47 protein-coding genes and 6 pseudogenes (2 of these 53 running past the window's edge) are annotated in these 57671 nt (G+C 39.1%); 15 read left to right on the top strand and 38 right to left on the bottom strand.

Translation table 11 applies throughout. The features are described from left to right. Positions 1–253, top strand: partial view of a glutamate biosynthesis transcriptional regulator GltC gene (locus ISX45_RS04645; protein WP_181556788.1) — the 3' end only. Its footprint begins 650 nt before the window's first position; only the last 253 of its 903 coding nucleotides appear in the window; the start codon falls outside the window, past its left edge; it ends in the stop codon at positions 251–253. A 272-nt stretch (positions 254–525) separates the two neighbouring features. On the opposite strand, the gene ISX45_RS04640 is transcribed toward ISX45_RS04645, so the two are convergent. The 9 genes and pseudogenes from ISX45_RS04640 to ISX45_RS04605 form a co-directional block, all read right to left on the bottom strand. After that, positions 526–1578 carry a galactitol-1-phosphate 5-dehydrogenase gene (locus tag ISX45_RS04640; protein ID WP_194520082.1) on the bottom strand — a complete coding sequence of 351 codons (1053 nt, stop codon included), beginning with the start codon at positions 1576–1578 and terminating at the stop codon, positions 526–528. A 21-nt stretch (positions 1579–1599) separates the two neighbouring features. Then, positions 1600–1794 carry a hypothetical protein gene (locus ISX45_RS04635; protein ID WP_181556786.1) on the bottom strand — a complete coding sequence of 65 codons (195 nt, stop codon included), beginning with the start codon at positions 1792–1794 and terminating at the stop codon, positions 1600–1602. Between the two features lie 102 nt (positions 1795–1896). Next, positions 1897–2928, bottom strand: a complete 1032-nt coding sequence (locus ISX45_RS04630; protein WP_194520081.1) for a zinc-binding dehydrogenase — start codon at positions 2926–2928, stop codon at positions 1897–1899. Between the two features lie 41 nt (positions 2929–2969). Further along, positions 2970–4232: a PTS galactitol transporter subunit IIC gene (locus ISX45_RS04625; RefSeq protein WP_181556784.1), complete on the bottom strand. Its 1263-nt coding sequence runs from the start codon at positions 4230–4232 to the stop codon at positions 2970–2972. Between the two features lie 82 nt (positions 4233–4314). Then, a complete protein-coding gene (locus ISX45_RS04620; protein WP_194520080.1) occupies positions 4315–4599 on the bottom strand; it encodes a PTS sugar transporter subunit IIB in 285 nt (94 codons plus the stop codon). 17 nt (positions 4600–4616) lie between these two features. Then, positions 4617–5078 carry a PTS sugar transporter subunit IIA gene (locus tag ISX45_RS04615; RefSeq protein WP_194520079.1) on the bottom strand — a complete coding sequence of 154 codons (462 nt, stop codon included), beginning with the start codon at positions 5076–5078 and terminating at the stop codon, positions 4617–4619. 31 nt (positions 5079–5109) lie between these two features. Then, positions 5110–7173: a BglG family transcription antiterminator gene (locus ISX45_RS04610; protein ID WP_194520078.1), complete on the bottom strand. Its 2064-nt coding sequence runs from the start codon at positions 7171–7173 to the stop codon at positions 5110–5112. A gap of 344 nt (positions 7174–7517) precedes the next feature. Beyond that, positions 7518–7622, bottom strand: coding sequence for an IS3 family transposase (locus ISX45_RS19435; RefSeq protein ID WP_407649748.1), 105 nt, complete (start codon positions 7620–7622; stop codon positions 7518–7520). Between the two features lie 156 nt (positions 7623–7778). Then, positions 7779–8477: pseudogene (locus tag ISX45_RS04605) on the bottom strand (IS3 family transposase); the annotation flags it as partial. Between the two features lie 368 nt (positions 8478–8845). Between ISX45_RS04605 and ISX45_RS04600 the strand changes: the two are divergent. The 3 genes from ISX45_RS04600 (at position 8846) to ISX45_RS19425 (ending at position 11423) form a co-directional block, all read left to right on the top strand. Beyond that, a complete protein-coding gene (locus ISX45_RS04600; RefSeq protein WP_194520077.1) occupies positions 8846–9934 on the top strand; it encodes a C40 family peptidase in 1089 nt (362 codons plus the stop codon). A 549-nt stretch (positions 9935–10483) separates the two neighbouring features. Then, positions 10484–10894 (top strand): hypothetical protein, encoded by a 411-nt coding sequence (locus tag ISX45_RS19430; RefSeq protein WP_228485627.1) that lies wholly within the window; start codon positions 10484–10486, stop codon positions 10892–10894. Between the two features lie 46 nt (positions 10895–10940). Beyond that, a complete protein-coding gene (locus ISX45_RS19425) occupies positions 10941–11423 on the top strand; it encodes an aminoglycoside phosphotransferase family protein (protein ID WP_228485694.1) in 483 nt (160 codons plus the stop codon). A 311-nt stretch (positions 11424–11734) separates the two neighbouring features. On the opposite strand, the gene ISX45_RS04590 is transcribed toward ISX45_RS19425, so the two are convergent. The 8 genes from ISX45_RS04590 to ISX45_RS20205 form a co-directional block, all read right to left on the bottom strand. Then, positions 11735–12511 (bottom strand): 4'-phosphopantetheinyl transferase family protein, encoded by a 777-nt coding sequence (locus tag ISX45_RS04590; RefSeq protein ID WP_194520076.1) that lies wholly within the window; start codon positions 12509–12511, stop codon positions 11735–11737. 341 nt (positions 12512–12852) lie between these two features. Next, positions 12853–13071, bottom strand: a complete 219-nt coding sequence (locus ISX45_RS04585) for an MbtH family protein (protein ID WP_194520075.1) — start codon at positions 13069–13071, stop codon at positions 12853–12855. Continuing rightward, entirely contained in the window at positions 13068–20255 is a 7188-nt protein-coding gene (locus tag ISX45_RS04580) for an amino acid adenylation domain-containing protein (RefSeq protein ID WP_194520074.1), read from the bottom strand. Before ISX45_RS04580 ends, ISX45_RS04585 begins: the two co-directional genes overlap by 4 nt. Positions 20256–20269: 14 nt before the next feature. Further along, positions 20270–21190, bottom strand: a complete 921-nt coding sequence (locus ISX45_RS04575; RefSeq protein WP_181556776.1) for an isochorismatase — start codon at positions 21188–21190, stop codon at positions 20270–20272. Between the two features lie 21 nt (positions 21191–21211). Beyond that, positions 21212–22837 (bottom strand): (2,3-dihydroxybenzoyl)adenylate synthase, encoded by a 1626-nt coding sequence (locus ISX45_RS04570; protein WP_194520073.1) that lies wholly within the window; start codon positions 22835–22837, stop codon positions 21212–21214. Positions 22838–22855: 18 nt separating this feature from the next. After that, positions 22856–24085, bottom strand: a complete 1230-nt coding sequence (gene dhbC, locus ISX45_RS04565) for an isochorismate synthase DhbC (protein WP_373367357.1) — start codon at positions 24083–24085, stop codon at positions 22856–22858. A 20-nt stretch (positions 24086–24105) separates the two neighbouring features. Continuing rightward, positions 24106–24891 carry a 2,3-dihydro-2,3-dihydroxybenzoate dehydrogenase gene (locus tag ISX45_RS04560; RefSeq protein WP_194520610.1) on the bottom strand — a complete coding sequence of 262 codons (786 nt, stop codon included), beginning with the start codon at positions 24889–24891 and terminating at the stop codon, positions 24106–24108. Between the two features lie 335 nt (positions 24892–25226). Beyond that, positions 25227–25553, bottom strand: a complete 327-nt coding sequence (locus tag ISX45_RS20205; protein ID WP_181556774.1) for an alpha/beta hydrolase — start codon at positions 25551–25553, stop codon at positions 25227–25229. Positions 25554–27413: 1860 nt separating this feature from the next. On the opposite strand from ISX45_RS20205, the gene ISX45_RS04550 reads away from it, so the two are divergent. After that, positions 27414–28640 (top strand): threonine synthase, encoded by a 1227-nt coding sequence (locus ISX45_RS04550; protein ID WP_181556772.1) that lies wholly within the window; start codon positions 27414–27416, stop codon positions 28638–28640. Between the two features lie 389 nt (positions 28641–29029). Then, a complete protein-coding gene (locus ISX45_RS04545) occupies positions 29030–29365 on the top strand; it encodes a L,D-transpeptidase (protein ID WP_181556771.1) in 336 nt (111 codons plus the stop codon). Positions 29366–29608: 243 nt separating this feature from the next. Here ISX45_RS04545 and ISX45_RS04540 read toward each other — a convergent pair whose 3' ends face one another. From ISX45_RS04540 to ISX45_RS04525, 4 genes are all read right to left on the bottom strand, one after another. Then, on the bottom strand, positions 29609–30868 hold the full coding sequence (locus ISX45_RS04540; RefSeq protein ID WP_194520072.1) for an MFS transporter: 1260 nt from the start codon (positions 30866–30868) through the stop codon (positions 29609–29611). A gap of 100 nt (positions 30869–30968) precedes the next feature. Beyond that, positions 30969–31982: a 4-hydroxythreonine-4-phosphate dehydrogenase PdxA gene (gene pdxA, locus ISX45_RS04535; protein WP_181556769.1), complete on the bottom strand. Its 1014-nt coding sequence runs from the start codon at positions 31980–31982 to the stop codon at positions 30969–30971. After that, positions 31972–33291, bottom strand: coding sequence for a four-carbon acid sugar kinase family protein (locus ISX45_RS04530; protein ID WP_194520071.1), 1320 nt, complete (start codon positions 33289–33291; stop codon positions 31972–31974). Before ISX45_RS04530 ends, pdxA begins: the two co-directional genes overlap by 11 nt. A gap of 5 nt (positions 33292–33296) precedes the next feature. Beyond that, the gene (locus ISX45_RS04525) at positions 33297–34058 is read right to left on the bottom strand and encodes a DeoR/GlpR family DNA-binding transcription regulator (RefSeq protein ID WP_181556767.1); all 762 of its coding nucleotides are present in this window, start codon (positions 34056–34058) and stop codon (positions 33297–33299) included. 903 nt (positions 34059–34961) lie between these two features. Here ISX45_RS04525 and ISX45_RS04520 point away from each other — a divergent pair. The 3 genes from ISX45_RS04520 to ISX45_RS04510 all read left to right on the top strand — a co-directional run bounded on the left by ISX45_RS04520 (position 34962) and on the right by ISX45_RS04510 (position 40016). Beyond that, the gene (locus ISX45_RS04520; RefSeq protein WP_194520070.1) at positions 34962–36353 is read left to right on the top strand and encodes an amino acid permease; all 1392 of its coding nucleotides are present in this window, start codon (positions 34962–34964) and stop codon (positions 36351–36353) included. 1167 nt (positions 36354–37520) lie between these two features. After that, complete coding sequence (locus ISX45_RS19420; protein WP_267240197.1) at positions 37521–37712, top strand: helix-turn-helix domain-containing protein; 192 nt, start codon at positions 37521–37523, stop codon at positions 37710–37712. Positions 37713–38357: 645 nt separating this feature from the next. Beyond that, positions 38358–40016 (top strand): hypothetical protein, encoded by a 1659-nt coding sequence (locus tag ISX45_RS04510; protein WP_194520069.1) that lies wholly within the window; start codon positions 38358–38360, stop codon positions 40014–40016. A 187-nt stretch (positions 40017–40203) separates the two neighbouring features. Here ISX45_RS04510 and ISX45_RS04505 read toward each other — a convergent pair. Further along, positions 40204–40454: pseudogene (locus tag ISX45_RS04505) on the bottom strand (aldehyde dehydrogenase family protein); the annotation flags it as partial. A 1251-nt stretch (positions 40455–41705) separates the two neighbouring features. Between ISX45_RS04505 and asnB the strand changes: the two are divergent. Continuing rightward, on the top strand, positions 41706–43532 hold the full coding sequence (gene asnB / locus ISX45_RS04500; RefSeq protein WP_181556763.1) for an asparagine synthase (glutamine-hydrolyzing): 1827 nt from the start codon (positions 41706–41708) through the stop codon (positions 43530–43532). Between the two features lie 104 nt (positions 43533–43636). On the opposite strand, the pseudogene ISX45_RS20200 reads toward asnB, so the two are convergent. From ISX45_RS20200 to ISX45_RS20195, 3 genes and pseudogenes are all read right to left on the bottom strand, one after another. Beyond that, positions 43637–43771: pseudogene (locus tag ISX45_RS20200) on the bottom strand (IS6 family transposase); the annotation flags it as partial. A gap of 234 nt (positions 43772–44005) precedes the next feature. After that, the gene (locus tag ISX45_RS04495; protein ID WP_220129540.1) at positions 44006–44536 is read right to left on the bottom strand and encodes a 5' nucleotidase, NT5C type; all 531 of its coding nucleotides are present in this window, start codon (positions 44534–44536) and stop codon (positions 44006–44008) included. 488 nt (positions 44537–45024) lie between these two features. Then, on the bottom strand, positions 45025–45228 hold the full coding sequence (locus ISX45_RS20195; RefSeq protein ID WP_374058318.1) for an IS3 family transposase: 204 nt from the start codon (positions 45226–45228) through the stop codon (positions 45025–45027). A gap of 463 nt (positions 45229–45691) precedes the next feature. Here ISX45_RS20195 and ISX45_RS04485 point away from each other — a divergent pair, with 463 nt between their 5' ends. Then, positions 45692–46816 (top strand): NAD(P)/FAD-dependent oxidoreductase, encoded by a 1125-nt coding sequence (locus tag ISX45_RS04485; protein WP_194520068.1) that lies wholly within the window; start codon positions 45692–45694, stop codon positions 46814–46816. Positions 46817–46963: 147 nt separating this feature from the next. Here ISX45_RS04485 and ISX45_RS04480 read toward each other — a convergent pair whose 3' ends face one another. Continuing rightward, complete coding sequence (locus tag ISX45_RS04480) at positions 46964–47176, bottom strand: ATP-binding protein (protein ID WP_228485693.1); 213 nt, start codon at positions 47174–47176, stop codon at positions 46964–46966. A gap of 263 nt (positions 47177–47439) precedes the next feature. Between ISX45_RS04480 and ISX45_RS04475 the strand changes: the two genes are divergently transcribed. Next, a complete protein-coding gene (locus ISX45_RS04475) occupies positions 47440–48771 on the top strand; it encodes an APC family permease (protein WP_194520067.1) in 1332 nt (443 codons plus the stop codon). Between the two features lie 157 nt (positions 48772–48928). On the opposite strand, the pseudogene ISX45_RS20015 reads toward ISX45_RS04475, so the two are convergent. From ISX45_RS20015 to ISX45_RS04445, 7 genes and pseudogenes are all read right to left on the bottom strand, one after another. Next, positions 48929–49363, bottom strand: a pseudogene (locus ISX45_RS20015) (IS1634 family transposase); the annotation flags it as partial. Between the two features lie 247 nt (positions 49364–49610). Next, entirely contained in the window at positions 49611–49856 is a 246-nt protein-coding gene (locus tag ISX45_RS04470) for a DNA-binding protein (protein WP_181556757.1), read from the bottom strand. A gap of 93 nt (positions 49857–49949) precedes the next feature. Next, complete coding sequence (locus tag ISX45_RS04465; RefSeq protein ID WP_374058317.1) at positions 49950–50273, bottom strand: contact-dependent growth inhibition system immunity protein; 324 nt, start codon at positions 50271–50273, stop codon at positions 49950–49952. Continuing rightward, positions 50273–50701, bottom strand: a pseudogene (locus ISX45_RS04460) (RNase A-like domain-containing protein); the annotation flags it as partial. The pseudogene ISX45_RS04460 and the gene ISX45_RS04465, both read right to left, overlap by 1 nt. Before the next feature lie 258 nt (positions 50702–50959). Further along, a complete protein-coding gene (locus tag ISX45_RS04455; RefSeq protein WP_181556890.1) occupies positions 50960–51376 on the bottom strand; it encodes an immunity 70 family protein in 417 nt (138 codons plus the stop codon). A 10-nt stretch (positions 51377–51386) separates the two neighbouring features. After that, positions 51387–52559, bottom strand: a complete 1173-nt coding sequence (locus ISX45_RS04450) for a pre-toxin TG domain-containing protein (RefSeq protein WP_194520065.1) — start codon at positions 52557–52559, stop codon at positions 51387–51389. Beyond that, on the bottom strand, positions 52556–52870 hold the full coding sequence (locus ISX45_RS04445) for a DUF5082 domain-containing protein (protein WP_194520064.1): 315 nt from the start codon (positions 52868–52870) through the stop codon (positions 52556–52558). Before ISX45_RS04445 ends, ISX45_RS04450 begins: the two co-directional genes overlap by 4 nt. A gap of 674 nt (positions 52871–53544) precedes the next feature. Between ISX45_RS04445 and ISX45_RS04440 the strand changes: the two genes are divergently transcribed. The 3 genes and pseudogenes from ISX45_RS04440 to hepT form a co-directional block, all read left to right on the top strand. Beyond that, a complete protein-coding gene (locus ISX45_RS04440) occupies positions 53545–54408 on the top strand; it encodes an SDR family oxidoreductase (protein ID WP_194520063.1) in 864 nt (287 codons plus the stop codon). Between the two features lie 373 nt (positions 54409–54781). After that, positions 54782–55189, top strand: coding sequence for a type VII toxin-antitoxin system MntA family adenylyltransferase antitoxin (gene mntA, locus ISX45_RS04435; RefSeq protein WP_194520062.1), 408 nt, complete (start codon positions 54782–54784; stop codon positions 55187–55189). After that, positions 55179–55409 (top strand): annotated as a pseudogene (gene hepT / locus ISX45_RS04430) (type VII toxin-antitoxin system HepT family RNase toxin); the annotation flags it as partial. The gene mntA and the pseudogene hepT, both read left to right, overlap by 11 nt. Positions 55410–55515: 106 nt before the next feature. On the opposite strand, the gene ISX45_RS20190 reads toward hepT, so the two are convergent. The 5 genes from ISX45_RS20190 to ISX45_RS04405 form a co-directional block, all read right to left on the bottom strand. Then, on the bottom strand, positions 55516–55674 hold the full coding sequence (locus ISX45_RS20190) for a type II toxin-antitoxin system PemK/MazF family toxin (protein WP_220129538.1): 159 nt from the start codon (positions 55672–55674) through the stop codon (positions 55516–55518). A 31-nt stretch (positions 55675–55705) separates the two neighbouring features. Beyond that, positions 55706–55864 (bottom strand): DUF2281 domain-containing protein, encoded by a 159-nt coding sequence (locus ISX45_RS04420; RefSeq protein WP_194520061.1) that lies wholly within the window; start codon positions 55862–55864, stop codon positions 55706–55708. Positions 55865–55989: 125 nt separating this feature from the next. Further along, the gene (locus ISX45_RS04415) at positions 55990–56235 is read right to left on the bottom strand and encodes a hypothetical protein (RefSeq protein WP_194520060.1); all 246 of its coding nucleotides are present in this window, start codon (positions 56233–56235) and stop codon (positions 55990–55992) included. Positions 56236–56558: 323 nt separating this feature from the next. After that, positions 56559–57062 (bottom strand): PadR family transcriptional regulator, encoded by a 504-nt coding sequence (locus tag ISX45_RS04410; protein ID WP_194520059.1) that lies wholly within the window; start codon positions 57060–57062, stop codon positions 56559–56561. Positions 57063–57066: 4 nt separating this feature from the next. Then, on the bottom strand, positions 57067–57671 hold the 3' portion of the coding sequence (locus ISX45_RS04405; RefSeq protein WP_194520058.1) for an FtsX-like permease family protein. 1858 nt of this gene lie beyond the right edge of the window; only the last 605 of its 2463 coding nucleotides appear in the window; its start codon lies off the right edge, out of view; it ends in the stop codon at positions 57067–57069.

The following is a 57671-nucleotide window of genomic DNA, read 5'->3' as shown; positions in this document are numbered from 1 at the left end:
CATCTCATCGGAAGGCGAAGACTTAGATGCGATCAAAGGCCTTGTCTCTGCTGGCATCGGCGTCACACTCCTTCCCGAAAGCGCCTTTTATGAAACGGCTCCCCGCTTCGCTGTGAAAATTCCAATCGAAATCCCCCATGTGAAACGGAACGTCGGCATCATCCTTTCCAATCATCATGAACTCTCTCCGTCCGTCAAAGTGTTTTATGAATTTGTGAAAGAGTTTTTCTCTGTTTTAGAGAGATATCAGTAAAAAGAGACGGTACCCCTTTTCTTTTGGTACCGTCTTTTAAACATCCGATAAATAGCACGAATGAATCGCGCTGCTCTTTATTTTTTGCACATAAATCAAATAAGTTGCTGTTTCTGGATAAAATCCAGAAGGATTTCTAATGAAAATCCTTGCAATACAATAGGAAACAATGCTTTTTCCTTAGAGTATCAACATCAAAAACTCCCGCTTGTATGGAACCATTGTTCCTAGCGAGAGTCAGTTCGATTATTGAAAATACCAATAGCTATTTATTATGATATTTCTGGATAAAAGAGAACCTTTCCGAAAAATCCGTTTTTGTTTATAATTTTTTCAAAAATTTCCGGTCCCTCTATAAGAGAGACACGATGAGTGATTAATGGTTTTACATTAATTTGTCCCTTGGCCATGAATTGAATGGTTGTACTCCACTCTTTCCCAGGAAATGGAGCTGAGATCGCATTCCACGATCCTAGTACAGTTAATTCATTTCTTACGATTTTTTCGAAATAAAACCGTTCGATGTTTACGTCTGAGTATGGGATGCCTAAAAACAAGACCTGTCCTCTTTTTTTCGCTAGTGCAAATACCTGAGCAGATGTAACAGGAGAACCAGCTGACTCAATGACTAAATCAACCCCATTTCCATCCGTTAAGTCCATTAACTGTTCATAAGCCGATTTTTCTGCTGAATGAATAACAGCATCCGCACCGACTTCTTTGGCAATGTTTAATTTCTGATGATCAATGTCGATTGCATACACCTTACTAGCACCAAAAATTTTAGCCCACTGAACAGCTAATAAGCCAATACTTCCGCACCCCATTACGGCAACATCTGAGCCAGGCTGTATTGCAGTTCGGTAAAACCCATGTGCCACTACAGCTGAGGGCTCTATAAATGCAGCGGTATCAAAATCAATCGTTTCGGGTATAGGGAGTACATTTTCTGCAGGGAGCTTTACATACTCGGCAAATGCTCCAGGATGCCTAGCTCCAATGACGGTTAATTTTTTGCATTGCGACAATAATCCTTTTTTGCAACTCTCACATTTCCCGCAATAAAGTGTGGGACATCCTGCCACACGGTCACCGATTTTTACATGGCTGACGTCAGATCCGATTGCAACGACTTCACCACTGAACTCATGCCCCCATACCATGCCTTCAATATAAGGGCCTAACTTGGCATATCTTGATAAGTCAGAACCACAAATACCTGCCGCTTTTACTTTTATTATAACTTCATCATTTTTCTCAATAATCGGTTCCTCTGACTCTACGTATCGTACATCTCTTTTTCCATGTAACGTTAGCGCTTTCATTACCTTTTACATCCTTTCTGTTTAGCGTTCATTGCCTCCTGCAGTCTCAACAGAAAGATTTGGCTGGGTAGATATCTTTTTGTGTTTTAAATAAAATTTAGAGGCTAATGCTAAACCTACAACAATAGTATTAGTCAACATCTGATGCTGAACATAAAAATCCCCCATCATTCTCCCATACGGTCCAAGTACAACATCAAGAATCTTTTCAACCATAAATGCCGCCCGCCTTTCATTCTCATTTAACTCCTGGACAGCTATAAAATGTTATTTTTGCATATCTCTTTAGCTTTCATTAAGACGCTACTGTTATTTACATTAATCGATAGGTGTTAACAACACTTTGATAGCTTCTCCACTTTTAATTGCCTTGTATGCTTCATCCCATTGGGCAATATTAAATTGATGCGTAACAAGCGCTTTTGCATTTACTCTCTTTTCATTCATTAACGCTAATACTGGTTCCCAGTCACTCGGTTTCTGGCTTCTCGATCCGACCATCATGATTTCTTTTTGAATAATCTTTTCTGAGTCAATAGAAATCTCAGATTTTGCAAAAATACCTACCTGAATAAATTGCCCTTTCTTTTTCAACAAATCTAACCCCATATTCACCGCTGAAATAGCCCCTGTGCACTCAAAAACAACATCAGCACCGTACCCATCTGTTAAGCTTTTTACGATACTGCTTATGTCTTCTTCCTGAATATTAACAGCATAATCAATTCCTAATTCTTTCGCCTTTTCTAGACGAAGTTGATCAGTAGACAATCCAGTAATGATAACGGTCGCTCCATACGTTTTTACGATTTGAGCCGTAAGCAACCCAATTGGTCCAGGACCTAAAACAACAACAACATCTCCTTCCTTAATGATCGCTTTCGCAACTGCATGATACGCACATGCAAGCGGCTCAGTCATAGCAGCAGATACATAATCTACTTGTTCAGGAAGCTTATGAATGCTTTCTTTTCTAGCAATGACATACTTAGCAAAGCTGCCATTTTGCTGCGTGCCTAATCCTTTTCGGCTGCTACATAAATTGTAATCTCCTGAACGGCAGTAAATGCATTTTCCACAAATGTAGAACGTCGTTTCTGACGTCACTCTGTCTCCTGGTTTAAATTCTGTTACATTTTTACCGACTTCTACTATTTCCCCAGAAAACTCATGCCCTAAAATAACAGGTGCCTTCACTTTATAATGTCCTTCATACGTATGAATATCGGTGCCACATATCCCACTATATTTCACTAATATTTTGACTTGGTCTTTGCCTACGCTCGGTTCTTCCACATCTACAATTTCTAAATTTCCAAATCCTAGTTCTTTTTTGACTAAAGCTTTCATTTTACTCCTTCCTCCCAATTTTTGATATACAATGAAAAAGATTAGTTTATTAAGGCAAAAAACTTATAGATTACATAATTAATTAAGTTGCCACCTTGGTCGATACTAGATATTTTGCTTGCTCCTTCAGGCATATGGAATTTAGCATCAATAGCCATCTGTGTATGAAGATTCGCAAGATCTGTGGCCATGTAAAGTGATAAAGCAATCATAACGGTACCAATAATCACAGAATGGACAATATTTCCTCGGGAAGCACCGACTATAAATGCGACAATAAAAGGAATTGTTGCTAAGTCACCGAATGGAAGCACATTATTACCTGGTAAGATTACAGCTAAAACCACTGTTATTGGAACAAGAATTAACGCTGTTGAAATAACGGCTGGATGACCAATCGCAACAGCCGCATCAAGCCCGATATAAATGTTTTGAGCACCAAATTTCTTTTGTAGTAATTCACGTGCTGATTCTGAAATAGGCATAAGCCCCTCCATTAAAATTTTCACCATTCTAGGCATAAGAACCATAACCGCTGCCATTGACATACCAATTTTAATCGTATCGCCAACGGAATAACCGGCAAGTAAACCTAAAGCTAAACCAAGAATAAGCCCCATGAAAATCGGTTCTCCGAATATTCCGAATCTTTTCTGGATTGTTTCAGGATCTGCGTTTAAATTTTTAATGACAGGAATCTTTTGCATCAATTTCACCAGCGGAATTCCAAGAACGGCATAAGAAACCGTACTTCCGGTAGCAACAGATATTCCTGGCAATCCAAAGTAATTCTCCAACATCGGAGCTGTCCAATCAGCAATTTTTAAACATACAATTTGGAATAAAAGTGCGGCAATTAGCCCTTGAATGATACTGCCTGATAAAGCGTAAACAATGGCCCCCATGAACGTATAATGCCAAAAGTTCCAAATATCCACGTTCATCGTTTTCGTTGTTTTGGTGATCAGCATTAAAACATTTACTAACAATCCGAGCGGTATAATAAATGCTGCGATTGGAGAAGCCCACGAAATAGAAGCTGCTGCCGGCCAGCCAACATCAATGACATGCAAGTGAATTCCGAATCTCTTAACCATCCCCTGGGCCGCTGGACCTAAGTTGCTTACAAGTAAATCTACCACTAAAAAAATTCCAACAAATGCTACACCTATCGTTAAACCTGCTCTAAAAGCTTTTCCAGGTTTTTGCCCAAATAGCAAACCAAGTAAGAAAATAGCAATGGGCAAAATAACAGTTGCGCCTAACCCTAAAAATGCTTGCAACGCATGAACAAACTCCTTCATTTTAAATCCCTCCGAAGATTAACTTTTGGATTCCACAAGGAAATCGCGAAATCCAAATTTTGTTATGCTAAATTGATTTGGATTATCTTTTTAATTGTTCCAATATTTCCTTTTTTACTTCATCTAGTCCAATTCCCGTTAAAAACGCTCGTGCATTGATGACCGGGAACGGGTATTCCTTTTGAACAATCGTTGTGCTAACTAATAGATCGGCTGTATCAACATATGAACCTACTTCAGTAATTTTAATTTGCACAATGTCACATTCAATATTGTTTTCTTTGCAAATCTCTTCTATTGCCTTATTCACAATTGTAGATGTAGCGATCCCTGCTCCGCATGCTACTAATACTTGTTTTTTCTTCATGTTAATCTCCCCTTTTATCATATTTGTAAATGGTTAGCTAAGCGTTTTTTTATGTTTGTCTTATTTTCTTCTATTAGGAACTGCAATTCCTCTGCGTTTTGAAATATTTCCATTAGTTTCTGAAGAAGAACGAGATGAGAGTCTTTCTTATCGATGGCAAGCATAAATACGATTTGAACAGGAATTTCTACGTTCATCTCTCCCATAACCCCAAAATTCACTGGTTCTTTTAACACCGCTACACTTATTGCTTTTTTATTTACATGCTCTGAATCTGTATGAGGAATAGCAACAGAAACGCTATTTGTCGGTAGACCAGTAGCAAACGTTTTTTCTCTTTCAATAACGGCTTCGATAAAGCTTTTTTTTACTAATCCTTTTCTAAACAGATTGGTAGCCATTGTTCTTAACAATTCTTCTCTACTATTTACATCTATATCCTTTAAAATTAATGATTCATCAAAGTATATTTCACACACCTATTTTCACCTCGATATGTTCAAACGCGCATTATTGATCAACTGCATATTTTTTGATGATTTCATGTATCTCATAAACAGATTTTGCATTTATCATTTGCTGACGATCTTGATCATTCCTTACTAACCTCATTAACTGCGTAAGGGCACGAAGATGACGATCTTTATCTAGCGCTGCGATAATAATCACTAACTGAATCGAATAATCCGCCGCAAAGGTTACTCCTTTCCTTAACCGGAGCAAACTCATTGAAATCTCGTTTACTCCTTCATCTGGTGCGGCATGAGGAATAGCTGTATTCGGGCCAATGACAATATATGGATCATAGTGACAGCGCTGAATCATGGCTTCTATATAATGTTTTGTGATACTATTACTCTTTAATAACGGCTGTGATGCAAGTTCAATCGCTTCCTCCCAAGAATTCACCGAGTGGCGCAAAGTAATCATCGAAGGCGTTATTAATTCATATAAATTTGGATTTTTTGTGTTAAGATCATAGCTAAACTCCGCTGTCTGATTTTGATTAATGTACTCCAATAACTGTTTTGATAAATTTTTTCTATCCTTGATCACACAATGCTTTTCGACAATTTCCAATATATCCTCTATGTTTAATTCATTTGGCACATATCCATATAATTCGAGCATGACTTGTTTGCGTAATCTTTTTTTCTCTTCGTATCCGAGAAAGGAATTCACGAGAAAAAATTTTTTCTTGGTTTCTAAAAATACTGGCGCAAAGACAATGTCGTAATCCATTGAATATTCTTGGAATTCCCTAATTGATAATGAGTCCAGAAAGATAAACTCTGGAAACAATTCTCTTAGTGTACTGAACATCAATCGGGAAATGGAGACTCCTTTAGGACAAACGACTACTGCTTTCATTCTTTTACTTATATTTTCCCCTTGCCGTGTAAGCCATCCCCCGATTAACATCGTTAAGTAAACGACTTCGCTTTCTGGGATGTCACATCCAATTAAGTCAATCAACGGTTGAATAGACTTTTTCACTAAATGATGAAGCTCTTTAAAATCCTGGCTAACCATTTCATACATATCGTTAGCTTCTGTTAAGTGATACTTAATCCGGTAATATGCTGGCTTCATATGAAGAAGCAATTTACGAAGTAGCTGATCTCTATCTTTCAAAAAAATGCATGTATTTTTTTCAAAAAGTACAAGCATTTCGTCCAGCGCTTGCACTAAATTTGGAATCGTTTCCTCTGTTAACCCTTCTGACCAATGTACATTCGTTGTGAGTAGATGCAGTGTGATAAAGAGACGTTCTTCTTCTGGAACATCTTTAAAATCATGAAGAATTTCCTCAGTAGCCAAATATTCTTTTGTATCCGAAATTTCTTTATAATTGATATAAAATGAGCCAATTTGCATTCCTTGCCTAATTCTTCTTAAAATCAGAATTAAAATATAAGGCATGATCTCAATCTTTTCATCGGTAAACTTCAAATTTAATGATTTTTCCACTTGTTCAATCTTTCTTCTAAATTCCATTATTTCTTCATCTGATAACTGAGCAATTCGTCTTACTCGTTCGGTTCCTTGATCCATTTTCAAAATCTTGTCTATTGTGGATATCAGTAACTTGCGAATGTTGAACTCTTTTCCTTCTATTAAATAGCCATGTTTTCGTGAGTACCGAAACTCAAGACCAGAATCATCAGCTATTTTCTTTACTTTTTTCAAGTCATCCATTACAGTATTTTTGCTTACTTTTAATTCGCTCGTAAAATGGGCTAATGAAAGCTCTTCATTTTTGCTTAATAACATGAGCAAAATCATGTTTACTCGTTGCATTTTGGATAATTCGCTTAAATTCTCATATCTAAATCTAAAATCTTCATCAAGACTAATCCTAGATTTTAAACTTTTATCGATAAGAAAGTAACCATTATTCGTCCGTTCAATCGCAGGTATATTTTTACTTTTTAACCATATATTTATTTTTTCAAAACTGTATCCAATCTGTCTACGGCTTAACTGATATTTCTTCTCTAATTCTTTACTGCTAATATTTGGATTCTTCATCACCTCTCTTAAGAGATGGCTACTTCTGACATCTAGTATCACTGTATCCCTCCTCTCTCTACGTTCATTGTAGCACCAGTAAACAACCTGATGTATACGCTTTCATTCCTTTTTTTGAATTTTCGCAATACAAAATTGTGATTTACTTTTTAAAGAAATATTCCAAAATTGTCCTTCAGTATAAGGTATTTCTGGCAGAGATAGTTGATTAATTTATACAAATAATTCCCCCTAAAAGAAGGGACATCTCGTCAAACATTGCGATTCGAAAACCAAATTGGAAATCATGATCGCATTCCTCATGGCAATTTGCATTGGGCATTGTATATAATTTCAGCGATAGAGTATCTCTGGCCCTAATTGTGCACACAATCCTGTCAAGTACATTAAGCTGCGGCCTTTTCTCGATATTCAATCGGGGAAAGGCTGTTCAATTTTTCTTGAAAGCGACTATGATTGTCAAAATGAATATACTCTTGAATAGCCTTCATTTTTTGGCGCACGAAAGCAACTTTTCTATCTTTAAACACACGATACGTGCATAAATCATGACCCTTCCCTTTTCGAAAATGTCTTCCTTGAATCTGTTTCATACAATTTTGCCCTTGATCTAAATGAAGGAGAACATTCTTCCCTGACGGCTTCCCATCCAGTTGTTTAAATGTATGTACTACCAATTCAAGATCATTTCCGCCCACACGACCATTTCCACCGCAGACAAGTAAGCAAAAGTGTCTCTAACACGCACATAAATAATATCTATTACGAACATTCTCAGCATAGAATTCGCGGCTTAGAACTTGAGGAAATACCACGGATCCTCTTCGTTTCTTGCAAATTACCGATTTGATACCTAGTCTCTCATTAAAGGCTGCACACGCTTATGATTCACAGCAATCCCTTCTCTGGATAATGCCCTCGTCATTCGTTTATATTCAAAGTACAGATGTAACTTACGAATAGTTAATATATGTTCTTTCGCTCTTGCGTTACTTGTTGTATCCAGACTCTGCCCCCTCCAAATGTTTAGTAGTCATGCCAGTGAATGTTTTCTCATACGAAACCTTTCCGCTTTCATGTTCACTATTTTTAGCGCTTTCAAATAAACACTTTCCTCTTTTCTAACCCCGAAAAATGTTTGCAATTCCACACTCCTCGTTGCTCTTCAAAAAACTCGCCATTCAAACTTTTTTCATCCTATTGTGCAATCTGCGCATCATTCTTTATTCCAAAGTGTTCACAGTGCTGCCGATAAGACCAGTACAGTCCTCCTCCAATTTCAAACGAACGACTTTTCATTTAAGATTTTCCGAATAGGAGTGAAAGAGTTGCCCTTTCTTAGCCATAAAAAAATCCCCTCCCAAGTAGACTCTTAAGAACATCATATGAAATGTCCTCTTTTTTACCATCTGCCTGTAGGGGATAATACTAGAGCCCCTTCTCTTTTAATTGCTATTTTCAAAAACCAACGTCACTTCTTTATATTATAATCCATCTGCCACTTACGCTTCATTTAAAGGTGAAGGTTCTTCTTGGTTAAAATGTATAATACGAGAAAAAGATACTGCGAGCAAAACAATATTTTTAACTTGTAATGCAACCGTAATATATTTGTAACCACTTCTTATTCTTTTTGTTATAGATCAGCAATTTTTTTTTAATATAATGGTTGGCGTTAGTATAGAATGAGTATCAACATCCTGGGGGGTACAAAATGAAAAAATCATTTATTCTTACAGGTACAATTATAAGTTCCTTATTAGCTGGCCAAACTGCTTTTGCTAGTAATTATACCGTCCAAAAAGGCGATTCGCTTTGGAAAATATCGAAAAAATACAGCACTACTGTAGAAACATTAAAACAAATGAATCATTTAACTTCTGATCTTATTTTCCCTGGACAAATATTAAAAGTTAACGAAAAAGAAGATACATATGTAGTGAAGGCTAATGATACTTTAAGTAAAATTGCAAAGCAATTTAATACAACTGTTGATGCGTTATTAAAGATGAATCCCCAAATTTCTAATCCAAATTTTATTAATGTTGGGCAAACCATTCGTTTGTCTGGGTCGGTTTCAGCTCCTGTTACTAAGGAATCAGGTGCTAATGGTTATTACATAGTGAAAGAAAGAGATACTCTTTCTGGCATCGCTAAAATGTTTAATACAACAGTTAGTTCATTGCTCGCTTTAAATCCGGAAATTACGAATCCTAATCTTATTCGGGCAGGACAATCTATTAAAGTTGCTGGAAAAGAAGCTCCTGTTCAAAAGTCACTGCCATCTTCACAAAAAACAGTGAACGCACAACCAACAACTAAACCAGAAACAGTGTCTTCTTCAAATCAAAGAGTCTCTGAACGTACTCTTGTTTCAGCGGCATCTACCACATCTTCTGAAAATAACACAAAAGCTGTGAATTCTTCTTTGGCTGATCGGGTAATTCAAATTGGTGAAAAATATTTAGGTGCTAAATATTTATATGGTGCTAGTCCATCTCGCACAGATGCATTTGATTGCTCGTCCTTTACTATGAGGGTATTTAGTGAGGCTGGAATTTCTTTACCTCGCAGCTCAGCAGCACAATCACAAGTTGGCACGCCGGTTTCTTTAAGTCAGCTTCAAAAAGGAGATCTAATCTTCTTTGATACAGACTTCAATGGAACGATCAATCACGTTGGAATTTATGCGGGGAACGGCCAAATGTTAAATGCTGCAACTTCCAAAGGCGTTTCTTATGTATCGATTAATTCTTCTTATTGGAAAGAACGTTTTGTGAAAGCCGTACGTGTAATCAATTAATCTATGAAAAGCAATGGTTTAAATGAGCCATTGCTTTTTCATTACTTTTTAAGCCGTAAAAAGTTTGACATATTGGACTCCCTGCAACTTGCATCTATAAACACTGGATTTGCTTTTTCAATAAGGCCGCCCTGAAATTTAGGCCATATGGAATTAGGGAATCCTTAAAATCGCTTTTAAAAACTCCCCATGTGTTATTCGATTTCTTGTGACCTAGGAAACCACAATTTTTTGAAGGCTTTTTACAGCCTTTTTCTTTTTTGCTTCTAATCGTCTTTGTTCGTAGCATTCTTCTCTAAACTCTTGATATTTTTCTTTTCACATAAGTAGACGATACATCATCTTGAGTAGTGGATGACTGATTGCCGCAATGTCTCTTTCTTGAAAATTAGTCTTTTCATCATTTGCCGGTGTCGTAAGCACGATATGGGCGTCTTACGTGAAAGAATAGAAATTCTTCGTTACTCCGGGGTGCCAAGATGGCATGGATGGCTACGAGCAGTTTAGTCGAATAAAAATTGATTTCGAAGTCTACAAAGATGGAATTTAATGATAAAATGGAACCAAAATCCAAAGGGAAGTGATGTATTGGATAATTACATTAAAGAAAAGATCTCATATTTAAGAAATGCAAATCGTATTGTTGAGCTTAACAAAGGATTTTCACATGATAAAAAATATGTAATCGATGATAAGTATCTTTTAAGGCTTTTTTCTATTGAAGATAAACAAAATAGAAAAGAAGAATTTGACTGTATAAATAAATTAGCAACTTATTCAAACTATGTACCAACAGGAATAGAATTCGGTACTTTAAAAGATATTGATATGGCTTACATGATACTTACATATCTTCCTGAAATTGATGCTGAGGTCGCCTTAAAAGATTTAACGGCAAAAGAACAATATTCTGCGGGTTTTCTTGCAGGAAAAGAGTTAAAGGCTTTTCAGCACCTTTAGGTTATCCATCTTGGTACTCAATTAAGAAAAAAAGAGTGATAAATACCTGAAGGAATTAAAGAAAATTAATTTAGATGAAAACATAAAGGAAACGCTTGAAACTTATATAAAAAAGAATGAAACTTTGATGAAAGGTAGACCTAGCAAGTTTCAACATGATGATTTTCATCCTTCAAATATTTTGATAAATAATAAGTCTTTTTCAGGAATTATCGATTTCCAAAGAATGGATTGGGGTGACCCAATTCATGATTTACATAAATTAGGATTTTTCTCAAAACAAGTTAGTATTGAGTTCACAAAAGGGATAATTGATGGTTATCATGAAAATCAAGTTTTAAACGAATCGTTCTGGGAGTTATATGCATTATACAGTGCCATGCATATTGTTTCGGCTCTTGTCTGGGGGATGGGACGAAGTCGTGAACAATACGAGGTATTGTTAAAATATTCTCTGGATGTTATAAAAGATCATGATAATTTCAATTGTGTAATTCCTAAGTGGTACGCTAACGATTACCATAGTTGAATAAAGACTAACAAAAACCACCTTACGATGTGGTTTTTCATTTCTTGAAAATCAACCATCACCGTTAACAGAGACTTCAATAAAAAATCAATCTCTTGAAACCATTTTTGTCATGAGACATCCACTTCTCTAGCAACATTTTCGGCTCTTCTTTTCTCCTATCGAAAATGACATCTACCCATCCATTCGATTGATGCCCCCATCTTTTTTTGCAGCCCATTGAAGCTAACAATATAACGTTCTTCCCTCGTTCATGTTGAGAAAAAAACTCTAATAGTTCCTTTAGGTAAGAAGCCGCCGGCTAGCAAGATCTATGAACTGTAGTAATCTTGCCAGCCAAAGCCTTTCTGCATGAGCATGCTTGCATCATATTGCTCGATTTTTTTTGGAGTTTTGCTGAAAATAGAAAGAGCAGCTACATAGTTTAAATCTACGGTCAAATCACGCAGTATAGCATTATCCAAAAGATCTGATCGACCGTCGAAAGCAAGCAACCGCGGTGTTTGTTGAGGTCCAGATACAGTCACGTTCAATGTCGGAATTTTTAAGCCTTCCCCCGTTGCTTTGAGAACGGCTTCCTTTCTTGTCCAATAGGTTAGAAAACCTCTTATGCGATCGTTTGACGCCATTTGCAATAGGTGTAATATTTCCTTCTCTGTGAGTACCCCATCCGCCATTTGGATGACGTCCAAATCAGGATTGATCCATTCAACGTCAACACCAACTGGCGCATCCCTGGTAAAAGCAACGAGAATAACATCTCCAGAATGTGAAACAGACCATTGTGGCAAACCGTAAGGTAATCGCGGGCGACCATGAGGTTCATGACAGACCGGACAAGTACGATCTATGGGTACTTGATGGGGAGCCACATTCAGTTGTGTTGCCAACACTAACCTGCTTAATGTACAGCCTATAATGAATCGTATTCTATCTTCATCTTTTCGAAAAGATTGAGACCTTTTCCGTTCATCATCATTGAGCATCCGGACATGCCATGATTGAATATCAGTCGTTTTAGACATCCAAACTTGACACACATCATTCGATATGTGTGGTACAGAATTTACAACCTGCCACTCGATCATTAGAAGATTCCCCTCTCACCTGCAAACCATTATTTATCGACATCTAGCATTCTTTTGTCATGAAAAATAGAGAGTTAAGCAGGCGCTAATGAAACCTCCATCAAGGATGCTTCACCAATTCCTGCCCAACTCTTCTTCAAAATTCTGCTATAATCCAAATTTTTCAAAATCCAGCTTTCAGACGACCTTAAGGGGGAGTACCTGTAGAGATTCCCGCTGAAAAGTAAAATAGGTACTCACCTTCCCAGCTTGAACTCCTTCAAAACTATTACGATATTCAGTATTCAACCTTTCAGCTACAGTTGGATATATTTGAAGTTCCTTGATTATTTTTGGTTATATTATGACATATCCTTTCTTTCCATCTTTTTCAGACTATTGGGTCTCATATCTGTCCAATGAGAGTTAATATAGTCTAAGCACGCTGCACGCGTATTTTCAGCAAAAGCGATATTCCAACCGTGTGGAATCGCAATAGAGGCAGGCCAGAGGGAATACTGGCCTTCATCATTGATCAATACAAGATAGGTACTGTCTTTATTCTCAAAAGGATTGGTCATTTTGTGCCTCTTCCTCCACTTATTGAAATTAAATTACTTTTTTCTTTTAATTTATCAGCAAGTACACGTCCAATTTCAGCTAACGGACCAGGTTGGCACATATCTTTATGGCGGCAATTGATATTATACTGAATAATCTTTCCATCGATATATGGCAACCACGCTTCTGGCTCGATTGGATCAAACCATTCAGGTATGATGGTCGATCTAAAGAATAGGAGATCTCCCTTGTAGCGCCGCGGCACATATTCGCTTAAGATACGGACCGAATTTACATACGTATCTTTGAGATTTAATATCGTAGACTCTTCTAAACTAGCTAATGCACTTCCATCGCGTCGAAGCATATCAATGGTGTTCTCAAGATTGAGCGGTTTTCCATCCATGTTGTCTGGATCATAACCGCCTAAAGCGAGTAACGCGATTAACGCTTCTTGCTCATCAGGTGCTTTTGCAATAGGTAAGAAGTGACTAGGGTATGCATCTAGCATCACTAGAAGTGCAATCTCTTCTCCTTGTTGTTGAAGCTGTGTCGCCATTGCATGGACGACATTTCCTCCTAGCGACCATCCCAACAAATAGTAAGGCCCCTCTGGCTGAACAGTTTTCATCTGGTTAATATAATCAGCAGCCATCTCGTCTAACGTCTTAGGCAATTTCTCAGCTTTTGCTATACCACGAGCCTGTAATCCATAAATCGGATAGTCTGTCCCGATTGACGTCATTAATCCTGCATAGCACCAGCTAAGTCCTCCCGCTGGATGTACACAAAATAAAGGAGGTTGGTTTCCGGAAGTTCTAAGAGGCAGCAAAATATCTAATGCACTTTGGCTGCTACCTATTTCAAGTTTCTCAGCAAGACCAGCGACAGTAGGAGCTTCAAATAAATCTCCAATGCTCAGCTCAACTCCAAACGTTTCACGAATACGGCTCATTAATTGAACAGCTAAAAGGGAGTGACCTCCTAATTCAAAGAACCCGTCATCAATACCTACACGCGGTAAACGGAGAACCTCCATAAACAGATCGCATAGCATCTCTTCTTGAGGAGTCCGCGGTCCTCTATCGGTTATCTCTATCGTCCAATCCGGTGCAGGCAGTGCTTTGCGATCAAGCTTACCATTAGGAGTTAATGGCAAAGCCTCTATCATCACAAAAGCAGACGGTATCATATAATCCGGCAAGCTAGCGGCTACATATCGCCTTAGTTCGACGGATTCTAGAGAAACATCTTTCGCAGGTACAATGTATGCAACAAGACGTTTATCACCCGGCTGATCTTCACGTACTACAACGGCAACTTGTGCAATATTAGGATGCTTAGCTAAAACAGCCTCAATTTCACCCAGTTCAATGCGGTATCCTCGGATTTTTACTTGGTGATCTGCTCGCCCAATATAATCCAATGTTCCGTCAGCACGCCATTTTGCTAAATCACCTGTGCGATACATTCTTGAGCCTGGTAAACCAAACGGATTAGCAACAAAGCGCTCCGCGGTCAAATCCGGCCTTCCCAAATATCCGCGCGCCAATCCCGCTCCTGCCACATACATCTCTCCGATAACTCCCGGCGGAACCGGCCGTAAATTTTCATCTAATACATAAACCGCTAAATCAGGAATGTTGCAGCCTATTAAGCTGTTTCCTTTTATAGAGATGATATTTTTATTCAACTCAATGTAGCTGACATGAACAGTCGTTTCAGTAATGCCATACATATTGATAAGCTTTGGCATATCATCAGCATGCCGTTCATACCAATCTTCCAAACGACTAAGCTCCAGCGCTTCTCCTCCAAATATGATAAAGCGCAATGAAAGCTGTCTAGACAGTTCGATATTTTCTCTGTCGGCCTGCATGAGCTGATAAAAAGCAGATGGTGTTTGGTTGAGAACGGTCACTCTTTGTTCAACAAGCAATTGTAGAAACTCCTTTGGCGAACGACTGACATTATGTGGGACAACGACCAGACGCCCTCCATACAAGAATGGTCCCCAAATCTCCCAAACAGAAAAATCAAACGCATAAGAGTGGAACAGCGTCCAAACATCATCCGACGTAAATTGAAACCAATGTTCAGTCGATTTGAACAGGCGGACCACATTTTGATGCGGAATCATCACGCCTTTTGGTTTACCAGTTGAACCTGAAGTGTAGATGATATAGGCTGTATGATACGGCGACAACGCTTCGATTCGATTCGAATCATCTGGATTTGTTTCCGCATACGTTCCTAGTATATTGGCTACATGAGCTTCATCAATAATAAGATGTTCAGCACCGCCAGCATGAGGAAGTTTTGAAGCTATTTCCTTATTTGTAATGACATACATTGGCCGTGCATCTTCCATCATATAAGCGATCCGGTCCTCTGGATAATCTGGATCTAAAGGTAAATAAGTTCCCCCTGCTTTAAGCACAGCCAGTATTCCTATGACCATTTCCAACGAACGCGGCAACGCTAGTGCCACTACTCTTTCCGGTCCGATTCCCTTTTCAATAAGGAAATGGGCGAGCTGGTTCGCTCTCTTGTTTAATTCAGCATAGCTTAGCTTTTGACCTTCAAAGACAACAGCAGTAGCATTAGGAATTCTTTGCACCTGTCCTTCGAATAGTACTGGCAAGCATTCTTCAGGTACTGAGCGAGTGTTATGATCCTCTTTCGCTAAGAGTTTCTTGCGTTCTTCCGGTAAAAGCATATCGATTTGTCCAATAGGAAGATCAGGATTCATAACCACTTCCTTAAGCAACTGGCATAATCGCTTTGCAAACGCTTCGACCGTAGTATGATGGAATAAATCGCGGCTGTACTCGAATAAACCAATCAGTCCATCCGGAGAACCGTCTTCTGCACGGTGTTCACGAAGTTCGAGAGTCAGATCGAATTTAGCCGAGCCGACGCTGCGAATTTCTAACTTACTTTCAAGACCATGTAATTCTAGTTTCGGTTCAGGTGTATTTTGAAACACAAACATCACTTGGAATAATGGGTGCTTGGCTCGAGATCTCACCGGATTAAGAATTTCCACTAGACGTTCAAACGGAAGATCTTGATTCTCGTAGGCAGATAGGTTCACTTCTCTGACTCTGCCAAGAAGTTCTCGGAAACTTGGATTTCCTGATGTGTCCATGCGAAGCACTAACGTATTAATGAATAATCCTACTAGATTCTCTAATGAATCGTCGTTTCTTCCAGCAATTGGACTGCCAATTGGAATATCTGTTCCTGCTCCTAATCGAGTGAGAAAAGCAGCAAATCCGGCCTGAAGCACCATAAATAGACTCGCTTTATTTTCACGAGCAAGATCCAGTAGACGTTTGTGAAGTTCTGCATCAATGCGAAAATCGACGATGTCTCCTTCATAGCTGGACTCAGCAGGACGTGGGTAGTCAGTAGACAACTCCAGTTCTTCTGGCAAGTCAGCTAACGTCTTCTTCCAGTAATCGAGCTGTTTCGCTATTAAACTTGCAGGATTGGTCTCGTCACCTAAAAGTTCTTGCTGCCAAAGAGCATAATCAGCATATTTTACTGGTAAAGGAGACCACTCTATTTTTTGATTATGACAATGCGCGTTATAAGCTGCAGCTATGTCACGAGTTAATGGTGTTAGCGACCATCCATCGACAATAATATGATGCATTAAAAGTAGCAACACGTGTTTATTTGGACCAAGTACGAACAGTTGAGCGCGAATCGCCGGCTCTGCAGCTAAATCGAAACTGTAGCGTACCGCAGCATTTAATTCATCAGATAACTGGCTTTCGCTGATTTCTTTTATCATTAATTCGGGCCGTACTTGATGAGGTTCTAAGACAACCTGTCTTGACGTCCCCGAACTTTCAGGGAAAATGGTCCGCAATGGTTCATGCCGCTCAATGACATCGTATAAAGCATTTTGCAGTGCATGATAATTGAGCTCCCCCGTTAAATGCACAACGACCGGTATATTATAAGTAGGACTTGGCCCTTCAAGGTGGTGAAGGAACCATAGACGACGTTGTGCAAATGAAAGAGGGATATCCTCTTTGTGGACATACGCTTTGATAGGCGGCTTGATATTTTCTGCATCCTCAAAATGCTTAACAAGACCAGCAACAGTAGGCGACTCAAATAGTTTACCAATCGTAAGCTCCACGCCTAACACATCTCGGATACGGCTAATGAGACGGGCAGCAAGTAACGAATGTCCTCCCAATTCAAAGAAATTATCATCAATTCCAACACCGGACAGTTCTAACACTTCAGCGAAAAGTTCGCATAAAATTTCCTCCTGAGGAGTTCTAGGTTTACGTCCTTTCACCGTCATCGTAAAATCCGGAGCCGGCAATGCTTTGCGATCAATCTTGCCGTTTGGAGTTAAAGGAAATTCATTAAGCACCATAAATGCTGACGGAACCATATAATCTGGTAATCTCTCGCTGACATAGCGGCGCAGCTCTGTAAGATCAAGGGTGTCTTTGCTTTGCTCATAAGGAATGACATAAGCAACCAACCGCTGATCCCCTGGCTGATCCTCGCGAGCCACTACTAACGCCCGCTCTACAAGATTATATTGTGACAATACTGTCTCAATTTCACCTATCTCGATTCGAAAACCGCGCAGCTTGATTTGATGGTCGACGCGACCTATATAATCTAAAGAACCATCCATACGCCAGCGAACAAGATCTCCTGTCCGGTACATACGGCTTCCCGGTGGTCCATACGGATTGGCAACAAAACGTTCTGCTGTCAAATCTGGTCGTCTTAAATACCCTCGCGCAAGCCCTGTGCCTGCAATATACAACTCTCCAACCACTTCCGGCGGAACTGGCTGAAGTTGATCATCCAATACATATACTTGAGTATTCCAAATCGGCCGGCCAATAGAAGGTGTCCGGGCATCGTCAGGATGAAGGGCCGACATCGTTGACCATATCGTTGTTTCTGTTGGTCCATACAAATTCGTAATCTCGCAATCTAGACTATGTAATGCTGATGCAAGACTGCTTGAGAGTGCCTCTCCCCCCACCAGCACTCGAAGTCCAGCGATGCAATCAGGATGATGGGTGACAAGCATATGCCAAAGCGTTGGCGTCGCCTGCATAATCGTAATTTCCTCATCGGAGATCACAGCTGCCAAAGCTTGCGGATCATGAATCGTTTCCTTCTTCGCAACCACCAAACTCGCTCCGCTGATTAACGGAAGAAAAATTTCTAATGCAGAAATATCAAAAGCAATCGTTGTAACCGCGAGCAAACGGTCATGCTCCTTTAACACAAATTTCTCCTGCATCGCTAATAAAAAGTTATTCAGACTATTGAATGGCACCACAACGCCTTTTGGCTTGCCCGTCGAGCCTGACGTATAGATGACATAAGCTGGGTGAAGAAGTGATTGCATTTTAGAAACATTTGTATCAGGATAATTTTTGATTACCCGCTCTGTTTTTGGATGATCTAGTATAATCGTAGAACGAGAAGGAACATTCGATAGTTTCGACTGCACAGACGAACTTGTTACAATGCAAACAGGCTTTGTATCTTCCAGCATAAAAGCGACTCGTTCTTCTGGATAATCGAGATCTAGAGGAAGATAGGCCGCTCCGGTTTTCAGCACCGCCAGCATGGCGATAACCATCTCTACGGAACGCGGAAGAGCTAAAGCGACGTATTGCTCTGGCCCCACTCCATATTCCATTAGGAAATGGGCAAGACGGTTTGCTTGCTTATTTAGTTCAGTATAACTAAGCACCTGATCCTCACAAATTACAGCGATTGCTTCCGGAGTCTTTTCCACTTGTTTTTCAAAAAGCTGTAAAAAACTTTCTTCCGGATGAGAATGTGCCGTTTCGTTCCATTTCTCTAAAACTTGATGACGTTCTTTTTCAAGAAGAAGATCGATCTTTCCGATCAGCGCATCTTCTTTCAGTGACTCCATTGTTTCAAGCAATTTTAAAAAGCGAGCTTGATGAGTCGTAAGCTCATCCATACTATAAATTTCCAGATTAGCATCAAAATCAATTCTTAACCCGTTTCCATCTGTTCGGTCGTATACATTAATAGCAAGATCGTCAATTGGCCCAGCAGCAAGATTGTGTATAATGCCTTGATACCCGCCGAAATGAAGTCCATAGTCAAATGGCATAATATTCACTTGCGGACCAAATAATCGTTGATTTTCACCTAGCAGCTTAAGATCACGGCGCAGCTGCTCATGCCGATATTTTTGATGTTGCCTTACTTCTTGAATTTCCTGTCTAACTTGGCTTAATAGTTCCGAAAGCCTCATATCAGCATGCAAATGCAAGCGGAGCGGCACAATATTCATGACCATTGCAGGCACATTCAAGGCTGAAGACCCTAAACGGTTCATCATTGGTAAACCAAGAATGACATCGTTTGCCCCTGTTAACCGATGAACATAAAGCCCCGTAGCGGCAATGAAAACTTCATGCCAGCTCGCTTTCAGATTTTGAGCTGATTGTTTAAAACGTTCTGTACTAGATGGAGACATATACGCCGTCTTCCGAATAAATGTATTAGACGTCCGAACTGCCCGATCAGAAAGACTAACCACCTCTGGCTGATCACGAAAACGCTCCATCCAAAACTCGCGATCACGCTCATACTGTTTTGATGTATGGTAAACTTGATCTTCTTCGATCACTTGATTGAGCGAAGCGAATTTCTCATCGTCAATTGGCGCATGGTTCACCAATGCCGTGTAGACTTTGGCCACTTTTTGCGCAATAAGCGAGAATCCAAAACCATCAATGGCAATATGATGAATGCGCTGATACCAGAAAAACCGATTATCTGAAAGTTTAAATAAAGCTTCAGTAAAGAGCGGATCGCATGTTAAATCAACCGGCTTGGATAAATCATTCTTCATCCAAAGAATCGCTTCTTCTTGCGGATTTTCCGTTGCGCTCACATCAATAAAATAGAAAGGAAAATCTGGCGAAGGATCAATCGTTTGCCATGGTCCGTTCTCATCTTCACCAAATCGAGCATGCAATGATTCTGCTTCAACTAAGACTTGCCGCAACGCCTTTTCAAAGAGAGCCGGATCAACCGGCCCATTAATCTCTATATATTCCCCAGTGTTATAGATGGGATTTTCAGGATCCAACTGTTGGGCAAACCAAATGCCTGCTTGTGCCCCAGATAAAGGCATACGTATATCTTGGCGATTTGACATGGATCTTGCCTCCTTTATTGCGAGTCTTGAGCAGATAGTACCTTTTCCGATTGAGAAGACAACAAGTTCCACCAATCAAAGAGAGTAGGACGTGCAGCAAGGGCCGCAAAGGTAATCTCCGCTCCTGCTTTTCTCCATTTTTCAACTAAACTCATCATGCGAATGGAGTCCAATCCTCTGTTTATCAAATTCTCATGATCAGAAAGATCCGCTGGAGACTCTTGAATAAGCTCCGCTACTTGATTACGTACATCATGCAAACTCATTGGCAATGTGTTTTGGCAGTACGAAACGTGTTCTTTTTTTAATGCCTCAATTAGATTTTGCGTGGATGTAGTAAACGCACAACGGCTAGCCGCATAATTGAGAGCCATTTTGTGATGCTCTAACGAAAAGTCAGCGACAGCATCCGCAACAAAAAACACTTGTATATCCTGCATAAAGGCATCACTAGCAGTTAATAAACATCCGATATGCGCATAAACACCGCAAATAATCAACTGATCTCGCCCATGTCCTTTTAATATTTCTAAAAGATTAGTTTTTTTGAATGCGCTGTATCTCCATTTTGTAAGAACGATATCCTTTGAATCAGGTGCTAATTCATCGATAATCCCCTTTTGATAAGGATCATCAGCGATTCCATTTCCCCAAAAATCCTGAAGCAATCCACGCTGTTCCAGCGTTTGTCCCCCCGGTTGCGCAGAGTAAATAACAGGAATTCCCATTTCTTTGCATTCCTTTTTTAGCCGTTGAATATTCCTTACTAGTTCGATGAAAGGCGACATATTAGAGGGAAAAGCGTCAAGAAAATAATTTTGCATATCGTGAATAAGAAGTGCCGCACGTTTAGGATCAGGTGTCCACGATACTTTGTTTTTTGGCAGATCTGATGAAACAGGCATTGGATAAGCTGGAATAGCAGGGATAGCCATCTAACCACTTCCTTTCAATCGTTATACTGTTGTTTTTCCAGCAGATTGCAGCTTTTCCGCAATGATTTGACGTAATGCCCTCTTGTTAATCTTTCCTACCGCTGTCTTTGGAAATGAATCAACGAATTCGATGCGATCAGGTATTTTAAAACTTGCCACTCCACGTTCTCGCAAGAACGACTTCAGCTCAGCTGCTTCCAAGGAGCGATGACGCGGAATGATAAAAGCGCATGATCGTTCACCGAGGAATTCATCCGGCATCGAAACGACAGCCGCATCACGTACTGAAGGATGTGCTAAAAGGTGATTTTCGACTTCCTCAGCCGCAATCTTTTCACCGCCTCGGTTAATCTGATCTTTCACACGTCCTTCCACAACCAAGTATCCGGATGGAGTCATTCTTACCAAGTCACCCGTCCGGTAAAAGCCATCAGAAGTAAAGGCTTTCGCATTATGTGCTTCTGCTTTATAGTATCCGCGAATGGTATAAGGACCTCTCGTTAACAGTTCGCCAACTTGACCAGGCTCCACCTCGTTATCTTCTTCATCTACTATGCGGATTTCATCATATTTAGACATTGGCTTTCCTTGGGTATTTACAATCACTTCTTCAGGATCGTCTAATCTCGTATAGTTGACTAATCCCTCAGCCATGCCATATACCTGCTGCAAGGTGCAACCAAGAACTGGTTTTACTCTTCTGGCTACTTCTGCGCTGAATTTAGCTCCGCCGACTTGCAAGACTTGAAGGCTGGATAAATCATAATTGCGAGAAGATGCGGCGTCTAACCATATCCAAACAAGCGGCGGCACGAGCGCAGTAATAGTGACTTTCTCTTGCTGAATAAGCGGAAATGCCTCATCTGGACTAGGGCTGTCTGCAAGAACCACTTTTCCGCCCGCATATAACGTCCCTAGCACACCTGGTGAACTAAGCGGATAGTTATGAGCAATGGGAAGAACCGCAAGATAAATACTATCCTGATTAAGTTGGCAAATCTCCGCACTAACCCGGAGACTGTAGATATAATCATCGTGAGTTCGCGGAATCATTTTTGGCAACCCCGTGCTTCCTCCTGACAGCTGAAAGAAAGCAACATCGCTTGAATGAACGGTCGGAAGTTTGATAGGATCTACAAACAGATTTTCTAATGATTCAAACTCTCCTGCCTCTCCAATCACGATGACATGCTTCAGAGTTGGAACAGCGGCCTTTACCTGTTTTGCCAGGGAGCGGAAATCAAATCCCGCATGCTGGTCTGGAATAATATAAGCTGCCGCTTCACTGAATTCACAAAAATAACTGATTTCACTATATCGATGTGAAGGTAAAGCAAAGACAGGCAGCGCCCCCAAACGGAATAGAGCAAAGCATACTTCAAAAAACTCAATTTGATTCGGCAATTGAATCACAACGCGATCCTTTGGCTGAATCCCCAATCGGTGGAATCCTGAGGCAAGTTGATCCGCTCTTCTATCAAGCTCTTTATAGCTGATTTGCCTTTTTCCAGAAGTAACCGCAATGCGATCACCGTACTTTAACGCCCTTTCCCGTAGCATGTCACCAAAAGTCTCACCTGCCCAGCATCCCTCCTTCCGGTAAAAGTCTGCAAACTCCTCTGGCCATGTAGTGCATCCGCTTAGCATAACTTTCTCCCTCCGAATTTATTTAAGTATGTCGTTGTTTAACCCCATAGCTAGAAGCATCGTACGAAACTTAGCTGATGTTTCTGCTAGTTCTTCCTCTGGTGTGGACCCCTCGACGACGCCAGCTCCTGCAAAAAGACGAAGAGAATAGTCTTCAACTTCTGCACAACGGATTGTAACAATCCATTCTCCATCCCCTTCACCGTCGCACCAGCCAACCATTCCCGTAAAAAAGCCCCGTTCAAATGGTTCAATTTCTTGTATCGCTTTTTTCGCTAATTGCGTTGGTGTTCCGCAAACAGCTGGAGTTGGATGAAGAGCAAACGCAAGTTCAAGAGAAGTAATTGAAGGTGAAGATAGCTCTCCACTTATTACTGTTGATAGATGCCACATCGTTTCAGTATGAATGAGTGAAGGCTCCTCAGGAACATTCAATGTCTTGCAAAACGGTCTGAGCGCATTCGCTACTGCTTCGATGACCACAGCATGCTCATGGCGATTTTTCGCTGAAGAAAGAAGAGCATTAGCGCGACGTTGATCTTCTTCAGGATCTTCACTGCGAGGCGCTGAACCTGCGAGCGGGTTCGCTATCACTTGCAGGCCCGATTTCGAAACGAGCAGCTCTGGACTTGCTCCCAGCAAAGTTCTGCTTCCCTTTGTTTCTGAAGCCTTGTTCGCTTCACTCAACAATTCTGCAGCAAATGTGTAGCCATTTGGATTATGTACCGCCAATTTACGAAGAAGGTGAGAAATATCTACTTTTTCTGATGAAGTAAGATGAAGAGATCTTGATAAAACCACTTTACGAAGGTCGCCCGCTTTTATTCTGCTTAATCCTTGTTCAACTGCATTTTCATATTCCTGTGGCGACGGAACAGGTTTCACTTCATACTCATTAGTCACATTTTGTTCGATTTGGCTATTCAATTGGCCAAATAGCAGTGGACCTGACCATTTTACCTCTGAAGGCACAATAAGCTGGGCTGAATACATATGGTCAAATGGTATGGCGCCAACAACAATCGGATTGTCGCTGATTCCATGCTGTTTCGCATCCTGTAAGACCTTCTTTACATGCTCAAGTATTTGCATTTGCTTGTGCTCGTAGCCATCAGTCGGCACTGTTGCAAAAATTCCTTGAGCTAAAAGAGTTTTATGCGGAGAAGCTAAAAAAAAGGACGTTCCCGCTTTGTATTCAGCAAGAAGCTGTTCAGCTGTAACATGATTGATTGTTTTTGTTTTCATCATATTGTTACCTCCATTGAATGTTATGAGTCTAATGTTGCGCCGCCATCCACCCTTAAATCGTGCATCGTGATATGTCGTGACTGCTCAGAAACGAGAAATAAAACAGCATCTGCGATATCTGAAGGCTGAGCCATCTTTTTCAGAGGAATGCCGAGACGAAACTCCTCCATCGAACCAGCGATCACTTTATTTGCCCCATTTTCATCCATCCACATTGCCCGCTGCATTTCCGTTTCAGTGGAACCAGGAGATACAACGTTGCAGCGAATATGATACTGAGCAAGTTCAAGTCCAAGGCATTTCGTAAACATGGTTGCCGCTGCCTTTGAAGCTGCGTAAGCAGACATAAACATTCTTGGAACGGTTGCTGCATTCGAGCTAACTGTGACGATCGCACCTGAACGTCGAGGAATCATTCGCCTGCTAACCGAACGAGAAACATTAAAAACACCTGTAGTGTTCACCTTGAATACCTCTTCCCAATCTTCATCAGTAAAACTTTCGATGAAACCCGTTCGCAGAATCCCAGCAACATTTACCAAAATTTCGATAGGACCCATTTTGTCCTCAATTTGAGCGACGATTTCATCAATTTCTGCACTATTAGCGACATCTGCGGGAAAAGCATGCACATCGTAACCATTACTCTGTAAATCAGAGACGAGAGTAGCCAATCGATCGCCATTTCGATCTACTGCCGCAACAGATACGCCATGTTCGACAAAAGACCTTGTCACCGCTTCACCGATTCCTTGGGCAGCTCCTGTTACAAGGGCTACCTTTCCCTTAATTCCCCGGTTATCCATCTGATCAAATCCTTTCTTGTTTCTATTCATCAAGCACTCTTGCAGCTTCTACTAACCATTAATCCTCATTCCTAGGATTTGTGTTTTTGATAATGATTATCATTATCATTTATAGTTATATACTATATTACAAAAATGGAATCCATCTGTCAAATTTGATTTTTGTATTTGTAGATAAATGCCACATAGGTCCTAATTGAAAAAAGATTGTTCCTATCCAGATTAGTGTAACTTAGTCAAGGTGTAAAACTTTGCTAATTAGTAGAAGAAGTATAGAGGTATGACCTTCTTCTTCAATTCGATAAACTTTATATGCAACCCTCGATTTTTATTAGTCAGCAGGCCGTTCTTACATTATCTCTTATCTGACTTTGACGATATTTCTCTAATTCTCCTATCTCAACTAAAAGGTCGGTGTGTACTTTCTCCTTTTCTAGTCGAGCTAGAAATTTTTCTTCTTCCTTCAGTATGAGCTTTTCATTCCAATGAATAGATAGCACTTCCTGCAATGTATGTCTGAAAGGAAGAAGGTTTCGTAAAAAGTGTATGCAGCACAAATCCCCAAGTGAATGACCAAAGATTGTTTGGCTGCGAGTATCTATCCTGTATGTTCGGTCAATCATCGGTTTTAGTTCCTCTTCCATAAAGGATAAGAATGACAAAGCTCTACCTTGCGCAGAACACAGAGCCCCATCAAGATTTGGAAGCAGCCTTCGTCATTGTATCATCGTAAAAACGGGCTGAAGAAAACGATAACTCTATCGGATAACCGATTCATTTACTAAATAAATCCAAAGCAGATGATAACTATTCTCATTTAGAATTATACGTAATTGATTTTCTATTGAACATGGACATATTCCTGATTTATAAATGGACGATTTCTCGAAAACGGAAGCAACGACTCCTTCAATCCCCGTTCATGAGCGCTAGAAGAATACTCCCTCCATGGATCTGAGGAAATCGTATGTGCATGATTAAATCGAACAGCTTTCAAACCGTTCTATACGCTTGAGTTTTGAATATATTTCCATATCTCAATAGTAATTGCTTCTTGACATATGTTCACTAACAACCGATCCGGGTTCATTTCAGCCAAATCATGAAATGATATAGCCTGTTTGAAAGGAATGAAATTATTTGATTGAGCAGACCTCATATCTAAATCACCATAAAAAACCTCCATCACGGTACGCGAGTAGTCAAAATATAGGGTGCCACGGTATAAACATATCTTTTCCCCAACATGCTTTTTTAATTGATTTCTAGTATACGTCACTTGTCGATCGTAATTTCTTAGCATTCAATCGCCTCTTGCTTCTCTCCTAGATACTGGGCAATCATGATCATTTAGTTATTCATATTACAATGTAGAGCGAAATGAATAAGTTTCCTCACGTATCGATAATGATAATCATCATCATTTATAATGTGCTAATTTTTCCTATTAATGAATGATGATATCCATATAAAACATGAGAGAATTTTAAATGTATTCCAGATTATCAGATTATTACTCATGATTATCGCTTTCAGATTTAATATTTTTAATATTGTCTAATGAATCATTAATCTCTCTTATTCTCGTATGCGGCGGATAGTTAACCGCCTTTGAATATGACTTTTTTCGTGCAGTAAAAGTGATCTAATGTTGTCAATGGAGAATAAGAGGAAAACAAAAAATTTCTCAGAAGTTCTGAATATTCTATAAGTATGAATAACACTATAATAACGGGAGCATGATTTTAAAGTGTTATTTCTTGGACAGGGGTGGATTCCAAGACCATATTTTAGGTGAACTTCTTCCTCTTCGAACAAGGTAAGTTTTTTACTTGAAGCGTAACGCTGTTCTAATAAAGCATTGATACCTCCAATTTTCGGGAATAAGAAGAGATCAATTGTCGATGAGGATTCAAAAGTTGAGCTGCTTATAAGCCCATGTAATCTTGCATAGCAAAACGATAATAGCTACTCGTTTCCCATATTTGCATTTTTAGGGTTCGTCCGAATGCTTGAAAACGTTCAATGGCCCAATCATGATGATTGGTAATTTGTAAAATTTCCTTGTACTCTAGTTAGGAGCAGTATAGATAGAAGACTGGTATCTTTACACATGTTGAGAAATCGAGTTGGATTTTATATAGCAAATCCGTCCAATAATAACCTTTCCATTTAGATATTGACAGCAAATAAATATAGTGATATGATTACGAACAAAAAACATACTATTTCAATATGATTTATATGTTTTTATATTCATTAAAGCCATCAATAGAAAGTAGTTACAGGATTCCTTCCAAGACATCAAGATTTAACGGAATTTAAATTAAATATTCATTACAAGTCGATATTGAATTCGAGTAATCCATTTCATTTATACATGGATTATGCGCTTGCTTCGCAACACATTCTACGTTCTAAAAAATTGTAATCTATTAATTAAGGAGCGCTCAGCAACCTTTTCTTTGAATAAGCGGCTATGCAGGCTCGGAATACAAATAAACCGAAGGAGAAAGTGTATCATGCCATTCAGTTATGTATCCCATTTATACTGTCCAAAGTGTAAAAAAACATATAGCACAAATAAAAAACATCAGCTATGCGAGTGCGGTTCTCCTCTGCTTGTCGCATACAATCTTGACGCATTACGTAAAGACCTAAAGCCTGAAATTATCGCAAACAGAGAGCCCAACATATGGCGGTACCACGAATTATTGCCCGTAGAAAATTCTGAGCATATCGTTTCTTTAGGAGAAGGGATGACACCGCTTGTTCCTATGCCTCGGCTTGGTAGAGATATGGATGTCGAGCAGTTATATATGAAGGACGAAGGAGTGATTCCGACAGGAACCTTTAAAGCAAGAGGGGCAGCCGTGGGCATATCAAAAGCAAAAGAACTTGGTGTCAAAAACTTAGCTATGCCGACGAATGGAAATGCAGGGGCAGCATGGTCGCTTTATGCAGCTAGGGCAGGGATTCAAGTGACTGTTGTAATGCCAGTAGATGCTCCTGTGATTACAAGGAATGAATGTGCCATCGCTGGAGCCGATCTTTACTTAGTAAACGGTTTAATCAGTGATGCAGGCGCCATAGTCAGCAAAGCAATCCAGCAGCGAAACCTTTATGACGCTTCAACACTCAAAGAGCCTTACCGTATTGAAGGTAAGAAAACGATGGGATTGGAGATAGCAGAACAATTCTCTTGGAAACTCCCTGATGTGATTTTATATCCGACCGGAGGAGGTGTCGGACTAATAGGGATTTATAAGGCACTGAAAGAATTGCAGGATCTTGGATGGGTGCAAGGAAAGCTGCCAAGGCTGGTGGCTGTACAGGCGGAAAATTGTGCTCCAATCGTCAAAGCTTGGAACCAAAAGAAACAAGTATCGGAATTCTGGCCAAACTCTTCAACTGTTGCCTTCGGAATTAATGTGCCAAAAGCTTTGGGGGACTTCCTCGTATTAGATGCTCTGTATAAGACAGATGGGTGCGCGATTGCTGTAGAAGACGATGCCATTATGAATGAGCAACGAAACGTCGCTCATCTCGAGGGAGCTTTTATTTGTCCGGAAGGGGCTGCGGCATTTCTGGCTGCCCGTCGCCTGCGCGAGAAAGGATGGATTCGCAAGGGAGAAAGGGTTGTCGTTCTTAATACGGGAATTGGATTGAAATATACACATACCGTGAGTATCGAGGTGCCAATCCTGCAACCCGGTGATCATTTACCTGAGAGAGAAAATTATTCTTAAAAAAATTAGAAGAGAGTTCTTACTGTTACCCCCTTTAAGTAGACAGTGTAAAAAGCCCCACCAATTGTGGGGGTATTACACTATACTTGGAGGGGATTTTCATTTGGCTAAAAGGATAAACATCCCCACTATATAGAAGATTTTACAAGAATGGATGTAAAATAGCGAGGAAAGTTACGACGTACCTACTTAAAGAATTAGATCTTCGTAATTCAACACAGTTAAGCACTCCATCAACCTATTAATGAGATATATTTGGACGAATCAGATAAATAATCTGATTCATAATTAAAATAAATTTATAACGAGTATTTTAATCGTTATGTCAAAAATCCAAAAACTCCATATAATAATACAAATTTTAATTTGTTTTATCTGGAGATGGTCTTATGGCACGCTGGATCGATATATCAACAAACAAACATCAATTAAAACTTTATGATGGTAATAGGTTAATAAAAGTGTATCCCATCGCTGTTGGCAAAATATTAACCCCAACACCTTCAGGAAGATATACAATTATCAATAAACAACGCAACCCCGGAGGTGCTTTCGGGGCATTGTGGATGGGTTTATCAAAGCCTCATTATGGAATACATGGAACAAACAACCCTTCTTCTATTGGCAAGAATGTATCACATGGATGTATTAGAATGTATAACCATGATGTTTTAGAATTATCATCAATGGTTCCTATTGGAACACTTGTCTACATTCATAAATGAGGTTCTAAATCAGAACGATATTTTCTTTATAAAATTATCATTTAATAAAAAATACTTTTCATAGCGAAGTCTGTCCTTACATATTGACGAAACTAGTTTAGAAAATAACTTTGTACAACCCTTCCCACTTCCAAATCATTCCTTCAATTACGTCCGTAAAAATACACACTTTCTTAAGGAACGACCCTTAAAATCTTCAGACTGTTAACAACACGAATAAGTTCGATTTTATAATGAAGAAATTCATTTTTCAATTAGCTGATTCAACCTGGACTCTTCATTACTTCTAATCAGTCTTCCTAAAATGAAAGTCATGATAGCAGCTAAAAATAGTGCAGTAGCTAAAAAATAAAATCCGGCATGATAATTACCTGTCATGTCTTTTAATACGCCAAAAAATTTTGGTCCGTTATATCCTCCTAGATTACCAATTGCATTTTGCAAACCAAGAGCTGCGCCGACAACTCCGGCCGGGATAATAGCTGTTGGGATGGCCCAAAGAGGTCCATATGGAGCGTATACACCTATAGCTGTAATGGATAGCAAAACCATTTGAAGAACTGGTAACGTTACAAATTGTCCTATAATCATACTAATTGAAGCAATCACTAAAGGAATAGCAACATGTTGAACACGATTCATCCTCTTATCTGACCAATATGAATTCATTAACATTCCAATCAATGCACAAGTAAAAGGAATTGCCGTTAGCCACCCTAGCGTAACAGGATTTTTTGTAAATGTTCCAACTACACTTGGTACCCATAAAGTATAACCATAGAATCCGGTCATCCATAGAAAATACATAATAACCAGTCCCCAAACCGTCTTATTCTTAAAAGCAGCAATATACCCTTCTGATTGAACTGTTTTATTTTGTTCTGCTGCCAATTCCGTTAATAATCGCTCTTTTTCTTCTTGCTTCATCCATCTCGCCTCTGAAGGTTTATCTTTTATCATTGCATACCATACAAAAGCCCAGATAATAGGTGGTATGCCTTGAATGATAAGAACCGTCTTCCAGTCAAAAAGTTTTAGCAAAAACCCGGATAAAGGGGCCATTAACATAGCGGAAACTGGCAAACATGCCATCCAAAAGGCATTGGCGCGTGCACGTTCTTTCGTGGTAAACCAATTTGCTAATAATACAAGAACTGCTGGCCAAACCCCTCCTTCAGCTACTCCAAGAGCAAACCTTATCACTTTAAGTTGTCCCTCTGTCTGAACAAAACCAGCAGCCGTTGCACATATTCCCCATAGCAACATGAGAATAAAAATCGTTTTTTTAGCTGACCATTTAGCAGCAAGTATCCCCCCAGGAATTTGGAAAATCAAATACCCGACAAAGAATATTCCTGCAATATCCCCTGCCGCTGAAGCATTAATCTTTAAATCCTCTTGTATATAAGGCATTAAAATCCCTACATTAATGCGATCGATGTAAGCCAACATATACATAATAAACGCAACAGGAATAATTCTAAGCCATTTCGATGCCCCCACAAAAATCCCTCCCCTTATAGGATGATAAAATCCCTTTTCTCTCCTATGAACATTGTTAACTCTCCTACTACTAAGAACCCGTTTTTATTTAAAAAGCCATTCAGATTTGATTTAGGAAATGTTTTGAATACTTTGCCGCTAACTTAATGCATTCTTCCATACTGACACTGCTTGCAATTCCTTTACCTGCAATATCAAAAGCAGTCCCGTGGTCTACAGATGTCCGTAAAAACGGAAGCCCATTTGTAACCGAAATCGTTCTTTCAAAATCAGTCATTTTGGCTGCAATATGTCCTTGATCATGATAAAGAGATAATACTGCAGCATATCTGCCGTTCAGTGCATGATGAAATACGGAATCAGCAGGAACAGGTCCAACCGCATCAATCCCTTTTTCAATGGCCGCTTCAATTCCTGGTCTGATTTCATCGATCTCTTCATAACCAAACAAGCCATTTTCACCACCATGCGGATTTAACGCTGCAACTGCAATTTTTCGATTTTCCACTCCAAGTTGTTGTAATGCTTTATCGCAACGAATTAAATAATCACATACTCTATCTTTTGTAATCGCAGCAATCGCATCTTTTAAAGATAAATGTCTCGTTAAGAAGAAAATACGCATATTTAACACTTCAAACATGGTTAACGGATCATCTGATTTGGTCAGCTCCGCTAAAATTTCAGTATGTCCGATAAATGGCACCTTTGCTGCTTTTAATGATTCTTTGTTAATTGGTGTTGTTGCTAAAGCAGTTACTTTTCCTTCCAGAGCTAACGCAACTGATGTTTCGATATATTCGTAGGCTGCTTTTCCGCATTGTGCTTGAACAGTACCCATTTCAAGTTGATCTACATCCAGATTGTCTAATGAAATCACATCTATTGTTCCATGTTCGTATATCCCTTCAGATGGATCATTGATTTCATTAATCTCAAGGAACGTATTTGTAAATTTCATTGCATTTTTTAACACTTCAGAATGACCGATGACAAGCGGCGAACAAACCTCGTAGATTTCCGGTTTATCTAATGCTTTTACCGTAATTTCAGGACCTATACCAGCTGGATCCCCCATTGGAATGGCGATAATATTTTTAGCTTTATTTACCATAGAAAACACTCCTTTTTGATTTAGAAATTTTTGTTTGTAAAAATCTCACACTTTTGTAAATAGCTCTTTTATCTCCTATCATACCTCCCTTAGTTACAACGGGAAGCCCATCAAAATATCCACCAATAAAGCGTCCGTACGCTGCTAGCGGAAGAACTTCATCTTCCAGCTCAATCCCGTTTGCACGTCCGACCGCACAAAGAGAGGCTGTTACATCTCCTCCGCTTGAGAAGCATCCGGCAATTGGATATTCAGACTGTTCAATAATTTTCCGGCTTATCACTGCAAGACCATCTGTAATACGCTTGGCTAATGCTTCTTCGGTTACATGCTCAATTTCTGACAACGCTTTCAAATCAATTAATTTATTCCCCGGATGGTATGTAGTAACAATTAAAATGTTTTCTGTTTTTAATGCTTCTAACCCCGCTTCTACAGCAAATTCTACTTCCTTTTGCCAAGTTTCACTGTAACTAGCGAGTTTTTCAGGTGCTACATACACCGGAGTCGCCTTTGTTTTTTCAAATAAGTATTGAAGCTGTTGGCCAGTTAGGGAAGTTACGCTGCCAACCGTAACTAACAGCTTTGGTTCACTTACCACTCGTTGTAAATACGCTTTTGAATAAAAAGCCGTTAAAGGACCCGGATCGACAGGAACCATGATTTTATCATGAATGTTCGTCATCGCTGCGGCAATGGCTTCAATTTGTTCATCATTTACAGCGTCAAAAACAATAATTCTTTTGCCTTCTTCTAGCTTTGTTTTCAATCTTTTTGTTATAGCTTCTACTCCAGATAAAACAATATCTAAGCCAATATGTGTGACGGGATACTGACTTTGCTCTTCAATGATGGCCGGTACGAAAGATTTTTTGATTGGTATTACCGGATCTCTTGCTACGTCAGTTTCTTGAACAGGTGTTCCTTCTACTAATAGATACCCACCGATTATGACTCTTCCTGAATCCGGAAAAGACGGAACCACAACGGCAATGGAATTTTCGCCAAGTTCATTTAACACAGTGTCAATCTCTACCCCTATGTTTCCGCGAATGGTGCTATCAATTCTTTTGCAAAATACCTTTACCTCCCGTCGTTTAAAGCTATCAATAGCTTTTTTCACGCGATTCACAGCAATCTCCTTTTTGGCATATCTGCTGTCTGTATCTATACATATCGCGTCATATTTATCTGATGCTGGTAATGGTACATTGTATACAACAGTAGCAGTTGTAAAGCCTTGCTTTGCCAGCCTTACACCTGTTGCGTTTGCGCCTGTTAAGTCATCTGCGATTACCCCTACTTTCATGATGATTACCCCTCTCCTAAAAGCAGCACTGTCTGTTCTTCGTATTTCTTTCTATCAAGAATATCTAATTTTTCGTCAGTGATAATTCCTGCTAAACTTTTAATTGGACAAACAGACGAAAAAGCTTTTTTATCAAATTTGCTTGAGTCTGCCAGCAGCCATGTTGTTTCTGCCGCTTTGATCATGAGTTTCTTAATTAACGATTTTTCGAAGGTCGGAGCTGTAACTCCTGAATCAATATCAACGGCATGTGCTCCTAGGAAAAAAATGTCCACGTGAATGTTTTTTAAAATTTCTTGTGTCGGCCAGCCGTATAAGGCCCCCACTCTGTTTTGCAATTCACCTCCTGTCACGATGACTTTCAATTGGCTATCAATTAATTCAGCAGCTATTTTAATATCATTTGTGATAACGGTTAAATCTGCTCTGTCTTTGATTAGCCTAGCAACCTCCATTGTTGTTGTACCTGAGTCTAAAAGAATGCTTGCATTTTCAGGAATGATGGTCAGCGCTTTTTTGGCAATCATCTGTTTCTCTCGGATATTTTTTTCTTTTTTTGACGCATAAGGAGTTTCCCCCATAAGAGACTTTGGCGACACAGCTCCGCCGTGGATACGAATTGCTTTTCCAGCTTTCTCAAGCTCAGCTAAATCACGCCGAATGGTCATACTGGAAACATTTAATTGCTTTGAAAGCTCCTCAATATCTACTTTTCCTTTCGTAATAACTTGTTTTTCAATCCATTGACGGCGTTCAAAAAGCAACATCTGTTTCAGCCTTTCATTTTATTTTTGTTCATTTTTAACATCGTTATATGTTCAATATATGTTACCTTTGTTCGTTTTAGTTCATATCTTTATTAATTTTTTAAATATTTAGCGAAGTTATAACTCATTAGAACACAAAGGAAATAAAGCAAAAACACTCTTTGCTTTTTTACAAAGAGTGTTCATTTTTAACATAAGAATGTTACAGATTATTTTTCATAAAATGATTAAACGTCGGCTTTTTGAATGCATGTCCATCATTCATTAAATAAGAGCGACAACTACTTCCCTGCAAATGCATCATATTCTAGTGAACGATGCTAAATGAGGTTCTTTTGAAATGAAAGTTACAGTTGACTATTCACCAAGTTCTTTAGCTCTTCCATATTCTTCACTCGTTTATTAAATGAGATTACTTTATAAAACTTGTCTTTCTTTAATTTAGTTTTTAAATAAGAGACAATAGCTTCTTACTCTTCTTGTTTGATTCCCACACTAATTCCCCGTCTTGTCAGAGTCGTTTTCGGTGTTCATCTCGTCAATATAATGAAACAGAGCTTGTAATGCATGAATAGGTTGTAAAGAAACGGACTTTTTTATGGACAATTTTTGTATAACCATGAGTTTTGCGACACACTCTTGACAAACAGAAGGACACTATTATATTCTAAAAACACATTTTACACTTAACTACACAAAAGCGTGAAAGCATAAAAGCATAAAAGCGTTTAAGTGAAAAAGTTTAGAAAGGGAATTTATTAAAATGAGAGAGCAGCTTCCGTCTTAAACAGTCTTTGGTTATCATCTTACCTATTATTCCTAAAATGTTTTTTAGTTCTATAACACTATTATTATTTGTAAGTAAACCATCATTTAATATCGCAATAGAAGGGCAGGAGCAACATGGAAAAAAATCATCAAGATTTAAAGAAAGGTTTATTACCTAGACACGTCCAATTTATTGCTCTAGCAGGCATGATTGGAACGGGTATTTTTAAAGGAAGTTCAGATACGTTAAATATAGCGGGTCCAAGTGTCGTTTTTGCTTACTTATTAGGGGGCCTATTATTATTTATTGTGATGACGGCATTAGCTGAGATGGCCATTGTATATCCCAACTTAAACGTTCAGCATCTTGTATATAAAGCTTTTGGCTTTCATATCTCCTTTATCGTAGGATGGCTTTATTGGATCAATTGGATTATTGTCACTGTTGTTGAAATTTTAGCAGCAGGAAGCTTCCTAAAATATTGGTTTCCATCTGTACCGTTATGGCTTTTAAGCCTCTTTTGTACCGTTTTGATCGTTGGAATTAATTTGTTTCAAGTGAAGTACTATGGTGAAATTGAGTTTTGGTTTGCAGGAATCAAAATTTTCGCATTAACAGCCTTCATTTTATTAGGTTGCGGTATTTTATTTGGCATTATTCCAAGCAATATTGATGATCCTTTTTCTAACTACACTGCACATGGCGGGTTCTTTCCTCATGGAATTGGAGGAATGTTAAGTGCCTTTTTAGTCGTCATGTTTTCATATGGCGGGGCTGAGTTAATTGGTGTCGCTGTTACAGAAACAAAAGATGCAGAGAAGGTATTGCCAAAAGTAATAAAAGGAACCATGTGGAGAGTCATTCTCTTTTATATTCTTCCTATTCTCATTATTTGTGGTTTAATGCCGTGGAATAAAGTGACAGGGGAAGAAAGTCCATTTGTCCAAGTATTCAGTATCACAGGGCTTCCTGGAGCCGCACATATTATGAATTTTGTTCTTATTACTGCCGTTTTATCAGCGGCTAACTCAGGGATCTATGCCACCTCTAGAACATTATATTCCATGGCTCAAAGCGGTGAAGCTCCAAAAAGGTTTTTAAAGATTTCCAAACAAGGAATCCCTATCAACTGTATTATTATCACAGCAACATGTATATTGTTTGGGGTATTTTTAGCTTATATGACTCCAGATCAAGTCATTAGCTATTTAATGACGATACCTGGTTTTACGATTCTTTTATTATGGATGAGTATTTGTTTAGCGCAACTAAAGCTTCGTTCCCAATATAAGGTGAAACCATACTTCCGGGTAAAAGGATTCCCATACACAACGATATTAGCTGTCGTATCTTTATTGATGATCTTCATTTCTTTTATCTTTAATAAAAATAATATGATCGGTTCTACTGTTTGCCTTGTCATATTAGTACTGCTGACCGCATTTTCTTTTATGAATAAAAACAGAAAAGGAAAAAACGGTGAATATAACGAGGCGAAAAAAAAGGATCTTGTGCAAAATCTCTGAAGCTGGGACCTTTCAGTGTATTTCTAGAAAACGCAGCCATTTATCTTGTTATTTGCGGTATAAAACCTCGGATATCAAATGGTATCCGGGGTTTTTTGATGCAGCTCTTCGCGATGTTCGTTTATCTTTGTAGTTCAGTATATCGCCAAATTCTGGATACTCTAAACAGGTCACGGTAGATTACAAGTGTTTCATCTTTCGTTACTTTGTGTGCTTCCTCGATAGATGGATAATCTAAATAAACCACATTTGTGAAGTTTGATATTCTCCCCTTATAGCAGACAGGAAAAAGATACACTGTCTAACTATAGAGGAGGATTTTTTAGGAAAGGCTCTGTTCATTTATAGGCTCATCACCAGTTCACTCTGGTATGAGTCTATTTTATTTTTTAAAGATATATTAAAGATAGGAGGCTCTGTTGGGAATGAGTCTTTAAACTGTTCAAGCCCTGGCTACCGAGATGATTGGGCATCAGGCCTATATCACCGTACGAACCTATGGAGAATGTGAAGCTATGGTACCAGATTCTCGATGAATCAACCTATTTTGAGTAGGGATGTATCAAAATCGAAAAGTTGTGCTGCTGCCTGTTTATCTTACGGAAATCCGTTTCAAAAGCCAGTAACTGTGGAACACTCGCCCACAGGGATGTCTTTTTTGGTCAACCTCTTAGAGGAATGATATAAATGTAACTTAGACATTCAATCTCCATATAACATGGGTTGGTTTGGTTGATACTGCCCTTAAGAAATCGGACGAAAAAGAGCGAAACATACTGATGAAATGATTGAAAATCACTGATGACCATTGATTCACCGCTCGGAAGGAAAAGAAAAACGAAAAATCAAAGATATCTCTTTGCGTCAACGTATGACAGCCGTTCGATGAATCATGGAAGGTTATCTCAGTAAAGCGGTGGCTGCGATGTTGAACCTCCATCGCCAATCCGCGTCTACCTATGTCTTCTTAATTCAATGAAGGAGGACTTGAGAAGCTGTTCGATAACAAAACACTACCCGGCAAGTCTCCGCATCTCACGAAAGAACAACAAAGCGAGTGAAAACACATGATTCTATACATCCCCTCCCAAGTAAAGCCGCTTCTTGGGATGCCTGTATCATTCAGGCCAATATGGGATTTCCATGACAATGGCCGGAGTGAATAGCATGCTTCATCACCTTGGATTCTCCCACACTCGTCCGACTTATACGCTGGCGAAAGAAGATGAACAGAAGCAACAGGCATTAGCGCAAGAGATAGAGATGATTAAAAAACTCATAACCGATGATATGCTTCCGTTGTCTGCGGAGAGCATATTCGTTCCTATCAAGCATTGCGAGCCACATGGGCAAAAGTAGATCCCTACGTATGGACAGCATGCGAATGTGACGCTATTTGGTAAAAACAATGTAGGATTACCACTTTTCTGCAAAATGATGTAAAATTGGATTTGGGGAAAGTTGTTTCAGGATTATCTATTATTTTACTATTATAAGGGCATTGTAGTCTTGGCATCCGCCGATTAGCCAGTGAAGACAGAGGACGAGCCAAGTTTTTCTGCCATATCCCCGATAGGAACGTCACCGGACAAATCAAAAGTGTTCGCCGTTCGGAAAGTGCATGCCCAGCCGGCAAGCGACAGCTTGGTCGACTTCGGCAGAAAGACCGCAAATAGACCTGTGACAACTAGTATTTACCGGTAAATCAACATACCTAGATATCGATGATTGTTGCGGTAGTGAAGTGGATTATCCCGCAATACATAGTTCGAATAAATAAAAATAATGGCTCGTTCTTAAAATCCTCTGCTTTTGGCATAGGCTTTGCTAAATCACCTGTAAGATAGGATTCACATAATCTAGCTTTCTTTATAGTTAGATAAATGTAACTTAATGTTTAGATATTTTTGCATCAAAAAAATTTGTAACCGATTCATGACTATCTAGATGTCGAATGTTTAAATTAAAAATTTATATAACAGCAAGATATCAGAGGTGGGAAACATGATAAAAAAATTTAAATTCAAACATATTATAGGTATGTTGGCAGCTTTTTTATTTATATTTATTGGCATACAGGTCTATTTCTTGTTTTTTAAAACGTTACATATACAGGTCAAAGGAAACCTGATGAACGAGAATGTTGAACTTCAAGCAAATAATGTTAAGTTAGAGAAAATAAAAAGCGGAACGAAAACATTGATTAAATCCAAGGATTATTTTACAACTTATAAACTCTCATCCCCTCAATTTTCTCGTGAGTACGGTAAGTTCACCGTTACAGTAAGAAAATTAGACAACAATGATGTCTTTGTGTTTACCAAGTTTCAAAATCAAACTAAACAACCTATAATTATTGACCTTTCCTTGTCTTTTGGACAAGACTTTACTAGTTATAAAGTAACTCGCTTTCATTCCGAAAAAATAAAACATGAACATGATCCAACTTTAGGAGTGGACCCTACTTCTACTCCGCACGGCTTAATTGAGCTAAAAGGAAAAAGAGCCTATGCCAACATGATGCTCAGTAAGAATTATAATTCGATGGAATTAATAAAAAAATACAATCAAACACAGCAAAGCAAGTTACGTGAATTGATAAAAGAAACAGATGGAACTGAAATCACTAAGAAGGGGCATCATATTCTTATTAATATGCCGCATTTTGCTGAAGGGCAAAGTTTATCCGAGAGTTGGATTTTGTACTCCAATCAGCCACTCTTTAACAAGAAGGAAAATTTTAAAGAATGGGAAAAGCATACGTTAAAAGAATATAAAAAAATTAACAAATGGTACACGGCGGAAGGACCATTTGGTAAGCTTCCGTGGTCTATTGAACCATCAACTAAGCTTGGATATGGACGGTACTTTGCTCTTGTGCATGACCGTCGCTATGTGGATCATTATGAAAATACGAAAGAAAGGTATTTTTACGATTTTATCGTGAACTCAGTTGCTAATTTATTAACCTATGACTCTCAATTAAATAAACCGATACCGACTGAAATTACAAGTACATGGCTGAAAGACAATTATGGCATTATTGCTCCTTATTACGATACACGTTTTAATGAGTACATAGCTATCCATTTAAAAAGAATAAGCAAGCTTTTAGATGTACCCGAATACAGGAATATGTCACTTTTTTATGCAGATTACTTGTTGAAACAAGTGAAAAAAGAGAACTATATTAAGACAGATAATGGTTATATTATTTGTGATTTTTATGGAAAGACACAAAAGAAAAAGACCCATGCTTCTTTAAATCATTCATTAGGGGAGATGAACTTCTTACTAGAAAGCTATCTGGAGACGGGGAAAAAGGAGTACTTAGCAGTAGCCTTAAATATTAAAAAAGGCATTGAGGATGTAGGAGATAAATGGATTAAAGATAACAAAGACTTATGGTATCAGTTAAATCCTAACTTTACTTTCCACGGAAAAGACTATCCGCTTCTAACCTTAGAAGATCTGTTGAAAGCTCAAAACAATTTGAAAAAAGCTGGTATAAATAGAAGTAAAATCTTTGACCAACTCATAAAATCTAAAACTCAGTACCTTGTAAATCATAAAATAGAGATGACAAAAAAAGTCATAGCCTCCCTGCAGCAGGAGGGATTTGGTGATTTGGTGAAAAATTATACGAATATATCGGATTACTAAAACATTGAAAAACCGACATAAGCAAGACGTTTATGATAGGCAAAAGAATGCCCCCATTTTTTCCGATGCGAAAGTTGAGTAATTTATATATCAAAAAATTCCTGTCATACGAATAATAAAAAGGCACTCTTATTCTAAAGTGCGATATTTCATTGCATTTTAGAAAAGAGGCCTTTATTAATTTGCATTAACTTTTAACCAGAACAGTTTTAATTGATGTAAAGAATTCAATAGCAGCTCGTCCTTGTTCTCTTGAGTGTGAGCTAGATTGCTTCATTCCTCCCCAAAAGGGGCCTGCAGTTCTACTCCTGCACTCTCTTCATTAATACGAACTAATCCCGCTTCAATTTCGTTTATGAATGATAGAGCATTTCCTATATTTTTGGTAAAGATAGAAGCACTAAGACCAAATGGAATATCATTTATGATCGTTAATGAGATGGAAGAATAGATTTGCCTCGTATTGATCCATTGCTATAAATATCATCACTATTATTCTTTTTCCATCATAATAATAACAGTGATGGAGTTAAAAAATATGAAAATTTTTCATATCCTAATATTACATAGAAACCTTATCCTCTTTTAATTTTTAATAGGATAAACAAGTTGTTAAATTTTATTTATCAAAAACTGTTAATCAGTCACAATTTATTATCAAAAGTTGTAAGGCTTCACTTGACGGTTAAATCTCCTTGTAATTATAAGGTTCTATGTTTAATTTTAGCTATAAATTCAGTAACATAGTCTTCAAGACCAGCCACCGCTTTTTCTAGAAGGGAGAATATGCCCTATTTCTCCTAAATACGCAATTTTTAAAAATTCACCAAATACTCTCCTTCCCCCCTGTCTCTGTTTTCATCCAATTATTTCTTGATACTGGAATACTATCAAGGACAAATGGAATATATTTCATCTTTTTTGAAATATTCTGTGCTAGTGTTCTATATTGGCGACCTGATGCGTAGTTTTTACTAACGAACAAAATGCTTTTAATAGTACTAAAATCAAATATTTCCTTTGCATTAATGAGTTCCTTGAACAGTTTTCATAGATGATTTCTTCCTCCTTTATTCCATGTTTGATAAGCTTAGAAACAATTACATCTGCTTCTGGGGTATTTTTATCCTCCCTATCAGGATGCTTCCTCCTGTTAGACTTACTCCACCAATAGCTATAATCCTTTTTCCTAATCCCATATTAAATGCCTCTATTTTTTTCTTCCACTGACCTAAACGAGTTCCAGCAAATACAAAGATAACGTCACAAGGCCCGGGTTCTTTCTGAAAAAAAGTAATGTCCTATTTGTTCTAAAGTTAGATCAGGTACTTCTGGTTCTTTTGACATTAGTGGTTTTTCCGTTTTTTATATTCCTCCTTCAAACTATAATTTTTCTTTAAACCTCCTCAAAGAAAATTATGATTTTTATACATGTTGATAACCTTTTAACTCTCTTAGAATGATCATCCATGCATTCCTTCGTCCTTTGTATTCACGAAGTGGAGGCCGGATATGCTCTTTTACTGGGGCTATGCCCGATTCCACATGTAAATTCCTACTTTTGTTTCTATATAAATATAACGTTGACGTTAACGTTAAATAATTGTATAATCGATTTAACGTTGACGTCAACGTTAAAAAGAGGTGTAACTTGAAATACGTACTCTTGATAGAAAGAAGGTAGATGATATGTGCGGAATCGCAGGATGGGTAGATTGGTCAAGAGATTTGTCTGATCAACAGCCAATTTTAAAAAAGATGACAGACGCTATTACACATCGAGGACCGGATGCGGAAGGATTTTGGACTTCAAAGCGAGCTGCATTCGGTCATCGACGTCTTATCGTAATTGACCCAGAGGGTGGTCTCCAACCTATGGTTTATAAAGACGGAGACTACACCATTACTTTGACTTATAATGGAGAAATCTATAACTATCAAGAATTACGTAAGGAACTTGAAGAAAAGGGTCATGTGTTCCGGACAAAATCAGACACAGAAGTATTGCTTCATGCTTATCTAGAATGGCAAGAAGATTGCATTGAGCACTTTAACGGCATTTTTGCCTTTGGCATCTGGGATGAAAGACGCAGCCAGCTTATGCTTGGCCGAGATCATTTAGGTGTCAAACCATTATTTTTTGCTCAACGTGGCAGCGCTATTCTCTTTGGTTCTGAATTAAAAGTTCTTCTTTCCCATCCACTGGTAGAAACTGAAATTGACAGTGAGGGTCTTGCTGAAGTATTTAGTCTTGGACCTATCCGTACACCGGGGCATGGTGTTTTTAAGGATATAAAGGAAGTGCGTGCGGGTCATTACATAACATTTACCCCTAATAAAGTAAACGTTAAACGCTACTGGACGCTTGAAAGTAAAGAGCATCTTGACGATGTAAATACAACTGTCGAAACGATTCGCTCCATCCTGGAAGATACGGTGAAACGGCAATTAATCGCAGATGTGTCTGTAGTATCTATGCTCTCTGGGGGGCTTGATTCCAGCGGTTTAACAGCTCTGGCAGCGAAAGAATTTGCAAAAAACGGAAAAACTCTGCATACTTACTCTATCGACTTTGTGAATAATGAGCGAGATTTTGAACAAGATTTTCTTCGCCGTGACCTAGATGAGCCTTGGGTGAAGCGTGTAGCTGAGCATATTGGCACTCATCATCATACAATTGTATTTGGCGCAGATAAATTAGTAGAGAATTTACTTGTTCCGATGCGAGCACGTGACCTGCCGGGCATAGGAGAACTTGAAACTTCTCTTTATCTTTTATTTAAAGAGATGAAAAAAGATGCAACAGTAGCCCTTTCAGGAGAATCTGCTGATGAGGTATTTTCCGGTTATCCATGGTTTCATCAAGAACAGTTTTTAAATGCGGATGTTTTTCCATGGCTTGTGAATATGAGTTTTATGTTAGATATTTTATCAGAGGATCTTAAAGCAAAAATTCAACCGGAGCAGTATCAGAAGCAACGATTCCAAGAAGCTGTCAGTGAAGTTCCTTTTCTGGATGGAGAAAGCAGCCTGCAAGCGAAACAACGTCAAATGTCCTATATGTTTATTACACGCTTCTTGCCATTTATGCTTGATCGTAAAGATCGCGCAAGCATGATGACTGGTTTTGAAGTGCGTGTTCCGTTTTGTGATTATCGTCTTGTAGAATATTTATGGAATGTTCCATTTGAACTGAAGAGCATTGACAATATTGAAAAAGGAATTTTACGCCGCGCCTTTCAACATGTACTTCCAGACGATGTACGTAATCGCAGAAAGAGTGCGTATCCAAGTACAAAAGATGCTGCTTACTTACAAGGCATCAGCAACTGGATGTTAGAGGTACTAAATGATTCAAACTCACCTATCTTGCCATTAATTGATGCGGATCGTGTGCGCGCAATCGCTGAAGGAAAAGATGAAGTCATTTCCGGAACGAAAGCTCGAGGTTTACTAGATTATTTATTACAAATTAATAGTTGGCTTCAAGAGTATCACATCCATATTCGATTATAAGGTTTCCACTGGGCTCTGGTACAAATATGGCACGATTTTGGAAGATTCATACAGATTACGGAATCGAGGTTTACGTAATAATTCTAAATCATTGATGGATGATTTTAGACAGAGTTGGCCTTTAAAACAAGTTTCCCTTTTTTAACCATATGCATGGCTTCTATTCTAGAAATAACGGACTTTGCTGTGCGAAAGGATTTCAATCCTAACATAGAATGAACTCGCTTTTTAATAAATGCTTCACGATGCTATGGAGGTATTTTCATTTGCTTTATTTGGATGCTCACTGGCATCCTTTTTTTCTTTCTTCAGCTCTTCCATTGCTACAGGGCAAGCAGGAAAGAACTGAACTGGCAAAATGCCAGTTCTTTTTCATTTCAAGTCAAGCGAAAAGCCCGCGTCAATGACGCAGGCGTTATAATTGTTTATTTAACAAACACTCACTATCCGTTTGTCGAACATCAAAATTTCGTTTATTTGAGAAAATAATCTCTTACCTCCTGCCAATTGTTAACCCTAACATAACCTGTTTCATACACATTATGAGGTGATGTAAATAAAATTCCTTGACCTGAAAATCGTTTGAAATGCCGTACGTTATCATCAATAAGATAATCGGCATTAATAATGCTCTTGTCTCCACAAAATACAAAATTCATATCATTCAAGAAACTAAAATGTTCTCTTAACCATTCATATTTTGCTGTAAATGATGTCGGAAACTCCATTGCAGCCGTAGTAATAAAAATTTCGTAGTGTTCACTTAATTCCTTTATTACTTCTTGACTATCCTTCATTACTTCTAAATCACGAAAGAAAGAAGGTTCTTTTAAATAATTCATAATTTCATCTTTCAAATGGGGGCGCAGCTCTATGAGTTTTTTTCCTTTCAAGTCTTCAACTGTAATATTTTCGTTGTGATCTCGATTGAAAAGTGCTAATTGTTTTGAAAGATAATCGGCAATTACTCCATCCATATCTATTGCAATTCTCTTCATAACCAATCCCCCTAATGTGTACAAGTTTGTTTTACTATACAAGAATTTCTTATTCCCCAAAACCGCTTCTTTTTTGTATGACATGTGAGATTAATATAACGTCACAGTATAGGAAGTAAGATTAAAACAAAAAAGAGACTTTATCATTCGGATTATCTCTTTTCTTCATCTGATGATTCAGTAAGCATTAATGTCCCTGTATCAATCATATTAATAAAAAAGCTAATCCAGACGTAAGGCCAAGCGATTTCTTTGACATGTAAGCCGTTAATGAAGCGGCTTTTTATATTGTTATCGTGTTATGAAAAGCATTATCATGTTTCTGGCTGTACTACAATCATACAAACAAGCAAAAATTTTTGATAGATTTTTACATCTCCCCTATTCAAATAAAATCGCTGTTTTATATTGCGATCTCATTCATCCATTCTGCGCTGACTTTTTTAAATAAACTCTAAAAAATGGACACGTTAAACAGAAAGAAATAGCTGAACTTAGGCAGCTGCTTTTCTTTGTTTAGCGTAGTATACAGCCTCAAATTCACATGGCAATACATAGCCAAGGGCTGAATTGCTTCTTTTATGATTGTAGAAGCATTCGATATACTCGAAAACAGCTTGTTTCATTTCTTTCCGCGTATGGAATCGATTCACGTTAAATGCACTCTTTCTGAAACAACTCCATACAATCGTTATCATAACAAATGTTCCCTTTTTTAGATGGGGACATCTCGAACCTAGTGTAATTAATTTTATTATAATCTCTCTGTTCTCCGTGTCCAATTTTTAGACTAACATTATTGAGAAATTTCCTCGTTCTCCCAACCACTTCCCTGCAGGTGAAAACGTAGAAAGATGAAGAACCCCTTTAACGCAGGAAGTAGCCGAAGCAATTCCGTGTGCCCACTAATCGGCGCAACGAATCAATGGAAAAATAAGTTTTTCAAAAAAGACATTTTAACCATGATTTTTTCAAAATTGGTCATCATCCTATCACATAGGGTACTTCTGGCAAAGAAAGTTGGTCGCTGTACCGAAATAAAGGTGATATTCACTACAAATATTGAATTGAAATAAATGATCCCCTTGTTTCTTTTCGCAAATGCTTCATCATGTGCTATTCTAATGATGGAAAAAAGAAAAAATAGAAAAGGTGTTTTTTATGAAATCATACATAGTCGTTGGAGCTGGAATATTAGGAGCGTCTACCGCTTATCACTTGGCAAAAGAAGGAGCTGCTGTGACGTTAATCGACAGAGGTGACAAAGGCCAAGCAACGGATGCCGCGGCTGGGATTGTTTGTCCATGGGTGTCCCAGCGTCGAAATAAGCTTTGGTATCGTTTAGCGAAAGGCGGAGCGAAATTTTATCCTACTTTAATAGAAGAACTGAAATCCTATGGTGAAACGGAAACGGGATATGCGCGTGTAGGAGCCATCTGTCTCCATACAGATGAAGAGAAGCTTCAAAAGATCGAGGAAAGAGCATTACAACGTCGTGAAGACGCACCAGAAATGGGCGAAATTACCCGACTGTCTCCTGAGGAAACAAAGGCATTATTTCCACCATTGGCAGAGGAATATCACTCCATTCACGTCAGTGGCGCCGCTCGCGTTAATGGAAGAGCACTTCGCGATTCCTTAATTCGGGTAGCGCAAAAGCTTGGGGCTACTTATATCAAAGGAAACGCCAAACTTATCCATCAAGGTGCTCAAGTAATCGGTGTCGAGGTTGAAGGAAGACAATATGTAGGAAATGCCGTCATTGCAACGGCTGGTGCGTGGTCAAAAGAGCTGCTTCTGCCGTTAGGCATTGAATTTTTAGTAACGCCGCAAAGAGCACAAATCGTTCACCTTGAAAGACCGGAACGGAATACAGACAACTGGCCCGTTGTCATGCCGCCAAACAACCAATATCTCCTTGCCTTTAAAGATGGCCGGATTGTTGTCGGTGCGACTCATGAAGATGAAGTTGGCTTCGACTACAGAGTAACGGCTGGTGGATTGCATGAAGTATTAGACAAAGCGTTAACCGCAGCACCAGGGCTAGCCAATTGCACTCATCTTGAAACAAGAGTTGGGTTTCGTCCATACACACCTGGGTTTCTTCCGGTCTTTGGAGCGATTCCAGGGTTCGAAGGCATCTATGTGGCCAACGGATTAGGCGCATCAGGGCTCACAGCGGGCCCTTACTTAGGTTCTGAACTGGCAAAGCTCGTGCTCGGAAAACCAACAGAACTAGATCCTCTTGACTATGATGTCGCTGGGGCCATTAAAGAAATAGAATAAAACCCCTAGAGTCAATAAGGAAGCGTTCCCGAATCCCCCCTCTCGCCTACATTGCATTATGGAGAGGGGGCTTTTTAGAAAAATGTTGCGTGAAGCTGCCAAACGTGAAGAACAAGTAAAAAAGAGAAAGAGGGCCGATGAAAGTACTCAGCCCTCCTGCTTTGAGGAAATGGAAAAAAGCAAACACACGGTCGTTCCTTTTCCTTCTTCACTATGATTCTTCATTTCACCGCCATGCACTTCCACAATTTTAAAACTCATCATTAACCCTAATCCTCTCTCTTTTTCTTTTGTACTGTAGAATTGTTCACCAAGCTTGGCCATTCGCTCTTTCGGAATGCCGCGGCCTTCGTCTGTGATGCCAACGAGAATCGAATCTAGTCACTGCTTCGATTCGATCCGTAATATTCCGCGCAAATTTTTATTATCCCATTATTTATACCATGAAAATTATGACAAGTTTCATCGTGTACAAAAAAACTCATTTATGTCAATAAATTACGTTGATTCTCTATAATATTTTTATAATATTTTAATTTTCGAAAAATAATAATTTAACTAATCTCATGTTATAATGATCAAGTACTTACAACAAAAACATTTGTCTTTTTGAGGTGAACAAAATGGGGCAAGCTGAATTAAAAAAAAGCATCGGCTTTATCGCTGCAACATCTTTAGTCATCGGTACGGTCATCGGTTCCGGTATTTTCATGAAACCAGGTGTTGTCATCGCCGCTGCCGGTGATTCGACAATGGCCCTATGGGCATGGGTCATCGGTGGCATCATTACATTAGCGAGCGGTTTAACGATTGCAGAAGTGAGCGCAAAAATTCCGAAAATCGGAGGGCTGTATGCTTATATCGAAGAGGTGTACGGAAAGTTTTGGAGCTTTTTATGCGGATGGGTGCAAACAATCATCTATGGCCCAGCGGTAATCGGAGCACTCGGATTATACTTTGGTTCATTATTTGCGGGGGTGTTCGGTTTTTCAAAACAGACGGAAACATGGATCGGAATTTTAGCTGTTCTTTTTCTTGCACTCATTAACATACTAGGAACACAATATGGCGGAGCTGTCCAAAGCTTGTTAACATTAGCAAAACTGCTTCCTATTTTCCTTATTATCGTGTTTGGAATGGTTCAAGGAGATGTGCCTGTGTTTGGAATGGAAAGCGAAAGCAGCCAAGCGATCAGCATAGGTACAGCTGTATTAGCGACGCTTTGGGCGTACGACGGCTGGATGAACGTCGGATTTGTGGCAGGCGAAATGAAAAATCCAGCAAAAACGTTACCAAAAGCCATTATTACTGGAATTGTCGTTGTCACGCTCTGCTACTTAGCCGTCAATATCGCGATCCTTCACGTACTTCCTGCTAGTAAAATTGTTGAACTTGGCCCGAACGCCGCAAAAGAAGCCGCGATGTTACTATTTGGTGATGTAGGCGGAAAAATGATTGCGATCGGCATTTTAATTTCTATTTTCGGTTGTTTAAATGGAAAAATTTTAACATTTCCACGTATGCCGTTTGCGATGGCAGAAGACGGACTCTTCCCTGGCGCTCGTTTCTTATCACGCGTTCACCCAACATTTCACACTCCTGTTCAAGCAACCGTTTTACAAATAGCGATCGCTGTGGCAATGATGTTAATGACCAACCCTGATCGTTTGACCGATATCGCTATTTTTAGCGTTTTCTCATTTTACGGCTTAGCATTTTACGCTGTATTTTTGTTGCGGAAAAATCAGAAGCACGATCATTCGTTATATAAAGTGCCTTTATATCCTGTAACGCCTATTGTTGCGACTGTAGGAGCAATTTACATTATTGGAAGTACCGTCATCCATCATCCGCTCGATGCTTTTCTTTCTGTGTTAATCACATTGTCGGGAATTCCTATTTATTGGAGCCTTACAACCAAACACAAAAATAAAACGGCGAAAAAAGCAAGCTAAACGAATACATACCCTCAAAACGCATTGGTTCACCGAAACAGTATTGACAACACAACGATTGAAAAAATGCAAAACCGCTAAACGGCGGCCGTTTAGCGGTTTTCTTTTTCAAAACAATGCAAATACTCTCCGTATCCTTCTTTTTAAAGTTTCGGAATCCCAACTCTCGCAATACTCTCTGCTGCTCATACGTCAGCGACCGGCCTAATTTTCGTTGCCTTTGCCCATTTGGACACTCGAGAACGACAACTTGCACATAGGCAAATAGCTGAAAAATGGCTTGCCCCGTCGGTTTCGTCAACTTACGCTTTCCCGCTCCCTTCAATGGACATTCGTTGGTAATGACTTGCCGCATCCGGTGCGGAATACTCGGTACACGACAAGCGCCGACAAAAACAGATCCCCCAACGCCAGCACCCGTTTCGGTTTCTTCACGTAAATTTTGTCCGTAAAAATAGATCCTTTAAGAAAGAGAAGTTCATCTCTACGTTCACTTACCCCTCAAGAGGGCTAAAATCTCCTTTCCGTCCATGGCTTTACCCTGTCACTCGGCCAGAACGGTCATGACGAAGACAAAACGGGAAGCACGACGTGCATGAATTTTACTAAAGAGCGCAAACGAAATCGTTCATGATGAAAGAAGTTCGGGTATAAGGCAAGGGGGATTTGATCTTTCTTACCAAGAAAAACAGACATTATTTTATCATAGCGGAGAACAGGTTTCATTTGCCAGACGAATCTGAAAACGTAATCTCACTTTATTATTTGATATAGCTGTTAGATTTAAAATAGAAAAACCTTGAAAGGCATATAGACAATCAAGGTTATTTAACACTTTTTTAATTGCTATACTTGTTTATCCAATCTATAATGTCTTGTTCTACATGTAGATATTCATCTGGACTATCTTTTAAATCAACTCCGGAAACAATTTGTAAAAGTTCCCAAACAGTTTCATCTGATATATTGGGCTCATCCTGCATTACATATTCTGAAGCCCAATCTGCTACTTCTTCTCGTGTTAGCTTTCCTAGTAAAATCATTTTTAATTTATCAATTATTTCTTCTCTTGTTGGTTGTCTCATTTTTTCACCACTTTCCAATATAATTCCCATTGCTAGTAAAAAAGAAACCTTGAAAGAGTTTTCACTCAGTCAAGGCACTCAAGAATTTAAGTCCTATTTTACTTTTACAGCTTCTTTTAATTGTTCTACTACACTTTTTAGCCATTGAATTGGAGTTAGCCCAAGAGCAGGAAAATATACTCCGTCTGCACAGTGTTGAATGTATTCATTCTTTTCATCATCTGAATACTCACTATTAATGAATTCTGTTAAAAATACGATAGCAGATTCAAGATATTCTTTACTTTCTTCTGTTAACAATTCTTGTAATGCCTCTTCAGGCGAATCTGCGTCTTGATGAAAAGTCCCAGCCAAGAACTGAAAAACTGGATCTTCTGGATTATTTTTGACTAACAAGCATCGTTCCCCCCATTCCATTATTTAGTTCGATAACCAGTTAAAATGAAATTCCCTGCTCCATCCTTCTTTAATACTATCTTAGCATTCTTCATATGTTCAACTGTCGTAGAACCTCTTTGTACCCCACGTCCAATAATTTCTGTACCCTGATAAGGCAGAACCAAAGTTGAGCTGCTTTTTGGATTACTCAACCAAGCTTGAATAATTTTTTTGTTGTTTGGATCGTTTAAAACTTCGCTAGCAACTTTCTCAGCAGTAGCTCTATCTTTAAAAGTTGATGCTCCTGTTATTTTAGGATTATCTTTTAACCGCTGCAATAACTCGGCATCCGTCTTTCCAACATGTCTGGCAATCAAATGCCCACCCCTTGCCTCATGTGCTGCTAATCCTCCACCGGGGGTAAGAGGACTAAAGTCTTTAGGCTTAACATTACCCGTACCCTTACCAACCACCTCATCCCCAGTTTTGCCAACCATGTTCATCGTAGTTTCTTTTACTTCTTCCTTAGCTTTGCTCATCCACATGCGGGGCGCCGGGCCGACTCCTGCCAAGGCTGGCTGCCATTGGACAGACGGAACGCTGGCGAGAAGGTCTTCTCATTGCTTCTTGAACGAGTGTATCGTTTAGATAATCAGCCTTAAAATAAAAAACCTTGAAAGGCTTATAGCCATTCAAGGTTATCAAAAATCATAGTTTAAACTTTCTTAAATACTTTCTATTTCAATGTCTGACTTTATTTTTAAAGCTTTATTTAATGCTTTTTTTAAAATAGTTATTAAATCTTCCCCATCACTTGTAACAAAATAGTTAGATAAGTCTGTAATTTCATCACTTATATTATCTCCCCATGGAGGTGTTTTTGAAAGGTCTTCGATATCCCAAACGACTTGTGATGGACTGTAATTTTTCAAACTTTCTTGAATTTCATCTATTTCTTTAATAACATCTTTAATATATTTATACTCAAGTTTACCATTATATAGTTTGTTTAATAAAAGAGGATACTTTGTTCCCCAACCATTTGGCTCTAAATGATAGCTTACTGTTGAAAAAAACGAATGTAAAAAATCACCATGACCAATTGGATACCAGTAATATTTTACTTTCAAACCTACAGCCAATTCTGTCACCTCACTCATTAGTTTTAAATCTAATATTTACTTTACCATTTGTTTTTTTCATTATTCTATCATACAAATCATCTAGTATTTCTTCCGATACGTTTTGTCCCCGTATATCGATAATAACAGTTTGTTTAGTACCTCTCGGCAAATCACTTAATCGTTTTTCAACTTGGGTAGAAATATTGTTTACTAATCTGCTTCTACCACTTGGGGTAGTAATTTTATAATTTTTTACCTCTATACTAAATCCTTCTCTATAAAAATCTGGTCTTGAGCTTCCTTTTGTCCCATAAGGTACTTCTTTTCCGTTTTTGAAAGATTTTTGAGCACTATATTCTGGATATTCTTTTCCTATGTCAATTTCTGATTGTCTCCAAGACGGTCTAGCATTACCCGTACCCTTACCAACCACCTCACCCCTAGTTTTGCCAATCATGTTCATCGTAGTTTCTTTTACTTCTTTCTCGGCTCCGCTCATCCATATACGGGGCTCTGGACCAATTCCCGCCAAGGCCGGCTGCCATTGGACAGATGGAACGCTGGCAAGAAGATCGTTCCATTGCTTCTTAAAATATTGCAGCGTTTTGGTAATCGGTGCCTTCACGACTTGGCGGTACACCGCTTGAAAGACAGACATCATTTTATCATAGCGGAGAACATGTTTCATTTGCGAGACCAATTTGGAAACATCTGCTGCTGTTGCTGCCTCTTTCGCTCCTTTCACCGCCGCTTTTCCGGCAATGCCTGCTCCTTTGGCTGGAGGAATGACGGTCAACAATAACATTCCTCCCGCAAGCAGGCGGTCTCCTGCCGAAATCCGTTCTCCAGTGATCGGGTCATATTCTCCAAACACTCGCTGCAAGTCATACCAGCCAAGAAGCTCTAAGCCAAATTCTTTCATGTTATCGGCAAGCGTTTGGTCTGCCTGTCTGATTGCCGCTGCCGTCCGATACAGCAGTTCCTCCGCTTCATTCAGCTTTTCTTCATATCGCTGGAGCCAATGAATCAGTTCGTCTGTAAGTTCGTGGATGGCGGCAGAGCCAATTCCGGGAATCTCCATGGCTAGAGAGGGAAGTTCCCACGAAAGCGAGGCTCGCGCACGCTGGCACGCGTCTTCCGCATCGGGGACATGCTTCGCTACCGTTTCCAGCTCTTCCGGTTTAACTCGAATCGTCGTCATTGCAGTTCCTCTATCTTTCGACGAATTTGGGCGATTTCCCTGCTGATTTCATGAAGAAGCTCGTCTGCGGTCGTATCAATACGTGCTTCAATTTGCCGCAAGTCCCCGTATATCAACTCATACGCTCCCCTCGATTCGCCCTGCCAATGCGGAACATACTCGTCATTCGCGCGGTAAAAAGAATGCGAGCCATGATGAAATTCATCCACTGCTTCCTCTACCTGCCCCTGATAGGATTGAAGGCAGCGGATCATAGCTGCATAAGCCCGGCGCTTTGCTTCTTTTTCGATGGATTCCAATAAGGATGACACCTTCATTCCCTCCCCCATTTATCCAATACTTAAATGGTAACATAAGTAAAATAAGGAGAAATCATGATATATTCCTATTTTCCAGATTACAACCAGGACTTTTTCCTTATTCATCCATTATTTCATACTAAGCATATAGAACGTTTCTTTTGGAATATAATGGTTTTACCGAATAAACTTTTTCATGCGTGGAACGATTATCGTGAAGAAGGGGATCAAAAAGCCGAAAATGAAAAATCCGGACAACCATGTCAAAGACGATGATGATATTGGTTCCTCCTCATCCAATGGTTGACGAGACGGAATAGATTGGATTGAAGTGTAAAAAACAACCGTAGTTTTTCCGCTTTGACGACCTTGGTCTTCCACGTTGCCTGACGGTACATAAGATTTGACTTTCATTTTCGATGTAATTATAATGGTTACAACGAGAGGTTGAAGCGCTTAAAAAATTTAGCAGTCACTTCTCCATTGCAGTTCATCTCTTGAAAACCGGCTCTTCAAAGAGCTCATTTTTTCGTGTCAGTTGTAACCGATTTGGTTATAACGATGTCTATTCTTGTGCGCGTTGTAACCAACTTGGTTATAACGGCATTTAATTATTGGGCACGTTGTAATCAAGATAGTTACACTTGCTCTCAAAAATTTATGAAAAGAAAGGAAGGATATTTTCAATGTCAATCGTCGTTACTGGTGCTACTGGTCAACTCGGAGGTTTAGTTATTCAACATTTACTCAAAAAAGTGCCCGCAAGTCAAATCATTGCCATCGCCCGTAATGTGGAAAAAGCCTCCGCTCTTGCCGATCAAGGAGTGGAGGTTCGTCATGGTGATTATGATGATCCGAAATCTCTTGAAAAGGCTTTTGCTGGCGCTTCCAAGCTGCTCTTTATCTCAAGTCCTGACACTGATAATACGCTCCGTATCGTTCAACATGCAAATGTCGTAAAAGCAGCCAAAGATGCAGGAGTAAAACATATTGCTTATACTGGGTATGCCTTTGCTGAGGAAGCAAAACTACCCCTTGCACACGTTCACTTAGCTACGGAATATGCCATTCGTACCACTAACATTCCATATACATTCCTACGCAATGCTTTATATACGGAATTGTTTGTGAATGAGGGTCTGCGCGCATCCGTAGAGTCTGGAGCAGTAGTTACGAATGCAGGAAGCGGAATCATAAATTCAGTAACCCGCAATGATCTTGCGTTGGCTGCCGCGACAGTTCTTACAGAGAAAGGACATGAAAATAAGACATATAACCTTGTTTCCAATCAACCTTGGAGCTTTGATGATCTTGCGCAAATTCTCTCAGAGGTTTCCGGCAAAAAAGTCGTGCACCAGTCTGTCTCATTTGAAGAAGAGAAAAATATTCTCGTAAACGCTGGTCTTCCTGAGCCTATTGCCGAACTTACAGCAGTTATCTATGACGCGGTTTCTAAAGGTGAAACGTCCAAAACGTCAGATGATCTACAAACACTTATCGGCTCCTTGACCCCTCTTAAAGAAACTGTAAAACAAGCTTTGCAAGTCTAAGGATTAAAATAAGTCGAATAAAAAAACAGGTCACCGAACCGTCTATCCGGTATGTGACCTGTTTTTTCTTTCTGTTTCCAGATAATCAACACCTTTGATTTATGACATATTGATTTATCATTATGTATTTTTTATGAATAGGTTATTTATAAAAATTTTTTTGATAAATATATAATAAGCTCACGATAATTTGGATAAGCGTTCCAAGGTAGATGGTGAACTTTTAAACAAAAGGCTTATAAAAAAGCGATTGCAATAATCCAAAAACTTGAGGAGAAGTTTTTAGTTTTACGCAAAGTTTGAGGCAGGAAATAAAAAGTAATACAATGAAAGAAAATGGCCCGGATTGCGGCGAAGCAAAGGAGGGGCAGTGTTGACTGAACAGATCGATCCAATCATTATTGAAGTGTTGACCGAAACGGTGTCCCCATATTTGATTTATTTGTTTGGATCAACGGTTGCAGGACATGTTCATCAAGACAGCGACATTGATATCGCTTTTCTCAGCGACCAAAAACAATTGGATCATTATGAACGATTTATGGTTGCGCAAGAATTGGCATCCAGACTGCACCGGGACGTCGATCTTGTGGACCTCAAACAAGCAAGCACCGTGTTTCAGGCGCAAGTGGTCAGTAACGGCAAAGTCATCTATTGTACAAATGAACAGAAAAAAGCCGAATATGAATGGAGAGCCTTGAAGATGTACGCAAAATTGAATGAAGAACGCACGGAAATCTTGCGAAACATTCATGAAAGCGGGTCGGTTTATGAAAAATGATGTCATTTTAAATAAAATTAGCGTGATCGAGCGGTGCATAAAGCGCATTCACGAAGAATATGAGAACAACCCGAAACATTTAGAAAACTACACGAAGCAAGACTCCATTATCTTAAATCTCCAGCGAGCATGTGAAGCAAGCATCGACCTGGCGATGCACATGGTCGCACAGAAAAAGCTAGGCCTCCCCCAAAACAGTCGAGACGCTTTTTCTCTTCTAGAACAGCACGAAGAGTATAAATTTTATCTGCTCTAATAGCAGAAGTAACTTTAAGATTCCCTTCTGCTACATCATCTTGGTAATTAAAATAGAGTAATCAATATCTTTAAGCTGAGACAAGCTGAGACGTAATCGCAGCAACCAGTAAATCTTTAGTGAATTGATTATAGTTGTCATTAGACAAAACAAGGACCGGTCGTTGTTTGGTTATCGATAAATTACTAAAAGGAATAGGGATAAGAAGAATATCACCTTGCTTATACATGATCCCAGACCTCGTCATCTATATCATTGTTCTAGAAATCAATACTTGTTTCACTTGCTTTACTTAAATCTTGAACAAGTTGCTTCTCTTGTTTTTTCATCAAATACTCTACAAAATCCAACACTTTTACAATTTCGCTTTCAGACATTTTCTGAATTAACTCGATTAGTTTTTCCTTAGCCGTATTCATCGTTCATTTCTCTTTTTCGAAAAATTCTCATTATTAGAGCTATATGAACTGCAATGAAGGATTCAGAATCCATTTTCTCTCACATGAACACTCGTCAATCGCTTGATTACATGAACCTCTCCCACCTACACTTCGCTTAGAGGTGGGAGACTTCTCAGTGAACATGTTAAATAGTGTTTCATTTCAGCAATACTGTCCGTCCCTATAGACCAAAATATCGCTTGACCCACAACGAATAACACCAGGTGAATGAGCGAGGATATACGATATTTTTTTGCGATATATTTCGGATCACAGTTTTGTCTCATCTGTTCATAATCTTTTTCTGTTAACAGCTCAACACCGCGCAGCTGACCGATTTTATTCCTCATCCATCGATCTAACCTGATAAAATCGGATATTCCAAAAGTACAAGCATAAATGACAAATATAGTAATAACAATGAGAAACGTTGAAATCTCCCCTGTTTGCCGACATACAAACAACCCGAGCCAAGCTTCAGCTTTCAGCAAAATACTGAGTTTTTGGTTTTCTAAAAAAATATCGAAATATGTCAAATAATAAAAGGGAGATGACAGGCAACACTTCCGCTACGATAAACAGTTCCCAATGATATGCCAGAATCGCAATCCTAAGCCCATTCTTCTTTCATCCTACTTATACTGCCCGCACTTTTCTTTGAACTTGGCGGCTTTTAACGGATTCGATTTTCAACCTGATTCATCCAGTTTAAATCCGCCTCTAAATGCAATAAAATACCGGAGATCAATAAATATTTGCTTTCGTCACCTTGAAGTAGCAACTCTGTTTTTAATTTGGTCAATTCCATCACTTCTTTAATCACCATCGCTTTTTGCTGTTCAAGCATTTTCTTTTCCTGGGCAAAATTAATCTTGCGGGCACAGCTCCATTTAAAGAAAAAATCTTCTTTTGTCGTGGTGTAAGGCACCGGTTCCAGCAACCATTTTTCCAACTCATCTTTACCTTTTGGTGTTAACTCGTATAATTTTCTTTCCTGGTCGTCCATTCCTGCGGACGAGACAAGTTGATCACGAATCAGGCGATCAAGCGTAGTATAGATCTGACCGGGATTAATTTTGCCTTTAATGCCAAGAAGGGAATCCAATTCTAATTTCAATTCGTATCCGTGATGTTTTTTTTGGTATAACAATGTCAAAATTCCATATTTAACTGACAAGTTGTCAACCTTCTTTCAGTGATGATTGGATATCCATTTTGCTGGCACTTTTGCTGGCCATCCAGGCGGCGCATAGACTCAACGCAACACCGGATATCACTGCCACTATCATATTGCTATATGGCAGCCGGAAAGACATAAATCCGTCCATGAGTTCAGACTGACTTGTTACATAGATTAAAATCAACCCAGCTGCTATTCCTCCGATAACTCCGGATAACCCAACGAGCAAGCCTTCGGCGATAATCATATTTCTAACCTGTTGTTTAGTAAACCCAAGAGCACGCATCGTTCCGATCTCGGAAACGCGTTCCAGCGTGTTCATCAAAAGGGTGTTGGCTGTGCCGATACTGGCTAACCCGATGATCATAAACAGCAACATCAAGATCAGTTCATTCATACCGGAAATTGTTGAAGTAGTGGACTCAATTTCATCTTCAACCGTTTGAACCTTTGACAGATGATCGCGGAAATCAGACCATACCCTGTCTCGGATGGAACTGGCCGCTTCGCTGTTAACAGTAAGCAGCAAATCAAAGCTTTTTGTCCATCCAAATTCCTCCTTGAGACGTTCCTCATCCATAAACGCGACATAACCGGAATAATGCG

This window comes from Thermaerobacillus caldiproteolyticus (assembly GCF_015326725.1).
Classification (GTDB): Bacteria; Bacillota; Bacilli; order Bacillales; family Anoxybacillaceae; genus Thermaerobacillus; species Thermaerobacillus caldiproteolyticus.
The sequence above is the reverse complement of the archived record's forward strand: the minus strand, read 5'-3'. Positions and strand labels throughout refer to the sequence as shown.

What these genes read in the sequence shown, in the direction of transcription:
- ISX45_RS04640 (WP_194520082.1), bottom strand. Translation starts at nt 1,578, where the DNA reads ATGAAAGCGCTAACGTTACATGGAAAAAGAGATGTACGATACGTAGAG.
- ISX45_RS04635 (WP_181556786.1), bottom strand. Translation starts at nt 1,794, where the DNA reads ATGGTTGAAAAGATTCTTGATGTTGTACTTGGACCGTATGGGAGAATG.
- ISX45_RS04630 (WP_194520081.1), bottom strand. Translation starts at nt 2,928, where the DNA reads ATGAAAGCTTTAGTCAAAAAAGAACTAGGATTTGGAAATTTAGAAATT.
- ISX45_RS04625 (WP_181556784.1), bottom strand. Translation starts at nt 4,232, where the DNA reads ATGAAGGAGTTTGTTCATGCGTTGCAAGCATTTTTAGGGTTAGGCGCA.
- ISX45_RS04620 (WP_194520080.1), bottom strand. Translation starts at nt 4,599, where the DNA reads ATGAAGAAAAAACAAGTATTAGTAGCATGCGGAGCAGGGATCGCTACA.
- ISX45_RS19435 (WP_407649748.1), bottom strand. Translation starts at nt 7,622, where the DNA reads ATGAAGGCTATTCAAGAGTATATTCATTTTGACAATCATAGTCGCTTT.
- ISX45_RS04600 (WP_194520077.1), top strand. Translation starts at nt 8,846, where the DNA reads ATGAAAAAATCATTTATTCTTACAGGTACAATTATAAGTTCCTTATTA.
- ISX45_RS19430 (WP_228485627.1), top strand. Translation starts at nt 10,484, where the DNA reads ATGATAAAATGGAACCAAAATCCAAAGGGAAGTGATGTATTGGATAAT.
- ISX45_RS04590 (WP_194520076.1), bottom strand. Translation starts at nt 12,511, where the DNA reads ATGATCGAGTGGCAGGTTGTAAATTCTGTACCACACATATCGAATGAT.
- ISX45_RS04585 (WP_194520075.1), bottom strand. Translation starts at nt 13,071, where the DNA reads ATGACCAATCCTTTTGAGAATAAAGACAGTACCTATCTTGTATTGATC.
- ISX45_RS04580 (WP_194520074.1), bottom strand. Translation starts at nt 20,255, where the DNA reads ATGTCAAATCGCCAAGATATACGTATGCCTTTATCTGGGGCACAAGCA.
- ISX45_RS04575 (WP_181556776.1), bottom strand. Translation starts at nt 21,190, where the DNA reads ATGGCTATCCCTGCTATTCCAGCTTATCCAATGCCTGTTTCATCAGAT.
- ISX45_RS04570 (WP_194520073.1), bottom strand. Translation starts at nt 22,837, where the DNA reads ATGCTAAGCGGATGCACTACATGGCCAGAGGAGTTTGCAGACTTTTAC.
- dhbC (WP_373367357.1), bottom strand. Translation starts at nt 24,085, where the DNA reads ATGATGAAAACAAAAACAATCAATCATGTTACAGCTGAACAGCTTCTT.
- ISX45_RS04560 (WP_194520610.1), bottom strand. Translation starts at nt 24,891, where the DNA reads ATGGATAACCGGGGAATTAAGGGAAAGGTAGCCCTTGTAACAGGAGCT.
- ISX45_RS04550 (WP_181556772.1), top strand. Translation starts at nt 27,414, where the DNA reads ATGCCATTCAGTTATGTATCCCATTTATACTGTCCAAAGTGTAAAAAA.
- ISX45_RS04545 (WP_181556771.1), top strand. Translation starts at nt 29,030, where the DNA reads ATGGCACGCTGGATCGATATATCAACAAACAAACATCAATTAAAACTT.
- pdxA (WP_181556769.1), bottom strand. Translation starts at nt 31,982, where the DNA reads ATGGTAAATAAAGCTAAAAATATTATCGCCATTCCAATGGGGGATCCA.
- ISX45_RS04530 (WP_194520071.1), bottom strand. Translation starts at nt 33,291, where the DNA reads ATGAAAGTAGGGGTAATCGCAGATGACTTAACAGGCGCAAACGCAACA.
- ISX45_RS04525 (WP_181556767.1), bottom strand. Translation starts at nt 34,058, where the DNA reads ATGTTGCTTTTTGAACGCCGTCAATGGATTGAAAAACAAGTTATTACG.
- ISX45_RS04520 (WP_194520070.1), top strand. Translation starts at nt 34,962, where the DNA reads ATGGAAAAAAATCATCAAGATTTAAAGAAAGGTTTATTACCTAGACAC.
- ISX45_RS19420 (WP_267240197.1), top strand. Translation starts at nt 37,521, where the DNA reads ATGCTTCATCACCTTGGATTCTCCCACACTCGTCCGACTTATACGCTG.
- ISX45_RS04510 (WP_194520069.1), top strand. Translation starts at nt 38,358, where the DNA reads ATGATAAAAAAATTTAAATTCAAACATATTATAGGTATGTTGGCAGCT.
- asnB (WP_181556763.1), top strand. Translation starts at nt 41,706, where the DNA reads ATGTGCGGAATCGCAGGATGGGTAGATTGGTCAAGAGATTTGTCTGAT.
- ISX45_RS20195 (WP_374058318.1), bottom strand. Translation starts at nt 45,228, where the DNA reads ATGATAACGATTGTATGGAGTTGTTTCAGAAAGAGTGCATTTAACGTG.
- ISX45_RS04485 (WP_194520068.1), top strand. Translation starts at nt 45,692, where the DNA reads ATGAAATCATACATAGTCGTTGGAGCTGGAATATTAGGAGCGTCTACC.
- ISX45_RS04475 (WP_194520067.1), top strand. Translation starts at nt 47,440, where the DNA reads ATGGGGCAAGCTGAATTAAAAAAAAGCATCGGCTTTATCGCTGCAACA.
- ISX45_RS04470 (WP_181556757.1), bottom strand. Translation starts at nt 49,856, where the DNA reads ATGAGACAACCAACAAGAGAAGAAATAATTGATAAATTAAAAATGATT.
- ISX45_RS04465 (WP_374058317.1), bottom strand. Translation starts at nt 50,273, where the DNA reads ATGGAATGGGGGGAACGATGCTTGTTAGTCAAAAATAATCCAGAAGAT.
- ISX45_RS04450 (WP_194520065.1), bottom strand. Translation starts at nt 52,559, where the DNA reads ATGACGACGATTCGAGTTAAACCGGAAGAGCTGGAAACGGTAGCGAAG.
- ISX45_RS04440 (WP_194520063.1), top strand. Translation starts at nt 53,545, where the DNA reads ATGTCAATCGTCGTTACTGGTGCTACTGGTCAACTCGGAGGTTTAGTT.
- ISX45_RS20190 (WP_220129538.1), bottom strand. Translation starts at nt 55,674, where the DNA reads ATGTATAAGCAAGGTGATATTCTTCTTATCCCTATTCCTTTTAGTAAT.
- ISX45_RS04420 (WP_194520061.1), bottom strand. Translation starts at nt 55,864, where the DNA reads ATGAATACGGCTAAGGAAAAACTAATCGAGTTAATTCAGAAAATGTCT.
- ISX45_RS04415 (WP_194520060.1), bottom strand. Translation starts at nt 56,235, where the DNA reads ATGAGGAATAAAATCGGTCAGCTGCGCGGTGTTGAGCTGTTAACAGAA.